Source organism: Kluyvera georgiana (assembly GCF_050990895.1).
Lineage (GTDB): Bacteria > Pseudomonadota > Gammaproteobacteria > Enterobacterales > Enterobacteriaceae > Kluyvera > Kluyvera georgiana.
Genome location: NZ_CP158865.1, coordinates 3,329,383 through 3,385,857, shown reverse-complemented (window position 1 = coordinate 3,385,857; position 56,475 = coordinate 3,329,383). Strand labels below are relative to the sequence as shown.

The window sequence follows — 56,475 nt, the reverse complement described above, 5'->3', positions numbered from 1 at the left end:
CCTGGATCGTGGGTGCAGGTTACCGCTTCTAATCACTTCGGTGATACAAAAAGGGGTCTTTATGACCCCTTTTTTAATGCCCTTTGTAAACCTATTTCCCGCCAGATTCAACAGCCCGCCGCAATATAGTCACCGTTAGCGCTGATTGGGATGACCGTCAGAAACAGTACCGTCGCGAACAAAATCAGCAGCGCACCGCCCGCCATTTTGACTGCCGGCAATATCCAGCGTGGCCCGGATCTCCCCCCGAATAGTGACACCGTGCGTTCGCGCGCATAGCGAACCGCCAGCGACAACCCGAGAATCGATAGGGCGGTACCCAGCGCCATGGTCATCACTGCAGCCACCCCCCACGTCACAATGCCCAGCGCGTTCGCGAACATCAAAATCATAATAGCGCCGCTGCATGGTCGCGCGCCAATGGCCAGAATGACGCCGAGCCGCGTTTTCCAGTCGCTTTCGGTAACAGCAGTACCTACGCCATGGTGCCCACAGCCGCAGCTTTCGTCATGCTGATGCAATAGCTTGAACCCTGAGATAGCCAACTTACGGGGGCGCAGGCTTTTCAGCGCCTGATAAATCACGAACAACCCGAAGGTGCCAATCATCAGCGCACTGATTTTTTCGACATACCAGCGGCTGGTACTGAGATCGCCAGAGGCCAGGTTAAAACCTACTGCCAGGATAAAGACAAACAGAATCGCGCTAACGCCCTGCATCAGGCTGCCGATAAACGGCACCACGCGTGCGGCAAGTAGGCTCTCTTTGTTGGTGCTCAGGTAGGTGGTGACGATGAATTTACCGTGCCCGGGGCCTATGGCGTGCAGCACGCCGTAAAAGAAGGCCCCCACCAGAAGCCATAGGCCAGCACCGTATTCGTGGTTGTTGAGCTGCAACAGATACATCACCAGATAACGGTGCAGGGTAATTTGCGTCGCCAGGCACCATTGGATAAATGCGTTCCAGTGTGCGTGCAGCGTAAAAGCGGCGGCGAGCAACAGGAGTAGCATTAGCCCGGCAGTGGGAAGGCGCCAGTCGCGCGCGAAACGTTGTGCGATCATCATAGAGCCTGAATCAGAAGTTCGTGAAGCAAGTATAGTAATGCAACACCAGGGCGATTCGCTATCCGTTTACCAACCTGATAAGGAAAACGGATAGCGAAAGAGGAAGGGCGAAATTAGCTTTTGGGATCAAATAGATCGGTCTTCAGCGTATCGTAATCCACTTTTTGTAACTGGAAGTTGGTGATGTAGACCTTGCCGGCTTTTTGCGACGAGATGAAGCGATACTTCGGCGTAATCTCTTTGGTCTGGATCCCGGTCCACTGCGAGAAGAAGCTCAGGAAATCGTTGGCGGAACGACGCGCCTTGATAACCTTGTGCGCTTTGTCATCGCTGGACAGCACCATAAACGGCACCTGGAAATTCTGCTGATATTTATCATCGTGCGCCAGATACTGTACCGCTTTGCCACGCTCTTTAAACGCCAGCCCGTGGTCAGAGAAGTAAACCAGCGAGAAGCTGTCGGTGTTACGTCGCAGCTGATCGTAAAGCTGGTTTAGCAGGCTGTCGGTTTGGGTCATGGTGTACAGATAGCATGACGTTTCCTTTGACTGTACGAACTGCGCATACTTGCCCTGGGTGCGGTCGCAGGCCTGCGGATGCGAGCCCATAATATGCAGCACAATCAGCTGCGGCTGACTGCGCGTCGTCGACAGCACCTGAGCGGTCATCTTCAGCAGATCTTCATCGCGGGTATTTTTATCCGCTTCGAAGTCGCCGCTTTTCAGGAAGTGCACTTCATCGGCGCGTTTGGCGATGCTGGCGATAGCCGTGTCGTACTCGCCAATCTGCCCCTGGTTGGAGAACCACCAGGTCTGGAAACCGGCGCGGTTGGCGAGGGTAACGAAGTTATCCTGGTAGAGCGGTTTACCGTCCACTACGCGGTTTAACGTCAGCCCCAGCGATTTCTGCGTAGAGCCGCTGGCGGCAATGTAGTTAGTAAACAGATAACCATTGACCGAGCTGGCGAACGGCGTGTTATCCCAGTGACCGCCAAAGGCGCCCAGCGCGTCGCGTCGCGCGCTTTCACCGATCACCACCACGTAGGTATGATATTTCGGCTTCACGGCCACCACGTTCCAGGTGTCTTTCAGTCCGGAAAGCTGCGCCATGCGCTGCTGTTCATCAATAACCTCGTTGTTATTAACGATGATGTCTTTCACGAAGCGGAAGGCCGGGTAGCCGCTATCTTTCAGCTTAAACCCCCAGCCATCAATCTTGTTTTGAATCGGCTGGACGAAGAACACGCCGATGCTGAATAGCAGGCACAGCGTCTCTATCACGCCCCAGCGTTTTTTATCCGTGGTTTTACGACGAATGGCAATGACGCCAAGCGCAAAAATAAACACCGCCACCAGGTAGCTGTACCACGGGAAGATGGTAAAGATTTCCGTCGACTCTTCCACATTCGTGGAGTGTAGCGCCAGCAGCGTGTTGAAGTTCGGTGCCCCGTAGGCCTGACTAAAGGGGAAATAGAGCGCGGCCACGAGCGAATAAACCCCCAGCACCACCTTCTGCACTTTAGGCAGCGTGCGCCATAGCAGATGCAGTACGCAGGTAAATGCCACCGCATACAGCAGGCTAAATGGATAGCCCAGCGCCAGGTTTATCAGGATCGACTGTAAAAAATAAAATCCCGTCCACGGGCTAACGGCCAGCCCACGTGCAGCAAGGGTGTCTTTCAGGGTTAGATTCATAGATTACAACTATCAAAACGCCATGTGCGTCCCCTGGCGTCAAGGGGTCTTTATTGGCCAGACGATGCGTGAAGAGGGGGATGCAAAGTACAGGGCTGCAAGAAGATAAAGCGAGCTTATTATTGGGTCAACTACTGATAACGAATTGTTTTGGGAGGACGCTTACAAAACCAGAAAATAAACGGGGTTTTTGGGCGCAAACGGCTAGGTTGCCAGCACATGATGACAGGATGATGAAGCGGCGTCGCGACGCCGCTTAGCGGGACGGAGTGTCCTGTTGTGGTTTGTTGTTGAACAGGTCGCACAGCATACCGATCAACATCAAGCGTACTTTAAAAGGAGAGTGGCTAAACACGCTGATACACCTCTTGAATTCGTTCATGGTTCCTCCTGCTTTCAGGCCCGTCGATCCTTGATGAGCGTTTGCATTACATACAGATATAGCACAGGCTATATTTTATAGCTATGGCTAAAACGTTAAATTTTTGTGCTTGGGTCACAATCCATTACAATGAGCGGACTTGATATGACGCGTTCAGGCGTCGCACAGATGAGGAAGCTTTATGGGCCGTCGCGCAGGTACGCCAATCACAAAAAAAGTGACGCAGCTGGTTAACGTTGAAGAGCACGTGGAAGGGTTTCGCCAGGTGCGTGAAGCGCATCGCCGCGAGCTGATTGACGACTACGTTGAGCTGATTTCCGATTTGATTCGTGAAGTGGGCGAGGCGCGTCAGGTCGACATGGCGGCACGTTTAGGCGTTTCTCAGCCAACGGTGGCGAAAATGCTGAAACGTCTGGCTGGCGTCGGGCTGATCGAACAGATCCCCTGGCGCGGCGTATTTTTGACGCCGGAAGGGGAAAAGCTGGCGCAGGAGAGCCGCGAGCGCCATCAGGTCGTGGAAAACTTCCTGCTGGTACTTGGCGTCAGCGCGGATACTGCACGACGTGACGCTGAAGGTATTGAGCACCATGTTAGCGAAGAGACGCTGGACATGTTCCGTCAGTTTACCCTGAAGCACGGGCAATTCGTGGAATGAACCTTCCTTTTATACGCTCGCTGGCGCGCGACCGTTTTCTCCATTTGCTGGTGATTGTCGGCATCCTGCTGAGTATTTTTGTTCCTTTCGCGCCCGGGCGTTGGCCGGAGGCGATTGACTGGCACACCATCATTACCCTAAGCGGGTTGATGCTGCTGACCAAAGGGGTTGAGCAGAGCGGCTATTTTGATGTGCTGGGGCGAAAGATGGCGCGCCGTTTTGCCACCGAGCGTCAGTTGGCCATCTTTATGGTGCTGGCGGCGGCGCTGCTTTCGACCTTTTTGACCAATGACGTGGCGCTGTTTATCGTCGTGCCGCTCACCCTGACGCTGAAAAAGTGGTGCGCGCTGCCGATCAATCGACTGATTATCTTTGAGGCGCTGGCGGTCAATGCCGGTTCGCTGCTCACGCCGATCGGCAACCCGCAAAACATCCTGCTGTGGGGGCGTTCGGGGCTGTCTTTCCCTGCTTTTACACTGCAGATGTTGCCGCTGGCGCTCGCCATGATGGCGACCTTGCTGGTGCTGTGCTGGTGCTGCTTCCCGGCGAAAAAGCTGGTGTTTCAAAGCAGCGATCGCACGCCAGAATGGCAGCCGCTGCTGGTGTGGAGCTGTCTGGCGTTTTATCTGATTTTCCTCGCCGCGCTGGAGATGAAGCAAGAGCTGTGGGGGCTGGCAATAGTCGCAGCGGGCTTCCTGCTGCTTGCCCGCCGGGTGGTGTTCAGCGTCGACTGGGCGCTGCTGCTGGTCTTTATGGCGATGTTTATCGACGTGCATCTGCTGACTCAACTGCCGGTACTGCAGCACGCCCTCGGCGGCGTCAGTACGCTGTCCGGCGTGCCGCTGTGGTTAACGGCCATTGGCCTGTCGCAGGTGATTAGCAACGTGCCGTCGACCATCCTGCTGATTAACTATGTCCCGCCGTCGATGCTGCTGGCGTGGGCGGTAAACGTCGGCGGATTTGGCTTGCTGCCGGGGTCGCTGGCTAACCTGATTGCGCTGCGTATGGCGGCGGATCGGCGCATCTGGTGGCGCTTCCACCTCTACTCTATCCCAATGCTGCTGTGGGCGGCGGCGGTAGGGTATGGGCTCTTCCTGCTCGTCAACCGCGTGTAGGCCTGATAAGCGCAGCGCCATCAGGCAATCCGGATTACCTTGCCAGATGGCGGCGCTGCCTTATCCGGCCTACATCGCCAATCCTCTCCGCTCCATACTTTCACTCATCTCACAAAAAACGATCTTCAGGGTTGCGCACTTTTTCGACTTTGCGTTATATGACTAGTCATGAATTTTAAATGACTAGTCATATAGGAGCCGAATCATGAAACCATCGCTGCCCGCCAACTTCCTGTGGGGGAATTCTGTCTCCAGCATGCAGACCGAAGGTGCCTGGAATGAAGGCGGCAAAGGGATGTCGGTATACGATATCCGCGAGCCAAAAGAGTTTGCTTCCGACTGGAAGGTCGCGACCGATTCCTACCACCGCTACGAAGAAGATTTCGACCTGATGAAAGATCTGGGGATGAACTGCTACCGTTTCCAGATTGCCTGGAGCCGCGTATGCCCGACCGGCGATGGCGAGTTTAATGAAGAAGGCATTGCCTTCTACGAGCGCTTTATAAGCGGTCTTATCGAGCGCGGTATCGAACCGATGATCTGCCTGTATCACTTCGACATGCCGCTGACGCTGGCTGAAAAATACAACGGGTTTACCGACCGTCGGGTGATGGAAGCGTTCATCCGCTACGGCAAAAAGATGATCGACTGCTTTGGCGATCGGGTGACCTGGTGGCTGACCTTCAACGAGCAAAACCTCTACCATATGCCGGAAACGTTCCTGATCTCCGGCTATATGCGCGGCGATAAAACGCTACGTGAGCTGTATGAAATTCAGCACCATGTGATGATGGCGCATGCGCATCTGACGAATTATCTGCACGAAACCAAACCGGGCAAATTGATGGGCGGCATGCTGGCGCACGCTCAGGTCTACCCGGCTACCTGTAAGCCGCGCGATGTCTTCTGCGCGCAGCAACTGGACGAATTCTTCAATCAGAATTTGCTGCGCGTTTTTGCGGGAGAGGGCTATAGCCCGGAAGTGCTGCACTTTGTTGAACGCGCGGGCTTCAGCGATATCTACCGTGAGGAAGATCTCGCGGTGCTGGCGAGCATGAAGAACGACTATATGGCGTTCAGCTACTACGCCAGCCGTACCCTCGACAGCGACCCTATCCCGGCAGGCACGCCGGTGAACAACTACATGCTGTTCGGCGATAAGCCTAACCCGCATCTGAAGGCCACCGAATGGAACTGGCAGATAGATCCGCTCGGTTTTCGCAGTATTATTACCCGCTATTACAATGACTGGCGTCTGCCGGTGTTTCCGATTGAGAACGGTATTGGGGTGATAGAGCACTGGGATGGGGAAAATCCGATCGCCGACGATTACCGTATCGCCTATCATCGCGACCATATTAACGCCATGAAAGAGGCGATTTTTGAAGACGGCGCGCAGGTCATTGGCTATCTGGGCTGGGGACTCATTGATATCCTCAGCTCGCAGGGCGACATGCGTAAGCGTTATGGCGTGGTCTACGTCAACCGTGAAAACCACGACTTAAAAGACCTCAAACGTGTGCCGAAGAAAAGCTATGACTGGCTGAAACGGGCAATTCATAGCAATGGCGAAGAGATGTAACAACAGGAGCGGGTGATGGCAGCGAAGTACATCGCGATAGCGCGGGAAATTAAGAAACGGATTATCAGTGGGCAGTATCCCGCCGCTGAGCCATTGCCCGACCAGTTTGCGCTGGCGGCCGAGTTTGGCACCAGCCGGATGACCATTCAGCAGGCGATGCGTCAGCTTATCGTTGAAGGGCTGGTTTATACCCGCCAGGGGCAGGGGACGTTTATTCGCAAGAACTTCCTTCAGCTCTCCCGGTGGGATATTCACGGCAGCGACTACGCCGGGGCGACTGAAACCTGGGGACATCTGGGCAAGGTGGAAAGCCAGGTGATTCGCTTTGAGCTACGTTTTCCCAGCGAGAAAGAGCAGGCATCTCTGCTGATTGACGCCGATGCGCCGGTGTACGATTTTGTGCGCCTGCGTCTGCTTAACGGCGAGCCGCTGTCGCTGGATATTACGGTCATGCCGGTGTCGCTGGTGCCGGGGTTGAGTAAAGCACATCTCGAAAATTCGGTCTTTCGCTACGTGCAGGACAATCTTGGTCTGAAGATGATGGGTTCTTATCGCGTGGTACGCGCGCTGAAGCCCAGCGAGCTGGACCAGCAGCATTTGAACTGTGAAGCGAGTGACCCGATTCTGGAAGTGGAACAGGTGATTTATCTGGATGACGGTACGCCGCTGGAGTATGCGCACTGCCACTATCGCTACGATCACGGGGGGATTGTGATCGTCAATAACGGATAAAAAAAGGGCGGGTAATTAACCCGCCCTTTTTGATCGTCTGGTTGAATTAGTTCAGACGAACCGGCATACCGGAACGGTTTTTCACCGCCTGATCAACGATGCTCTGGTCAACGTCGGACTGGCTGGTCACCGCCTGTACGGCTTTGGTCAGGACAACCGGCACGGTTTCACCGCCTTCGAACTGCGCTTCGGTAGTGGACAGCGGGTTGTGCACTTCAATGAAGCGGCTGCCATCTGGCTCCGTGGTCGCTTTGACGGGTTCATCGATAAACTGTACGCGAGTGCCGACCGGCACGTTTTCGAACAGGAATTTGATGTCTTCGTTACGCAGACGCACGCAACCGTGGCTCACGCGCAGGCCGATACCGAAGTTGGCATTGGTGCCGTGAATGGCATACAGACGACCAATGTACAGAGCGTACAGACCCATCGGGTTGTCCGGGCCAGCCGGAACGACTGCCGGCAGCGGGTTGCCTGCTGCGGCATATTCAGCGTGCATTTTTGCCGTCGGCGTCCACGTCGGGCCTGCTTTCTTACGTTCTACCTTGGTGGTCCAGTTGATCGGGGTATCTTTACCCAGCTGGCCGATACCGATTGGCAGCACGATCACGGTGTTGGTGCCTTTCGGGTAGTAGTACAGACGCATTTCCGCGCTGTTGATGATGATACCTTCATGCACGGTGTCCGGCAGGATCAGCTGCTGAGGAATATTCAGCACGCTGCCGCCTTTCGGCAGGTAGGTGTCGACGCCTGGGTTAGCCTCAAGGAGGTTGGAAAGCCCCATCTGGTACTGGGCGGCGAAGTATTCCAGCGGCTGTTTGTTATCGTCAGGAATGGTGATGACCTGATTCTGGCCGACAATACGGCTACCGTCGGTCGGCAGCGGATACGTCACCGCTGAGGCCGAATTGCAGAAACCTACGACAGCGAGCGCTGCAGCGAAAAGCGTTGTTAATTTCATGTTCATGTTGTGCGAGGTATCAGTGCCATTACGGCGGTTGTTTGAGAATTCAGACTGTTGGTTGCAGCGCATTATATGTGCATTCGATGCGGCTGGGAATTCGGATGTGTACGAAATCACATTTTTTTCACTTGCGTTACAGTTTAGCCGTTGGCGAAGGCGGGCGCTTTTTATTCGCAAGTGTGGCATAATAGGGAGTTTGTCACATTCTTCAGGATACTCCCGTGTTAGTTACCAGCAACGTCACCATGCAGTTTGGCAGTAAGCCGCTGTTCGAAAATATCTCCGTCAAATTTGGCGGCGGCAACCGTTACGGCCTGATTGGCGCCAACGGGAGCGGTAAATCCACCTTTATGAAAATCCTCGGCGGCGACTTAGAGCCGACGCTGGGCAACGTCTCCCTCGATCCTAATGAGCGTATCGGTAAGCTGCGTCAGGATCAGTTCGCCTTTGAAGAGTTCACCGTGCTTGATACGGTGATCATGGGTCACGGCGAGCTGTGGGAAGTGAAGCAAGAGCGCGACCGTATCTATGGTCTGGCTGAAATGAGCGAAGAAGACGGCTATAAAGTAGCCGATCTCGAAGTGCTCTACGGCGAAATGGACGGTTACTCCGCGGAAGCGCGCGCCGGTGAACTGCTGCTGGGCGTGGGTATTCCGCTGGAGCAGCACTACGGCCCGATGAGCGAAGTCGCGCCGGGCTGGAAGCTGCGTGTGCTGCTGGCGCAGGCGCTGTTCTCTAACCCGGACATCCTGCTGCTCGATGAACCGACGAACAACCTGGACATCGACACCATTCGCTGGCTGGAGCAGACGCTGAACGAACGCGACAGCACCATGATCATCATTTCGCACGACCGTCACTTCCTGAACATGGTCTGCACCCACATGGCGGATCTCGACTATGGCGAGCTGCGCGTATACGCCGGTAACTACGACGAGTACATGACGGCAGCCACCCAGGCTCGCGAACGTCTGCTGGCCGACAACGCCAAGAAGAAAGCGCAGATTGCCGACCTGCAATCCTTTGTCAGCCGCTTTAGCGCCAACGCCTCTAAATCACGCCAGGCGACTTCCCGTGCCCGTCAGATTGATAAGATCAAGCTCGACGAAGTGAAGGCGTCCAGCCGTCAGAACCCGTTCATCCGCTTCGAGCAGGACAAGAAACTGTTCCGTAATGCGCTGGAAGTGGAAGCGCTGGCCAAAGGGTTTGAAAACGGCCCGCTGTTTAAAAACTTCAACCTGATGATGGAAGTTGGCGAGAAGATTGCCATCATCGGCGCCAACGGCGTGGGTAAATCCACCATGCTGAAAACCCTGGTCGGCGAACTGACGCCGGATAACGGCACCGTGAAATGGTCCGAAAATGCCAGCATCGGTTACTATGCGCAGGATCACGCCGAAGATTTCGATAACGACCTGAGCGTGTTCGACTGGATGAGCCAGTGGAAGCAGGAAGGCGATGACGAGCAGGTTGTACGTGGTTTCCTTGGCCGTCTGCTGTTTAGCCAGGACGATATCAAGAAGCCGGCTAAGGTTCTTTCCGGTGGTGAGAAGGGGCGTATGCTGTTTGGTAAGCTGATGATGCAGAAACCGAACATTCTGGTGATGGATGAACCTACCAACCACCTGGATATGGAATCGATCGAATCACTGAACATGGCGCTGGAAATGTATCAGGGTACCCTGATCTTCGTTTCTCACGACCGTGAGTTCGTGAGCTCGCTGGCGACTCGCGTGATTGAGATTACACCGGAACGCGTAGTGGACTTCAGCGGTAACTACGAAGATTACCTGCGTAGCAAAGGGGTGGAGTAATTTCCCTCAGCCTGGCCCTCTTCCAAAGGGAGAGGGAACCGTTAGGTGCAAATTAAAATACCTTGCTCCTGCAGGCCGCACAATGCGGTTGGCTCCCTCTCCCCTGTGGGGAGAGGGGCGGGGTAAGGGGTTATCCTCGAACCCACTCGCTTTTCTCTTCGCCGTTAATCAACAGCTGACGTTTTTCTCCTTCTGGTAGCGTCACCTTCAACGCTTCCCATGCCGGACGATAATCGCCGCGTGCGTTTACCTTCAGGTCAATCGTACTGGCGGTGCAGACCATTTCCCACTCCAGCCACAGCGCGTTACCCTCTTTGTAGCCCCACGACTCGCCGTCATCCTCAAACAGCAGGCCCGAAGAGCGGCCGATTCCTTTCATCGGGAACAGCTTCAGCTCACGCGAGGTATCTTCTTCTGCTTTCACGTAGGTAATACGTTCGCTCAGCGGTAGACCAGCGCCCGCACGCACCAGCAGCGGCAGTTTCTCCAGCGGCGCATCGACGACAATCGACTGGCCGCCGCTGTACCACGCGCCGGTGTAGAAATCGTACCAGCCGGTTTCGTTGTCCGGCAGCCAGACGCGACGCTCGCGCTCGCCGGCTTCCACCACGCTGGCAACCAGAATATCGCGGCCCAGCAGGAAGTCGTCGCACTCTTCAAAGGTCTGCGCATCGTGCTCGTGATCGAGGAAGGTCGGACGCAGCATCGGCTCGTCGTCGGCATGCGCCTGCCATAGCAGCGTGTAGAGGTACGGCAGCAGACGGTAGCGCAGCTCAATCGCGCTACGAATCGCCGGGGTCACGCCAGGATACATCCAGGGTTCGTTCACCGTGTGGTCATCGTTCCATGAATGGATGGTAAAGCGCGGATGCATTACACCGTTCTGTACCCAGCGGACAAACAGCTCCGGGTCCGGTTTGTCGCCGGAGAAGCCGCCGACATCATGGCCCAGGTTGTACAACCCGGACAGGCTCATCCCCAGCCCCATGCGGATGTTGTAGCGCAGAGTGTCCCAGTTGGTGCGGTTATCGCCGCTCCAGGTCTGCACGTAGCGCTGCATCCCGGCGCAGCCGGAACGGGAGATCAGATACGGACGCTTGTTCGGCGCAAAGCGCTCCTGCGCTTCCATTGACGCGCGAATCATCAGCAGCGGCATCACCGGGCGAATATGCTTAATCGCAATCTCATCGCCAAAGCCGTGACAGCGTGCTTCACCGTCCCACACTTCAAACTCGTTGTTATCGTTCCAGGTGGAATCGATACCCATCTCCAGCAGCTGCGACGTGACGCCCTCCTGCCACCAGGCCACGGTCTGCGGATTGGTAAAATCGAGGTGCGAACCTTCATCGTCCCAGAAGCTGGAACGCTCCGGACCGTCGCTTTCCGAGTCGCGAATAAACAGCGCTTTCTCCGCCACCTCGTTGTAACGCGGGTGATCCTGCAACAAGCATGGCTTGATGTTAGCCGCCAGATGCAGGCCCGCGTCGTGGAACGCCTGGCTCATGACTTTTGGCTGCGGCACTTTGTCGTAGTTCCAGTTGAAGACGTAGCGCTTGCCGTTAATGGAGGTATAGCCGGAAGAGAGCTGGAACGAATCGCACGGGATAGCATGCTCGTCGCACAGACGAATAAAGTTCATCAGCTGATTTTGCGCGTCCGGCGCGTCGGTGTAGTGCATAGTTGAGCCGCTGTAGCCCAGGCTCCATTTCGGCCCGAACAGCGTTTTGCCGGTCAGACGGACGAAGGCTTTGGTGACATCCAGCACGCGCTCGCCGGTAAACAGGTAGTAATCGATATCACCGGCTTCGGCCTGCCAGCGGCGATAAGCGGTGTGGTAGTTGTCGATCTCGTTGCCTAAATCCAGCCAGCAGCTGCTGAGGTTGTCGTAAAACAGCCCGAAGCTGATGTCATCGCGGCGGGTAATGGTAAACGGAATGTGTTTGTACAGCGGGTCGGTGCTGGCTGCGTTGTAGCCCATGGCATCCAGGTTACGCATCTCGTAGCGCTTGCCGTTACGCTGCAAATCACCGGCTTTATCCCCCAGGCCATAAAAACGCTCGTCCTTACGGCGGCTCTGGTAGTGTGCCACGCCATCGCCGTGGGCATTCACCAGATAGGCGCTGGTCGGGCGGTCGTTGACCAGCGGCTGCCAATCGCCTTCGGCGTTGCGGTAATGCCACTCCAACCACAGCGGCTGGTGGACGGTGACGCGCAGCGACTGGGTGGCGATCATCACGGTATCGTCCTGTTGGCTTAACGTCCAGGCAGGCAGGCTAAAACCGCTGAGATCTTCACGGCTGCGGCCCTCCCATGGCACGTCCTGCTCGGGGGCGATACTCCAGGTGCGGTCCAGCGCCAGCTCGCCTTTGCGTTTCAACAGCACGCGGAACAGATTCTCCTCCAGCACATACAGACACAGCGTGTGCTGGCCGTCGACCAGCAGCTCGACGTGGTGGGAAGACTGTTTTTGTAGGGTCCAGTTTTTCAGCGTTTTCATATTTACATCCACTATCAGGCGCGTTTCGCGCGGCGTTCAGCAATAAATGCGACCAGGAAGACGGCGCCAATCAGGTCGAAGAAACCCATGGCGACAAACAGCGGGTTGAAGCCGATTTTGTCGGCAGTCACCCCAATAATCAGTGAGAACAGGAAGCTCGCAATCCATGCGGCGGAACCACGCATGCCGTTAACGGTCGCCATCTGGCCTTTGTCGAACGATTCAACAACCAGTGCGCTCAGCATGCAGGAGATGATCTGGTGGCCAAAGCCGCCAATCGACATCAGCACCACGGCGATGATCGGATCTTTCGTCACCGCCACGACGGCAAGCGATACCATCAGGAATGCCCCGGTGACGGAACTGGCCACGGTAGAGTTGACGCGTGAGCAGCCGAACAGGCGCACATAGAGGCGGGTTAAATAGCCGCTCGCGACGCTGCCGAGGTCGGCGGCCAGGAAGGGCAGCCAGGCGAACAGGGCGATCTGCTTGAGATCCATGTTGTACTGCTTGGCAAAATAGAGCGGCATCCAGAAGCTAAACACGGCCCATGCCGGTTCCGCCATAAAGGCCGGGATAGCGATACCGTAGAAGCGTTTGTTTTTGCCCACGGTTTTCAGCGCGGTCAGGAATGGCAGCTTCACCGGCGGCGCTTCGTTGTCCTGACGGATATAGTCCAGCTCGGCTTTGCCCAGGTTCGGGTGTTTGTCCGGGTTGTGGTAGAACGCCCACCACAGTGCCACCCATGCGAGCGCCAGAATACCGGTAAACATAAACGCGCCCTGCCAGCCAAAAGAGGCGTGGGCAAAATAGATGATTGGCGGTGCCAGCATCGCGCCAATCGAGAAACCCACGCCAGCCCAACCCGCTGCGACCGGGCGTTCCGATTTCGGGAACCACTCGCCGATGGTTTTGGCGTTGGCCGGGGTAGCCGCCGCTTCCGCGCCGCCCATAAAGAAGCGCAGCATCGCCAGATGTAGCCAGTTACCGGCACCGGCGTGCAGTAAACAGGCCAGCGCCCACAGGCTGGCGCAGATCATAAAGCCCAGCTTCAGGCCAATAACGTCAATCAGCCAGCCGCACAACGGCTGGAACAGGGTATAGGCGATCTGGAAGGCGCCGACGATCCAGGAATATTGCTCGGTGGTGATCCCGAGGCTGTCTTTCAGCTCCGGCGCCAGGATCCCCAGCGAGTTACGGGTGATGTAGTTGACGGTGACGCCGAGTAAAAAAAGCACCAGCATCCACCAGCGCAGGTTTTTGACAACGCGGCGAGTTTTGCTGGTTGCCATTTCATTATTGATGCCCTGACTCATAGGGATCTCCACAGGATGATGTCAGAAACGGTGGGCAACTACGTGGGAAGTTGTCACACCACTTTTGGTAAGATTTTGATATTTATCAGCTTTGTTATTTTTCACTTCCACCGTTCTTGTATGGAAGTTGTTCTACCAATTCACCTTAGAAGACATGAAAGGTTGGTAAAAGCGGGTTTTGTGCACGTTTTTTCATGAGTGACTGATATACATTACGTATATGTCTTTCATGCCTTGCCAAATAAGGCATTTTTGTCATGAAAATTCTTTCATTTTTGAATTAGAGACAGATCACAAAATGGAAAAGAAGCTGAAAATCGCCGAAATTGCCGCCCGAACCGGGCTGTCTGCCAGCACCGTTTCGCGTGTGCTGGCGGGTAAAGCGAATACCAGCGCTCGCGCCCGCGAGCAGGTGTTGACCTGCGCGCGTGAGCTTGGGGTGATGGACGGTATGGCGGCAGGAAGGATGCTGCTCAATAGCCTGATTGTCTTTGCGCCGCCGCGGGCGTTCGATGAGCGGTCCGACATCTTTTACTACCGTGTGATCCAGAGCATCAGTAAAGCGCTCTCGCCACACGAGGTGCGCTTGCGCTACTGCGCGCTGGAGGAGAACGACAGCGATCCTACGCTGTTTTTGTCGCGCATGAACGAAGCGGAAACGCAGGCGGCAATTCTGCTGGGCATTGACGATCCGCATATCCACGATCTCGCCGCCGACCTCGCGAAGCTCTGCGTGTTGATTAACTGCCGCGACGAACGCATGCGCCTGCCTGCCATAGCGCCGGACCATCGGATGATTGGCGCTTTCGCCGCGCGCTACCTGTTTGAAATGGGCCATCGGGAGGTCATGAACGTCATGTGTCTGCGCCGTTACACCATGGAACAGCGGCTGGCGGGCATTAAAGAGGCATGGCGTCAGCACAACCTTGAGTTTCAGCACGAGCGCGACCTGTTAAATATCAGCAGCTTTAGCGCCAAAGTTGCCGAGGAAAAGGTTGGCGCATGGCTGGATGCGCGCAATGGCCGGCCATTGCCGACGGCGTTCCTGGTGGGCGGTGATTTTATGGCGGCTGGTACCGTTAATGCCCTGCGCCAGCGCGGGCTGCGGGTGCCGCAGGATGTCTCGGTCATGAGTATCGATGGCTTCAACCTGGCGGCCATTGAGGACGTGCCGCTCACCGCGGTTCACGTGCCGCGCGACGAACTGGGCGTAGAGGCGGTGCAGATGCTGCAACAGCGGCTGATTCGCCCCGACGCGCCGGTAGGATCGCTACTGCTACACGGGCGGCTGGCGGTTCGGGAATCGGTGCGGCGGGTGCGCCCTGGAAAAGGGCACACCGCCGTTGAACGGGAAGGGTTGTACGATAATCAGGCGTCGATGCCCAGCGCACGTTTGCCGTGAATATTCAGGTCGGCGAGCGTAAAGCGGCCCTGCCAGTCGGCTTCGTAGTCTTCACGCGGAAAGTCGCCCGGCGACGCGCCGCGTTCTAATGCCGCTTTCACCTTGTGGGCGTAAGCGAGATTTTTTTCGCACATTGGCGCGGCGGGAATGTACATCACGTTCCCCCAGCCCTGCTGATTCTCCACCGGTGCGACCGAGTGGATCACGTCGCAGTGCCACCATACCGAATCTCCGGCCTCCAGTGCCGGAATGGAGGTCAGTGCGCTTATCAGCAGCGGGTGCCATTTCTCGGAGATAGGCAGTACTTTGCCTGGCGCCACGCCGCAGAGTTCATCCTCCGGTACGTCGTCAAGCAGCGGACGCAGCAGCACGTAGGCCATCGCTTCCGGAATCGGCACTACGTGCAGTAGCCCCTGATCCGGGATCATGTCCGAGAGTGCAGTCCAGCCCTGGAAGGTGCGGAACACCGAGCATTTGGTGGTGTTATCGACGGTGTATTCTTCCACCTCGGTGCGGTGCGCCGCGTTCCACGGGTCGTATTGTTCCACGTTCCCGTTAAATACGCTGGCGAAGACCTGCTGATAGGCTGGCAGCAGCCAGCGTTCCAGCGCGCCAGAATCGGTATGTGCTCCGAGGCCTTTGGAGGTGGTACCCGGTGGGCGACGGCGGATACGGTCCGGATAAATGACGCTGATATCCGGATTAAACCACTGCTTACCCTCGCTTTCCACTTGCCAGAGGCGGTTGAGGAACGATTGGGCCAGCGCCATCTCTTCGCTCTGACGCGCCTGCATTTGCGCCTGCGACCAGTAAATCGGGTAGATTTCCGGACGTGAGGCATCAAGTGAACCGAAAAAGCTATCGCCCGGCCCCTTATATACGTCATCGAAATGGTTGAGATCGAGGTAATCGAGCATTGAACGATCCCACGCCAGCGCTTGTTCACGCGGGAAGTGACCTTTAATCACCGCACATCCGCGGCGCTTCACCTCGGCGCGGATGGCCTCGCTAATGTTACCCGCCGCCAGATCGGCAAAGGGAATGATTGGCCACACCGGCTGGCCCTGCGCCTTCAGGGCGTTAATTTCCGCGACCCGCGCTTCAATGGTGGCGCTCAGGCGGTCGAACACCGCCTGTACATCGTCAATCTGTGCGCGCAGCGCCTGCTTCATCTGGCGAATCGCCGCTTTCGGGTCGGCAGGGAGCGTTTCGTGGGTAAAGGTAATCGTCATATCAACCTCGCAATCTTTCATTCGAAAGTAAAATGCATTACATGTGATACTTTAAGTTAAAATAAAGTTAATGCAAGTTTAAATTTTTGCGTTCGATCACGAAGATAAAGGAAGATGAATACGTAGGCCGGATAAGGCAACGCCGCCATCCGGCAATGTGCTCGGAAGCGCCTGATGGCGCTGCGTTTATCAGGCCGACAAAGGAAGAGAATTAGAAGGGGGCGGCGCCGTCCAGCACGGACTGAATGACGTTCAGCGCACCGTCGTGGTTGTTGTCGTCGGTCCGGTAGTCCGCAATGGCCTTAATGCTGTCGACCGCGTTGCCCATGGCGAAGGAATATTTCACCAGCTTGAGCATCTCGGCGTCGTTGCCGCTATCGCCAATCGCCACGCACTGCTGCGGCGAAAGCTGCCAGCGCTTCAGCAGGCGACTGATGCCGTTGGCTTTGTGCAGGCCGGGAATGATGAGATCGACAAAGCCGAAGCCGCTGGTGACGGGCTTCATAATGCCGTCGAGGGAGACGTGCAGCTTATCAATCAGATCGGGGATATCGCTGTCCGGGAGGTTCAGGGAGAATTTGAACATCTTATCGTCGACGTCGTGGAAGTTCGCCACGCGCTTTAAGCGGTAGTAGTGTTTGGACATCAGTTTAACCAGCGCATCCGGCGCGCTGTCGCTGATATAAGCGCTTTCCAGACCGCAGGCGACGAAATACATCTGCGGGTCTTTCAGCAGTTCGCCAATCACCGTCTGATACTCATGTTTCGTTAGCTCGCCGTGGAAAAGCTGCTGCCCGTGCTCGTACACCAGCGCGCCGTTTTCCGCGACAAAAGAGATGCGATCCCGAATTTCAGGGAAGAAGGTAATCAGCTGATAATACTGGTTGCCGCTGGCGACAACGAATTCAATGCCACGTGCTTGAAGCTGTTCAAACTGCGCCAGAAACCGCGAACGGTCGTAGGTCTTGGCGTCATTAAGAAAAGTTCCGTCCATATCGGTGACGATAACTTTAATGGTCATACGGGATGCTCCTGGTGTAACTTCGGCCAGAAACAATTTAATTACAATGTGAGATAAAGCACAAATTTATTTCATTTGAAAGAAAACTGCCGGGTGGCGGCTACGCCTTACCCGGCCTACACGGTGAGGGGATTGTAGGCCCGGTAAGCGAAGCGCCACCGGGCAATGGTGTTAAAGCGTATGCTCAGTACGCGCGATAATATCGTCCTGCGCATCCGGCGACAGCGCGGTGAAGAAGGCTGAGTAACCCGCCACGCGCACCACTAAATCACGGTACTGATCCGGATGCTTTTTCGCCTCCAGCAGCGTTTCGCGCGACACGATGTTGTACTGAATATGCCAGCCTTTGTGCACTTCGAAGAAGGTACGCAGCAGCGCCATCAGCTTTTGCTTGTCGCTTTCGTTTTCCAGCGTCGCCGGGTTCAGCTTCTGGTTCAGCAGCACGCCGCCGAGAATCGCCGAGGTCGGCAGCTTACCGACGGAGCTAATCACCGCCGTTGGCCCCAGGTGGTCGGTGCCGGAAGCCGGGCTGGCGCCTTCTGCAAGCGGGGTTTTCGCTTTACGGCCGTCCGGGGTTGCCATGGTCTGCGCGCCAAACGGTACGTTCGCTGAAATGGAAGACGTGCCCGCGTAATAGTTGCCGCCGATCGGGCCGCGACCGTAACGGGGGTTGTGATACTGCTTCAGTTCGTCGATATAGGTCTGATAGGCGCGGGCCAGCAGGGCGTCGACGCTGTCATCATCATTGCCGTACTTCGGCGCGCCGTTGATCAAACGCTGACGCAACTGCTCGTGGGTCAGCCCTTCGTAGTCTTCCGCCAGCGCTTTTGCCAGCTCCTGCTGACCAATCAGCCCCTGATCGAAGACCAGTTTTTTCACCGCTGCCAGGCTGTTGCCGAGGTTGGCGATCCCCACCTGCAGGCCGGAAACCCAGTCGTACTTCGCGCCGCCCTGCTTAATGCTTTTCGCCCGTTCAATGCAGTCGTCAACCAGCGCTGAACAGAGAATATCGTGCACGTTCTCTTCCAGCATGGTGTCGACTACGTATTCAATCTCAATCGATTTACGGGTGTAGTAGCGAATCTGGGTATCCCAGTCGGCCAGCATCTGCTCGAAGTTGGCGAAGTTGCCCTGCGACAGCGCGTGTTCCTGCGGCAGGAATACCTGGCCGCTGGTGGCATCGCGGCCGCCTTCCATCGCGGCCAGCATCACGCGGGCAAAGTTGATAAAGCTCATCCCGGTGCAGCGGTAGCCCCACTTGCCGCCGACGGCGGTTTCGATGCAGCCGATGGCCGCATAGTCGTAAGCATCTTCGGGCTCGATACCCAGCTTGATGAATTCCGGTATCACAATTTCATCGTTATTAAACGCGGGCATACCGAAACCGCAGCGAATCACCTGCACGCAGGCGTCGAGGAAGTCGTTGCTCATCCCGGCGTGATAGCGCACGCTCAGGTTCGGCTGCGTGGAACGCAGGCGGCCACAGGATTCGAGAATCGCGTAAGAGAGCGGGTTCACCGCGTCCTGCGCTTCGCCGTTGACCAGCTTCTGGCCGCCGATGGTGACGTTCTGATACAGCGGGCTACCGGCGGAAGCTTTGGAGTGTGAGCCGGAGCGAATCTTATTCACTTCCAGCAGCTTCAGCCAGCAGCTGTGCAGCAGCTCGATAGCGTGTTCGCGATCCAGCGACTGTTCCAGCTCAACGTCGCGGCGGTAGTACGGATACAGATACTGGTCCATGCGGGCAAACGACACCGAGTGACCGTTGGACTCAATTTGCAGAATCAGCTGGATGAAGTAGCACAGCTGCAGCGCCTGCCAGAAGGTTTTTGGCGGCTGGTGGGCAATGACATCGCAGTTTTCGGCGATCGCCAGCAACTCGTCGCGGCGGGTTTCGCGAGACTCTTCGGCAGCCATTTTGCGCGCCAGCTCGGCGAAACGTTCAATGTGCAGGCCCACGGCTTCCAGCACAATATCAATGGCTTTCAGGAGCTGCTCACCGTGGAGGTCTTCCAGTACGGTCAGGTTGATGCGGGTACGACGCTCGGCGACTTTGGCGCGCATGCCGTCGAGGCCTTTTTCCAGCAGCAGCGGGTAGTTCACCGCCAGGTGGGCGTCGCCGGAGGTCATATTACCTTCGGCTTTAATAATGCCGGTGGCCAGCAGCGCTTTCTGTTCATCGGTAAACATGCCGTAGCAGCGGTCTTGTACGGTCTGGCCACGCCACCATGGGCACACTTCGTGCAGCACGCGCTTGTTCTCTTCGCTCACCGCAAAACCGGCGCCGGGGCGGTCGGCCAGGTCATCGATCTCTTTTTCAATCCAGCTGACGGTATATTCCGGGAAAATAGGCGCGGCGCGCACTTCACTGGCCTGGTTGCCGATAATCAGCTCGTCGTGCTTGATCCAGATAGTGCGTTCTGCGAGGTGATGGGCCAGCGCCAGCGCGCGGCGTACCGGAATCGGCTTGTCGAGATGCTGCTGATAGGCTTCGGTATAGTGGCGTGCGCGTTCGGTACATACCGGTGGCTTAACGATATGCACCAGCGCGGTTTTGTGAGCTTTGATGCGGTCGGTCAGTTTGTCGAGAGTCAGAGTGGTCATCGTTTTATCCTCGTAGTGTCGCCGTTAACCCTTTTTCGCGGGCGTACTGCTGGGCAAAATCCAGCAGCGCCGGGTCGTTCAGCGGCTTGTCGGGTGCAAAGTAGGGAAGGCCGAGCAGGGTATATTTGTTGATACCCAACGTGTGGTACGGCAAAAAATGAATGTCGCGCACGCCCGGCATCTCGTCGGCGGCAAAATCAGCAATCGCTTTGATGGAGTCTTCATCGGCATTAAAGCCCTGAATCAGCGGTACGCGCAGGGTTACCTGTTTTCCGGCGGCAGCGAGACGTTTCAGGTTATCGAGCACGCGTTTGGCCGAGCCGTCGGTCCACTGCTTGAAGCGTGCTTCGTCTACGTGCTTCAGGTCAGCGAGGAACAGGTCGATATAGGGCAGCGCGGGCTCCAGGTAGCGCCATGGCACATGCAGGCAGGTTTCTACCGCCGTATGGATGCCTTGCTCATGGGCGCTTTTCAACAGTTCCAGCGCCAGTTCCGGGTTCATAAACGGTTCGCCGCCGGAGAGCGTCATACCGCCGCCGCTGCGATCGTAAAACGGTTTATCGCGCAGCACGGTGGCCATAATTTCTTCGGCGCTTTTCTCTTCGCCGCAGACGGTCAGCGCCTGCGTCGGGCAGCAGCTGGTCAGTGTGGCAAGGTGGGCGTCATCCAGCTTTTCCCGATGGATAACCAGCCCGTTAAGCGCACGTTCAATGACCGACGGCGCAGCTTTCTGGCACAGGTCGCAGCCGTCCAGGCACAGACGCGGGTCGAACAGCAAATCCTGCTCGCGGGAGCGGCTTTCGGGGTTCTGGCACCAGCGACAGCCGAGCGAACAGCCTTTCAGGAAAACCACGGTACGGATACCGGGGCCATCGTGGGTGGAATAGCGCTGAATGTTGAAAATCATATGCTGCCCTCATCTTTCGTATAAAGATTAAAATGCTTTCGAATGAAAGTTATATTGATGTGCGTCAACTTAAGAGGAGGTTTTGCTGTGGTAATGTTATTCCATGCTCAATATCACGGTTTAAGGACACATCATGGAACTCTATCTCGACACCTCTGACGTGGCGGCAGTTAAAAAGCTGGCGCGTGTTTTCCCGCTGGCGGGCGTGACTACCAACCCAAGCATTGTGGCGGCGGGTAAAAAACCGCTGGATGTGCTGTTGCCGGAACTGCTGGAAGCGATGGGCGGTAAAGGCCGTTTATTTGCCCAGGTGATGGCGACAACCGCCGACGGCATGGTGGCGGACGCGCATAAGCTGCGGGCGATTATTCCGGATCTGGTCGTTAAAGTGCCGGTGACGGCGGAAGGTCTGGCGGCGATTAAGCTGCTGAAAGCGGAAGGGATCCCGACGCTGGGTACCGCCGTTTACGGCGCAGCGCAGGGTCTGCTGTCGGCGCTGGCGGGGGCTGAATATGTCGCGCCTTACGTTAATCGCGTCGATGCGCAGGGGGGAAATGGTATTCAGACGGTGTGTGAATTACAGGATCTGCTGACTCTGCATGCGCCACAGTCGAAGGTGCTGGCCGCGAGCTTTAAAACGCCGCGTCAGGCGCTGGACTGCCTGCTAGCGGGCTGCCAGTCGATTACCCTGCCGCTGGACGTTGCGCAGCAGCTGATCAGCTACCCGGCGGTAGATGCCGCAGTGGCGAAGTTTGAACAGGACTGGCAAACGGCGTTTGGCCGTACGTCGCTGTAACGCGTTCGCTCGACCGGGCTACGTCGGTTGTTGTAGGTCGGATAAGCGCAGCGCCATCCGGCAATACTCGTTGCCATTGCCGGATGGCGGCGTTGCCTTATCCGGCCTACGATCGATTCTCTCTCCACAATGGTGAAGGCGTTACGCCGAAGCCTCCCCGCACACCTCGCACGTCGGGCTACGCATCAGCTTCATCTCTCTGAACTGGCAGCGCATCGCGTCATACATCACGATTTTGCCCGCCGCTGGCGTACCGTAATGGGCCAGCACCTTAATTGCTTCCATCGCCTGCATCGCGCCAATCACGCCCACTAGCGGCGCCATCACGCCCGCTTCCACGCAGGTGAGCGCATTCTCGCCGAACAGACGGCTCAGGCAGCGATAGCACGGCTCGCCTTCCTGATACGTAAACACCGAAATCTGTCCTTCCATGCGAATTGCCGCGCCGGAAACCAGCGGGACTTTATGCCGGAAACAGCCTGCATTCAGCTGGTTACGAATAGCGACGTTATCGGTACAGTCGAGCACCAAATCCTGTTCCGCAATCAGCGCCCACAGCGCCGCTTCTTCCAGCAGTGCGTTGTGGGTCGCCAGCGTGACGTGTGGGTTAATGCGCGCCAGCGCGTCGCGGGCGGAGTCGACTTTCGGCTGACCGATAGTGGCGTCGCTATGCAGCGTCTGGCGTTGCAGGTTGGAAAGCGCCACGGTGTCGAAATCGAGCAGGGTGAGTTGGCCAATTCCCGCGGCGGCCAGATACTGCGCCGCCGCACAGCCCAGCCCACCCAGGCCGACAACCAGCACGCGCGACGTCTTTAACTGCTCCTGGCCGTCAAAATCAAAATCCCGCAGGATGATTTGCCGGTTGTAGCGCAGCATCTCGGCATCGCTGAGTTCGGCGGCCATCACAGGCCTCCCAGCAGATGGTTAAAGGGTTCAACCTCTACCCATTCACCGGCTTCGACGTTGCCGCGCTCACGCTCCAGCACGATAAAGCAGTTGCCCTGGCTGAATGAGCTAAAAATGTGCGAGCCCTGATGGCCGGTCGTGGACACGGTAAGGTCGCCGTTGGCGTCGCGGGTCAGCAGGCCGCGCTGGAAGTCGAGACGACCCGGGGATTTTTTCAGCCGATCGGTGGTGCGTACGCGCAGGCGCGGAGCCTGCGTGGCGTTGCTGCCCGCACTCAGTTTGGCCAGCAACGGCTGCACCAGTTGATAGAAGGTGAGCGCCGCGGAGACCGGGTTACCCGGCAGACCGCAGAACCAGCTATGGCTTAGCTTACCGAAAGCGAACGGCTTGCCCGGTTTGATGGCAAGCTTCCAGAAGCTGATTTCACCCAGCTCGTCGAGAATCGTTTTGGTGTAGTCCGCTTCGCCTACGGAAACGCCGCCGGAGCTAATGACTACGTCCGCCTGCTGGTCGGCCTGAATAAAGGTCTGCCGCAGCTGTTCCGGGTCATCGCGGATAATCCCGAGGTTAATCACCTCGCAGCCTAACTGCTCAAGCATCAGATGCACCGCCAGGCGGTTGGTGTCGTAGATTTGTCCATCGCCCAACGGCTGGCCCGGTAGCTGGAGTTCGTCACCGGTGGAGAACAGGGCGACGCGCACTTTACGCACCACGTTCACCTCGGCAATGCCGAGGGAAGCCAGCACTGGCAGCTCGGCGACGGTGAGGCGGGTACCCGCCGGGAAAACCACCGCGCCGTTGGCGATGTCTTCGCCGCGACGGCGAATATTCTGCCCCGGCTTCACAGCTGCGGTGAAACGGATACCGGCGTCGGTCTGCTCGGTCTCTTCCTGCATCACGACCGCTTCACAGCCTGCGGGAATCGGCGCGCCGGTCATAATGCGTACGCAGCTTCCGGCAGGCCATTCACCGTGGAACGGCTGCCCGGCAAAGGCTTTACCCGCGACCGTCAGCGGCGTTTGCGCCGCGAGGTCGGCCAGACGCACCGCGTAGCCATCCATCGCCGAGTTATCAAAACCCGGAACGTCCAATGGGGAGACGACATCGCCTGCGGTGATACGGCCGAAAGCCTGTAACAGCGGCACCGACTCGCTTTCACGAAGCGGGCTAATTTGCTCAAGCATCTGGGCGAGCGCGGTATCAAGCGGGATCAGTCCGGCGGTAAAATCCATGGGTAAACTCCTGCGGGAAACGTTCGAATGCGCACATTATGGCAGAAAACCCCCGCAGACTGTATGCCACCTGTGGTGTACCCTGACATTTCCGGACGCTCTTTCTATATTCAAAATTGATATAGGAACAGAGTCACTATAATGATATTTATAAATAAAATGACGTAAGGGATAACGAATGGGTAAGGCTGATGCCGCGCGCGATAAATCAGCCTCAAAATGCACGATAAATGCCAGAAAAATAATTTCACTATATGAAACTAAATCACATGAGATGTAACAGTGCATCAGCATCCACTGATGCACTGTTAGTCCGCTCTCATGCTGTGGCCTGCATTTTTTTCCACAATTCCAGAGCATCAAGTCGTTCGGCTAATTTTAAATTGACTGCTCGCTGATACGCCGCTTCGAAAATCAAACATTCCGTATAACGTAACCCAAGACGTTTTCCTGCTGGTTTGCTCACCGGAACCATCACTGTTTCCTCGACCTCTTCAGTCACTGGTACGATTTCAGTTCGGACAGTACCATCGGCATCAGAGAACTTAATTTCAGTATACTGAAGCGCATCATCAACATGTCGCTCGCTTAAGACCTGTTGTCCCTCTGTCTCTGTGACTTCGCGGATAATACCAGGGCCTCGCTTCTGTCGGCTGACCGTCTGAACGTGAGGTTCGAACACTTCCTCAAATGTCTCATCCTCACAGAAAAGCGCATACTCGCGCGGGTCGAGTCCTTCAGACTCAAACGCTGTTGCAACATCCTGCGCAATTAATCCGGCATGCAGCCGTGCGTCTTCACCTTTCTCATCCAGAGATTCCAGTAGCTGATAAATCGTTGGCGGTACTTTGGCCCATGCCCGCAATTCAGCCTCACTTAACGCGCCGGATACGCCGCGTATCTTTTTCGTTGAGATATCTGATGTATTGATACTGGCTGTAGCTGCATAGATTACAGACGCGCGGGCGCTCGGCGTCCCTACGGAGGAATTATTATCCGTTTTAAAATCAATATTACCCGCGAACAGTGACCTGCCTGATTCAAACACGGCAAAACCGGTTTTCGGCGAAGCCTCAGCCTTACCGATGCCAACCTGGAATCTTACAGGATCTGCCAGCGAGGTTTTGTATTCAGAGAATCCGCCAAGTGCTGCGCAGTAAGGATCTGCGATTGTATGTCCTCTCCCTCCGGCAAAAGCGTAGGGAGCTTTAATAGTATTGCCGTAACCAAAAGCTGCTGAGTATTGCGCCTGGGCAGCAAACGTGTTCAGGCGGCCCCATGCTATAGAATAATTCGCACCGGACTCCATCGTTACCTGATAACCTCCTGCAAGCGCATAATTTGCAGCCATGCACTGATAACCCCAGTGAATGGCGTCAGATGAAGCCGGACCGTTCACCGGGAAATTTCTGGTCGTGGAACCTGAACTGACAAGGCTTCCGAAATTCGCAATCGCAATTGACTGACCACTCCACGGGCCTGAACCACGGGCAGAAAATGCAGGAAGAGAGTGTCTGTGGCTGACGCCTCGTTCCTCCAGTGCTTGCCAGATTCTGAAGTAACCATGCTCCCACAGTGATTCACCCAGCCAGTGAGTATAATCGCCAGTCCCGTCAATATCATATTGTGTTTTAAGTCCTGCTGAGTTTACATAAATACAGTTTCGATTAACGTTTTCACAATAATCCAGTTGGGCCTGCCAGACCTGATAACGCGTGTGCAGGCCAGACATCCCCATAATAAATAATGGTGTGGTATCAGACATCCAGCTTTCAGAACGGAACTGCTCGTCAAGAATCGCCAGTTTGTCCCGATATGAAGTTACAGTGTCGGTCAGGGCGTTTGCTTCACCCTGAGCATAAATGACAAAATCGACCTTCGTTTTACCTGTCGAAGCGATTTCAGGCGTTGCCAGCGCAGCCTCAACTTTTCTTTTTATGGCGACGTAACGTTCGGAACCAACGCCATTCCCCATCCAGTCCTCTACAGGACGTCCGCCTGCTGCATCATAGATAATGAAAACTTTTTCAGCCTTTAATTCATCAACAAGTCGATGGGCAAGGGCCAGAGCGATATTATTATTACCGCCATTACCATCAGGCGTCGCCTGTGAGAATGGTGATTTAGTATAATCGCTGCTGCCCCATTTACCTGTCTTACCATCAAATACCATTATTTTGTCACTGGCAGGATTCGGGCCACCGTTATTAGCTCCCTGAGCATTAGATTGCCCCGTAATAACAATGATGAATATTCTGCGAGCCAGAACAGAAATGAAATTAATTTTATCTGCAAGGAACTCAAACTGAGCTTTTAACCACTGAGTACGTTTTGCAAGCTGGATGGCCTGTAAATTTGCCGGACCGCTGTCAGCAAAATTATTCTTTTTACCAAGAACCGGAGTATCTTCGGTGAGTTCGTAAATCGTGGATGTCCACTCTGCGCTTTCTTCAAGTTTCGACATATTAAACACCTTTATAGTTGTGCGTTCCGTTATAGTTAATCCGTCCGTTATAAGTCAGTGTGTTTCGGTGTGAGACAAATTGAATTTTTCCGAAATAGCTGAAGACGGATTCAACCTGCTGCTTAAAGTCAGGGAGGATAAGAGAGGTCATATTCATACCTGCAACAGCATTCTCGCTGCTGAGCATCTCTAACGTGGCAAGCGGGTCAATGGATACGCGATACAGTTCCAGCAATACAGGGGTTGACTCCTCCGCAATATTTATCCCGTGAAAGCGTAAATAACACTCCTGAGATTTCGCTGAGAAAAACGGTAGCCACTGGTTAAAAAGATGTTCGTATACTACTTTCAGACGACTTTTTCCCGGAGTGGACAGAAACTCAATCGTGCCAAACTGGCGGTCAACAACATAATCTGCATCACGTTCCAGCCCGTTAATACTGACGTTAAAAACCGTGGTATGGGGCAGCGCGATAATATCCCCTTTAACTATCCCGTCAGGTAAGGCGAACTGCTCATTAAATGAAAAAGGTTCATCCACCGGTTGAGCACCCAATAACAGCGCCAGATTTTCAACTGAGAAATTATGCCAGGTTGAACTGATGGAGCCGCTGGCCCCGGTAATGATTCTCTGATTTTGATAGAGCTGCCCGCCCCGTGATGCCTTTGTTATTTGTTGCTCATACGAAAATGCTATTTTCAATGATGAAACATCACCGACCCAACGAAATGCGCGTTTATTATCTCTGGGTGCCAGGAATACCTTACCCTGACCATAATAATAGTTTTCCCTCATAGTCTGATACTCCGTTCAGTGAGTTTCAGGGAGATTATGCCCTCGTTCAAAACGGGACCGTCCGTCGTGAAAATAGTGATATCCATTTCTGCGAGATAAATACCTGCATTCCATTCGCTGGCTGCTGCCGACCCGGTAGAGGAATCCAACAACAGCGCAGAGGCATCTCCTTCCAGCGCCAGCACGGTCAGTGGCCCGCTGGTTTCCGTCCACTGCGCGATGGCCAGCACCGGATGGGTACCGAACGACCACGGCGGCGTCGGCCAGGTGCCTGCTGGCCATTCAATATCATCGGCAGGAATAGAAAGACCGCTGGCCAGCAGGTCGGGTGGGTACCAGGCTGTAATTCCGGCGGCATCGGCAATGGCATGCAGTTCAGGCACCGCACCGGTTTCGGTATCTTCCGGCGTTGCCGTGGCCCAGTCGCTACCATCCACGATGGTCAGGGACAGGGTGACAGTGATCGGGAACGCCTTATAACGCCCTGAAGGGAGTCCCGTCCGGAATGTATAAAGCGACATCAGTCCATCACGGCGGCTCTGCAGCGTCAGAGTATGCACATCAGCACCATCGCCACCGGTGACATAGGGGATCGGAATGCTGGCGTCACTGGTGACCAACGACCAGACCTCGCTACCAGTGCTCTGAGCAATCAGTTTCACCACATACTCTGTACCGGGTTCGGGGCCGATGCTGTTTTCGGTACAGTCAATCAGGCGGTCGGCCTGCAGCAGGCGGTCACGATGGGAGAATGCCAGCGTAAAAGTATCGGAGGTGGCCACGGCCTCAGGGTACAGGACCCCATTCACGCTAATATTCCCGGGCAGATACGGTCTGGCCTGACGCCCGGCCATGGTCAGCGCAGCCACCGGAGCGGCAGATTCTGCCAGCGTTTCCGTGCTGGTCCGGGTGAGCAAACGAGCCTCAACCGTTTCACCGGACAGGTATTCAAGCCCGTCCGAGTCCAGCGCATCCTGATACGCCCAGCACAGATCCCCTGCAAAGTGTCCTGACGGCAGGGAGTCCATGCAACCACGTCCGACGGTGAGAGTGGCTGCAGGAATGTCGACCGCGTCAACACGCATGATTTCATCATTAATCATCAGACCTTCACCAACGGTCGGGAAGATGGCCATGCTGACATGCAGGACGGTATCGAGTCGCCCGACTGGAGCCGTCAGCGTTCCTGATGGTGTCCAGTCACCCTGTCCACGGTCGGCGAACGTCGCTCCCGCTGCGCGGGTCTGCAGCAGATAGTTGATGCTGAGAGAGGTTGGTGCGATGGCCATCACGCCAGGATAGCCGGATTCAGGTTTCAGATAGTTCAGCTCAGCCTCGCTGACGGTCCCGGCCAGAACAGCATAAGGCAGCTCAATCAGCCGCTGGATGGTGACAGGTCGGGCGGATTTATCCGGTGGTGTCCAGCCGCTGTCCTGTTGTCCGGAGCTGTAAGAGGTGGATGGGAGGCCGAAAACATCCTGAACCACAGTCAGCGTCAGGACGCCGGTATCACCTTCCTCTATTTTTCCCACACGCAGCACCATATTGTCGATGTTACGGTCGGGCAACCGGACGCGGAAAACATCACCCGGGCGCAGAATTCCGCCGCGCCGGTCGAACTGGATGACCAGACGGGTCAGTTCAGACTGGGCCGTCTCCAGGTCTCGCTGGGCTACGCGGGCGGCAAGTGAATGTGTGGGGATCGCTTTGTACTCGACCGAACTGCTGTTAAGTCCGGTATTCTGTATCGCCCCGAGGTTCTGCGCCCGGACCTCACCATCGGCATTTGTGACGGGGTCATTCCAGGTCACGACAATTTCATTCGGGTTCGACGTGGTACTGGCGCTGTCATCATCCTGAACGGCAATAATGCCGTTATCGTAGGTGAAGAGCGGCAGGTCATCGACACGGTAATCCCCGCGCAGCAGCTTCAGGGTCAGTTTGCCGGTTTCGAGGTCGGCATACTGCACCGCGCCGACATGATCGAGTACCTGCTGAACGAACGTATCCAGCCCATCCTGACGGTTATAGCGGAAGCACAGGCCAAAACCTTCTTCATACAACGTATCAGCAGCGGCGCGATAACTGTCGAGGTTCAGGTCATCGGCGAGTGTCAGCTGACGTCCCCAGTCGCGATTAGTGGCACATTCCACCAGGATGTGCGCCGGGTTCATAGCATGAATGGCCCGCAGATTGGCAATCTGGTCCGGCAGCAGATCGCTCTCGTCATCCAGTTGGCCCTCGGTATTCTCAAGCATGATTGTAGCTTTCTCCGGGTACCAGACATCACCGTCCCAGCCTTTTGTTGTACGGCGAACGCGGTATAACCACGGTTTGGGGCTGGCGCTGTAGCAACTGACCAGACCACTGAAGAAGGTGGTCACCACGCCACGAAACCCCGGCACCAGTCCCGTCAGCAACTTCAGGAGCGATGCCGGTGGGACCTGATCCGGTTCGCCCATCATGATATCCAGTTGACCCTGTATGCCACCCTCACCACCGGTATCATCGCCGCCGAACAGACCGGGTTTGTCGATGTACACCGAGGTGCTGGATGAAATCTGCCCCGGCGTACCGGCAAAGACCGTCTTTTTATCGGCCATGATCGACACAATTTCGTTAACCGGACCGCGCCCCAGCCCCGCCTGTACATCCCAGGAATAGCGATAGCCAACGGTGACTTTTTTTGAACCTTTACCGCCCATTTATGCTCCCGCTTCTTTCTGAGTCTGTTGCGCCAGTTCGACGATCTGAATCGCCAGCGCGTCGCCGGTTCCGGCCAACTGGTCCGAATCAATCCCGCCGTCACGGATGAACGCCTGCAGGTCGAGGTTATAGCGGGAAAAGAAGGTCCGTAGCCCCCATGCACAGCCGCCACCGGCGCGAATATGCTCCATCGTGATCCACATAGCGCCTCCGTTACTTTTTGATGGCCTGATAGCGATAATTGCCATACCCGAGCACGAACCAGTCAGCAGTCCAGCAGTCACCAAAGAAGACACACTGCGGAGTCCCCTCATCGGGCATGGGCATGTTCCAGTCATCCTCGGTGGCCGCTTCCGGCGTGGAGTTTTTTTGTTTTGGCGCTAATGCGGCATTGATCACATACGATGCAACCAGCACCGCCACGAATTTAGCTACTGCCCACCACATGGCATCTCCCTCTAAAACAGTTTGATAATGGTGTACGGTGACTTGCCCGGCATATGCGGCTGGCCACCATAGTTCAGATAGTTTGAGAATTTGCTGTCGCAGGTGGCAATTGTTCGGTTACAGCCCGGATACAGCGTGACGGACTGCCCGACCTGCAGGCCGGTTGTGCCGCCAAAAAGATGCAACGTATTACCGTCCTGAGCCCGCAGGCCGCGCCGCTCGGTATAGCCATTGCGGTCAAACTCAATGTAACCACCAGAGAACCAGTCACTGGCCAGCCCGGCTGGCAGGCTTGCGGTAATGGAGGAGCCATCAAGGGCGGTGACTGCCACACCGCTGACCGCAAACCGGAGCGGATCAACACGGCAGTTATGGTCGTACAGCGCATACGGGCACTGACGCCCCCAAGTGAGACGGAGTCCAACCCGTGTAAACGTGCTGGCCAGGCTGATGGTGATCAGCTTGCAGTATTCAATCTGCTCACGTTTGACGCTGCTGATTTCCCCGATCCAGACGACACGAAACTCGCCGGAGATATCCGTCGCGTGCCAGCGCATCACCCGCACCCTGACTGCCCGCGAAGGCGGCGTGGCACGAAACAGCAGCGCCACCGGATTGCTGGCCGGAACGGTGATATCCATCCCGTCACCGCTGCCGGAACTGAGGCCGCTGTTGCTGATGGCTTGTGTCTTCCAGGTATGATCGGCAAAGTCGATATCTTTGTCGGCGTTGCTGTAACGCCAGAACAGGCTGTCGCCCAGCCGGAACTCATACAGCGTCAGTGGCTGACCATCAGCCACGGAATATTCAAACTCACTCCAGCTCATCACGAACTCCGGTAAAAGTGGTGGCGGCCCGGGCCACGCCGTCAGCGTCGGTCATATGCTCCCAGGACACGCTGTCGGTATCCTGGCGGGCCAGGGTCATCAGGGAAATGGAAACAATCTGGTGCTGATCGGCGGTAATGGCATTCCCATCAAACACGAGACGTTCTGCACCATTGACCCGGAACACAGCGGTAATTCGGCGATAATGGCGTGAACCATCAGCCAGCAGAATGCAGACATCCCGACGCCCCTGACAAATACCTGGCCCGACAAAACCCACCCCGACAACGTCAACGGAATTGCCGTGAATGCCGGTTGTCGGGGAGAAGTCCAGCATCTGACCTGATACCCATATCGGGCGCTGACGGCCCCGGAGGTACCACAGAAGCTGGCGCAGAGAAGTCTGTGCCGGACGGTTGACAGTGAACCAGTTGTGCGTCTGCCGCCAGAACGGACGACCGGCGGTATCAATCCGGAACGGCACGCTGCTGCCGTTATCGAGCTCACGGATCAGAGGCTGATAGCTCCCGCTGACCGACTCGCCCCAGTCGGTTTCGGACTCAAGCACCGGGTGGCCACGGTACTGTGTGAGCACCGGCAAATCGCTGAAGGTATTGTGCTCTGCGATGCGGAAGCGCACCTGCGCGGTCATCGCGGTATCAGTGAGACGGGACAGCGACGGCGGCTCTGTCAGCACTGCCGGACGCACCGGATACACCAGCGAGCCCGCAGGCCAGTTATCGGTCAGCGGGGAGCCCAACTGCAGGGCATCCCCGGTCATACCGGCAATGGTGGCCATCCGGCTGGTTGCATCAGGGGACTCATCGGTTTTCAGCAACACCGTTCCACCGACGGTAAAGTCACGCCCGGCGGTCGGTATGGAGAGCGCGGTCGCGCCACTGGACACCGCTACCTGCAGCGCGTAAACATCCGGATAAACCGGCATGGCCCAGGTACCCGCGCAGCCCTGCCAGAGCATATGTTCGAAGCGCTGGCGGGCGGTGTCATACAGCATCGCCGTGAACTCAAACGTCCGGCGCGGTGAAAGTCGACGGGAAATCCGCTGCTCAGCGCCGGTGGGCGACTGCAGCACATCGGTCTTCCACTCCAGTGTCTCAGTCACGCCTCGGGACCAATCGGGGTCTGCCAGCCAGGGAAATAACGTCGTCATTTATTCAGCCCCAGCCATTGTTTCAGGGTCGGTACCTGCGCTTTGAGCGACGTGGTGAACTGGCGCTGGCCAGCCAGCGTCTGCGCTCCGGCGGTATAAACCTCGGACGGGTCCAGCACCAGTTGCTGCTGCAGGCTGATAGGCTGCTGCGACGCAGCGGCGGGTGTGGCCATCGCGGTTTCAGGCACGGAGGCCGGGACCGGCATATTCTGCTCGGGGATGCCCGCCAGTCCACCGGTGGCATGGCGAACGCGCGGGAGCCAGCCTTCGACCGCCGCCATACCGTGGCGGTTAAATGCGTGCAGAAAGTCAAGCGCTCCGGGTTGCTGAACCACAGCGGCGCGGGTCACAAACTCCTGGTCGGAGAGCATCGCCGGTATGGAATCTGAGGTGGTGCTGCCGGGGCCGCGAACCTGACCGCCATCAGCCGCAAACACACTGCCAAGAAGACCGCCGATACCACCGCTGCTCCCGATAAGGCTGGAGGTGGCCATCTGCGCCAGCTGTTGTGCCGCCAGCTGCGCCATACTGTTAATGATGGTGAGGGCGAGGTTTTTCACCGCATCACGCAGGTTCATGGTGCCTTTGGCCAGCCCCATCAGAGAGCTTTCGATACCGCTCTGCAGGCCGTCGCGGAATGCCTGAGTCAGCTCATTCCCCGCCTGATTCAGCTTGCCGAGCTCTTCTTCAAGCTGGCGGATCATCTCCCGGATTTTGTCACCGGCTTCACCGGGGGCGGTGGCCATCTCTTTCAGCTGCGGGAGGTAGCCCTTGATTTTGTCGCCAACTTCCTGGTGAAGCTGGACGAGGCGCTGCCGCCCCTGAATTTCATTAAGCAGGCCACCCTGAACCTGCGCCTGAATGCTGGTTTCCTGCTGGGACTGGTACGTGAACAGGTCGTCGAGCTGCTTTTTGAGGTCATCGACGCGGATTTTGGTTTCAGCTACCGGCAACAGCTTATCGAGCCAGTTCAGCCCCTCTGTGTTGCCGCTGGCTTCAAACTCGCGGCGCAGGTCAGATACGCGATTCTGTAGTTCGAGCATTGATGCGCCAGCGGTGTCGCCGGTATCGCGCATGTATTCCAGCTGCAGCTGGAGGTTCTGCCCCTTAAACTCCTGGGCGGTGATGGCGGCGTTGGCTGCTTCCGCCTGGCGACGTTGCTCGGCGGTCAGATTGCGGGTCGCAATCTCCTGGGCGCGGGTCGCTGCGGCACCCTGAGTGCGTTTTGCTGCCTGATCTTCAAGCTGTTTAACGAAGTTTTTATTGGAGGTTTCCTGCTGTTTCGCGAGGGACTGACCTTCCTTTGTCGCCTTATTGGCCGCGTTGGCTGCGTCAATTTTTTTCGCCGTTGCCCGGGCTTCATCCTGCTGGGCTTTAGTCGCACTTGAGAGCGTGCCGTTGCGGATTTCAGCCTCGACGCGGTCCAGCTCGGTGATGGCTTTTTTCTGGTTCAGCGTCTGCAGCAGCTGTTTGTTGTACTGCTCCGCCTTCTGGCCAGATTTATCCAGCGCTTTTGTGTCGGTATCCCACTGACCGCCGGAAAAGTTCTTACCGTCGGTGGAAGTGACGCCACGGGACTGAAGCATGTCCCGACCGCTGGCGCTCTTCCACAACGTTTCATAGTTCTTACGGGTTTCTTCTACCGCGTCGGCTTCTTTTTCAAGCTCGGAGCGGTTGCCTTTCCAGAGTTTCTGGAGTTTCTCGGCTGCAGCAATGCTCTCAGCATCGGTTTGTTTTCGCTTTGCTTCGGCTGCAATGGCTTTTTCTTCAGCTTGTTGCTTTTCCTTCAGTGCAGCCAGATCCTCTTTGTATCGCTTCACTGACTCTTGGTATTCACGAGGCTGCATGGCAACCTCAGTATCACTACCCGCAGCTGCAATTTTGGCTTCTAATTCCTTAATTTTATCTGTCAGTTCGTCAGCCGGAGCATCCAAACCAAGAGCACCACCGGCTTTATCTTTAAACGATTCCCATGCGCCAGTGGCCGCAATTTTTACATTATTCCATGCTCTCGCCGCCCGGTTGAGCTGTTGCTCCATTGTGCGAAGGCGTTCTTCGCTCGCCTTCTTAAATGCCTGAGAGGCTAGCTCAATCGCTTCTTCTTTTCGCCCCTGATCTTCCAGGCTCAGGATTCGCTGATAGGTCTCCAGATCGAGAAAGTGATACTGCTGGTTGGTATTGGCAGCCCACGTGGTTGCACTGTCGCTCATCTTCAGGAAGTTCGACACGACCTGATCCGCCGAGTCGCCTGACAGTTCCGCCATCAATGTCGCAGCCTGGGCCACTGAGGTCAGCGTTTCGCCAGTAAACCGACCACTGCTGACCAGCCCATTCAGGATATCGCGCACCTGACTGTAATTACCGCGCAACTGGCCACCTTGCTGCGCCATCTGTTCAAGTTCGCCGGAGGTCACACCGGCATAGTTGCCGGTTTTCTGGATCGAGCGATTGAATTCATCCTGGTCATTCATCGCCGAAACAGCTGCAATGCCCGCAGCAGCAACAATACCAACCAGCCCTCCCATCGCTAAACGGGCAGGAGTGATGATGCTCAGAAGTGCTTTAAAGGTGTTGCCCACGCCGCCAAATGAGTCCTTGATTTGCCCGCCTTGCTGAATGGCCACGAGCCAGACCGGCATTCCACTGGCCAGCGAGGTGACGACGTCTGTTATCTGCATCGGCAGGTATCGCATGGCCTGAGCATACTGACCGGCGCTGATACCGCCTTTACTCATGGCGGCATTCTGGTCGGTAATCTTCTGGATAAACGGTGCAGCTTCTGCCGAAATGCCGAGCTGTGCCGCTTTATACTGCAGCAGTTCGGCGGTGGTCAGGTTCATGGTCTCGGCCTGCTCGCGCAGCCGGTTGATGAACTGTTCTTTGGTGGCTGAAGCCTGCGCTTCAGCCTGTGCGGCTTCCCGGGCAGCAGCCGCTTCCTTGCGCCCGGCATCGGTCGCGGCATGAGCGGATTTTTCCACCTGCAGGCGCAGTTCGTTCAGGCGTGAGGAGTACTGCTCGAAATCATCATCGCCGACGAGACCCGCGCCACGGAATGTGCTCAGCTGTTCCTGCATATCATCCAGTCGGCCATAGGCAGCGACCACCGGATCGATACGGTTGACCAGAGCGGTCAGCGCAGCACGCTGGGCATCAATATCTGCCGTGGTGCCGTCCATACCATTCCGGAGCGAGCCCACCTCAGCCCGGGTACGGGCGATAGCGGCCTGATAACCGGCGTAATCTGTCGCCGCCTGCTGGGCCACATCGCCGGTCTGTGACGCAGCGGCGGCGGCACTCTGTTCTGCCTGAGCGTGGCTACGGGCTGATTCGGCGACGCTATCCTGCGCCCGGGCGGTGTTACTGAGTTTCTGCGAGCTGGTTGTTGCTGCAGAGCCAACGTCTTCCACATCTCCGGCCAGCCCCTGCAGGGCACGGCTGGCGTCCGCGAGGTCGGCGCGGATTTTCAGCATTAAATTGAGGGTGGAGTTATCGGCCATGACGCACCTGTATATAAAGGAAGAAAAAGCCCCGATCAGGATTTCAGGGCATTCACCCGCTGAGTGGCGGTATTGCCACCGGCAAATGCGGCATTGACGTCAAATACCCGGTCAATGCACGCCTGCCGGTGTTGCCGTAGCGCTTCGCTGTAATACAGCGTCAGCTGGCGGAGGGTATAGGTTCCGAGCCTGCCCGGGTCGTGTCCGGCCCGGATGAGGGTTGCGAAGATGCTGCCGAAGCCGACAATTTCGCCCGTGTTGCCCTGATGGTTTCCAGCCGGACGACAGCGTTCATAAAAAAACGGCGGTTCTGGGTCCACCACCAGTCAATCAGGCGCTGGCCCTCACCGGCGGGCAGCAGCGCCACCCACTGAACGGGCTGGTCCACAGAACAGGCGATGAGTTCAGGGATATCACCGGCGTGCTTTCGCAGCACAGCTTCAATCTCTTCAATCAGGGGCCACGGTGTCTGCATGACCTCCGCCAGACTGTGGGTGAGCGCATCCAGTTTGTCGCCCAGCTGCAGCATATCCACCAGAGTGTATTCGCGGATAACCAGCCCCCGGCCCGCAATGGTGATATTGCGGGTCGAGAGCAGCACGCTCAGCTCGTCTTCGGTATCGGCGGGTTTTTGCTTGCTCATGCGACAGGCTCCGCAACATCAATGACGCGGCCAAAGCGACCGATGGTCGGGTCGTCCGGGCGGGCATTGTCGTACAGCACGGTGGAGGTGGTCTCCAGCCCGGCCAGCGAGGTGTCGCCCTGAATCAGCGTCAGCGCTGAGGCCGGGGAGAAGGAGATTTTGTAAAGCTCCAGAATCTTCGCCGCACCGCCTTCGGCAAGGTTGATCCCCTCGAAACGCAGGTAAAAATCTTCCGGCTGCTGCGTGAACAGCGTGGTGTTGACCGAACCTGCATACTTATAATTCACGGACGGAGCCGTTGACTGAGCGGTCAGGAAGGTGATCGACCCGTAGGTGTAATCCACTTCGTAGTCGGTCCCTTCCACCAGAGTACCGATAACCACGTCACTGACGCGCTGATGGTCCAGAATGTAGCGTTCACCCGCCACAATGCCTGCCGGAAGAAGTTCGCCGGTGATGGTGCCTGCGGGGATCACAACCTGCTCACCGTACAGCACCACGGCCAGATTCTCCGGGGCCAGATCGTGCCAGGTTGACGTCAGCGTACCGTCCTGGTTGGTGACAAAGCTGCGCACCGTGCCCCGGCGTCCGGAATAACTCTCTTTGTGGTTAAGACGCTCAACCGTCAGCGCCAGCGATAAGGCCGACACATCGCCAACCCAGCGGAATGCACCGGGCTTCCCGTTAGCCAGACGACGGGCCAGAAACACTTTCCCCTGGCCGTAGTAGTAGGTTTCAAGCTGTGCCATTGTCTTCCGGCTCCTGTTGTTTGCTTTTGACACGGTTGCCCTGAGTGTCGCTGACGACCGGAGTGGCAACCACGATAAGTTGATGGTCCCGGAGCCAGACTTCTTCGGCTTCGGTCACGGTGATGGTTTCACCGGCTGCAAAACGCTTACCCTGATGGGTATGCGGCTGCAGGAGTTTTACGTCGGGCATCGTCTGCCTCCGATAACATGATTGACCTGGAAGGTATCCATCCAGAGCAGGGTGCCGCCGTCATAGTCCAGAATGTCGCCCTTGAGCCACTGGATACCGGTGGTCGCGAGCTTGCCAGGTATCCAGCCAATCAACTGGTCGCGTATCTGGCCGACCAGCGGGCTGATTTCATGGGTCAGACCATCAGCCCCCTGACCATAGTTGCGCACGGCAACGGCCACACCGAAGACCGCCTCAGCAACCTGCGCCCGGCTCCCGTTCCCCGGAACACCGCGCTCAGGTCCCATCAGCACATACGCCCCGGGGACCGCAAAACCGGATAACTCCGTCACCTGGCTGTATTCGACGATGGTGCCGAGGAAGCTCAGCGGGGACGGCGTCAGTGGCTGCAGGCGCTCGACGATCAGACTGATGGAAAACGGTTCGCTGCTCATTTTCCGTAATCCCTCAGTGAGTCCATGCTGAACGTGCGACCGGGGCCATCCACCATCGGCGGACCGCCAGCGGGTTTCTGCGTATCGGTCGCGCCGAGGCTGAATTTGCCGTTGGCCAGCTGCTCCATCAACTTCATCGCATCGCGGTAATCACGGACAATCGGGTCTGTCCGTTCATCAGAAATACGATGCTGATGCAGCTTGTAGCGCACAACGGAGCGGCCCCAGCTGCTCAGGATCGGATGGACCTTCACCAGTGGCAGGGTGTAACCGCGCTGGCGGAGATAACCGTCAATCAGGTTCTGGGCTTCTTCCACCGCACCGCCAATGCGCTCCACCACCTCAAGGGCCACCGCCACTTCAGCAGGAGGCCATGACGTGGTCTCTTCCCCACGCAACACTGCATCCAGCAGCTCCGGTCGGGCCGGAGGCTTGCCCGGAAGCTGAGTCACCTGAGACAGTTCGACCGCACCTGGGCGGTCAGCCAGTTCAGCAAGGGATATATACCAGGTCACGGCCATCACTCGCCTCCGCTTATGCCGATACGGCATTCTGGAAGAAGTAGCCACAGTCCTGAGCCACAATCAGCTCGCGCACGGACTCACCGACACGGACGCGCTGGCCACCGCGCATCCCCATGTCCGGATCAGGAATGGAGCCGGAGACACGGGAGCCAAACTGCGCGGTAAAGCCGAAGGTCACGCCACCCTGGGTATCGGCCAGCAGATTACGGTAGATAAAGGCGGCATGGTTGGCCCAGGCACGCACCAGCACCGGCTTCTGGCCCGGTCGGGCGATATTGACGAACGCCGAGCCGACGACGATTTCGTCGAGTTCCAGCAGGCCGCGAAGGAAGTCCAGCGGTACCAGGCCATCTTCACCCAGTGTGCCGTTATAGGCTTTCACGACCGACGGGTTCTGACGCAGGGCTGTTGCCGTAGAGCGTCCCAGTACTGCCACGTTCGGGCGCATGATCATCTTGTCGAGCGCAGTGACAATTTTCTTAATCGGTTTGCTCGCGTCGTTGTCCCACTGGTCAGCAGCAGCCAGGTTTTCTTTATTACCCACAGGGTAACTGGCCGCGTTAAACACCTCTTTACTGGTGCGAACTTCGCGGTCGAGCATGATGATATCGGACACGCGCTCAGTCGCACGGCCCAGCGGATCGTAATTGGCAGGAGCATTGTCAATATCGGACTGCGGAACCGGTGCATCAAGGGCGTAATCGTTGGTCGAGGAGGTCTCATCCTCTGCATCAAACTCAATCTGATTGGGTTGTGACGTCCGTCCGACAGTGGTGGTCGGTACGGTGAAGCCCTGACCGAGATCGAACTTCCACCATTTAAACTCGGCTTTCCCCACCGGCACGCGCGGTAACACGCTGTCGGCAATCAGGGAGAGGTTACGGTACCCGATGGCAATCGCCGTCAGGTGGGGGTCAATCGGAAACGGTGCTTTGGCCATTCTGAATTACTCCGGAAAAATAAGATGAAAAATTCTGTTTGTTACCCCTGGTGCTGCTGTCAACCGCCTCCGGCTGCAGCAGCGGCCAGTTGACCCGGAGCAATCCAGACAGAGCCGAGATCATCTTCGGCACCGTCATACTCCGCAAAGCCGAGATAGAACTGACCCGCAGTGGCCGGAATTGCACGACCGTCAGCATCAGCCGTCAGCGGGTCACCGGCGACAACATCACCACCATAGATAACCGGCGTCAGCTGGCTGCGAACCACATCAGCGGGTTCCCCGACGCTGGCAGCAACGAGGGTGGTGACACCGATAATCAGCTTGCTGCCATCGACGGCCAGAGTGATTTCGTCCGGCACCGTGCCATGCGTGACCATACGACGCGCAGCCAGTGCCACTTCTGCCTTATGGCAGGTGATCAGACCCGGAATATTCATTGCTGGGCTCCTTTCTTCACGTGGTTAACCGCGTCCGTCATGGAGATGGTGCGACCCTGTTTAGCCTGCTCTGCCTGATAGTTCTGGGCGGCAGTGGCCAGCGCGGAGGCATCGGCGAAATCAAGAGCATCTTTATTTGCAGGCGGGGTTTTCTCGCTGAAGTCCATTACTTTGGGCTTCTCGCTCAGCACATCGCGCAGCAACTCTTCCGGCGTTTTGTTCACAGTGGCATCACCATCGGCAAAAGACAGCGGTGTGGTATCAAGGCTGAGCAGTACCTCAACCACCATGTTCTTCTGGCGTGGCAGGATAGATCCGGCTTTAACCAGCCCGTCTGCATAGCTGACAACCGCATCGCGGCGCACCTTCGCATCGCGCAGTTTTGCGGTTTCTTCATCCCTGCGTAGTTTCTCTTCACGCTCTGCCAGCGCTGTTTCACGCCGGGCGAGCTCCACCGCCGTAACGGTGGGCGTTTTGTTCGGGTCCACATTGGTCTCCTCGGCATATGCCAGTGGTGAGATTGACTTACGTTCATCTGTGGCCGAGTCCAGAATCGACTGGATACGCCACTGAGGAATGATGGAATCGGCCTGCTCAATAGTTGTTTCCTGAATCACCCAGTCGCGAATCGACTGAAACAGGCTGGCCAGATTGTCGGCTTCCCACGGCAACGCGAACTCCAGCGGGCCGTTATCGCCGCTGACCTCGGCGAACTGCGCATCAGGGAGCCCTTTGACGCCAGGAGGGACGGCCCCCAGAAAACCCACATGGCGGGCATAGAAATGACCGGGTTTCGGGTTGCCGGGGCTGTCAGGCTGATAAATAGAGAGGGAGCGTTTTTTGTAGCTGCCCGCGTTGAAGGCTTCCGCAAAGGCCGGATTCACCTGACGCGGCGCGGCATAGACGATGCCGTCACGGTACTCAAGGCGTTCCGCCCAGCCATACGCCGGAGCGGTCAGGCTCGGATGCCCGATGACAAACGGTGCTTCCGATACTGAAGGGTCGTAGCTGTTGGCCAGATCAATGCAGTCTTCAGGGGTGAACGTGATGGTCCGTCCATCCATCGCGGTGTGGGTGCCGGGGGCAAAAACCGCAAGTGTTGCTTTAGCTGTGCTCGTCATCATGGCTGTCGTCATTCTGGTTGTCAGGGGTTATGGCGACATCATGACGAAACGTGCTCAGGGGGTAATCTGCCCACGGACAGATAAAAACGGGACGGAAGGTATAACTGAGGGCCAGCGCGGAGGAGGAAAAGGGCCGGGAACCGTATTAAAACGTATTATAATACGGGTCGCCAGCGTGGATTGCGTCATCGTAGCCAGGCGACCACCAGAACGCGTTACAGGGCGTCTGACGGCAATATCAGGTAAACGCCCCCTGCAGGTAGTTTTTCGCCATATCGATAAGGGTTTCCCCTTCCGCTTTTGACACACCCAGCCACTTTCTGGCGGGGATCGTGATTTTGTAGGCCGGAATAGTGTGCCACTGTGAGTAGTTTGATTTCGACTTACGTACGAACTGACTGGCAACCTTGCCGTTTTTCTTTTGCTGGTAATACGCCTGCTGACTGCGGGCGGCGATTTCGATGGTACCGCCAAACTGGTGAATGGCGCCATAGGCCCGGTTCGTACCGAACAGCAGTTCATCAGCATTCACCTGCCAGCGAAGGGTGTTACGCAGATAACCGTCGCGGGTCAGGATTTTGTCCCTGTTTTTTCGCTTACGGCTCTGGTACCGGGCCGACAGTTCCTGCCACGGCACGCCCTCCGGCGATGTCTGCTCCGTGAAACGTTGCTGGTGAAACTCCAGCAGGCGCTCTCCCATTGAACGCAGCAGCGGTGCCGGGCGCATCATTTCGGTCCGGGCATCCCAGAGTCGGCTCAGCGCCTCCTGAGCATCAAACGTCAGCGTCACACCCGACATCGTCAGTCCTCCCACGACCACAGGCTGATACCCTGTCGCAGCGACTGCAGCAGCGTATCGTCAGTTGAAATATTCCCGGCCCAGCCATCGCGCCCGGTCGCGAACACCACCGACAGTGGGGCCGCTTCACCTTCCTGCTGCAGGCGTGTCAGGTAATAGCGCCGGACCAGCGACTGCTGCTCTTCCGGTAACCAGACGATCTGCGCCCATATTTCATCGGGATGACGGATGGCCTCTGCCAGTTGCAGTGCCTGCGCCAGTGTCAGGGATATCTGGCCCTGACCCTCCGGTGACGCGAACATGTCGCTGCCAATGGCAATGCGCTGGCCTGTCGGGTCCCGGAATGCTGCATCACGATCAGCGGTCGCGCCGAACAGCTGCAGGAAGGCATCCACCGCATCAGTATCACCTTCAGGCACCGGAGCCGCTCGCGGTGCAGACAACGATGCTGGTGTGGACGGGGTTTCTGCCACCGGGGTGAACGGTCCGTCGCCGACCGGGTTACTGCTCCGGGGTGGGGGCACATCGCTGAAATACCGGCTGCGGCCCGGGGTATGCTCAAACCCCGGGTCAATCCCCTCCGGCACAATAACAGTCCTCGGGCCACCCGGGCTGCGCTGACCAATTTCGCGGGTAATGAATTTAATCGGGGGCGCAGTATCCGGGCCATCTTTGCCCATGCGTCGCAGGTCGTCTTCGGTGCGGGCAATCACACTGCACTGACAGCCCCAGGCATTGATCGGGAAATGGTAAATCCACCACGGATCATCCGCCCGCAGCACCATACCGTTCCAGCCCAGATGCTCCTGGCGGGGATGCTCCACTGCATCGCTGTGGACATACTCCCAGTACGGATGGGTGTCGCGCATGTCCATCAGCTGCTGGTAGCGCCCGGCCATGTAAGCGCTGCGCAGGTTCGTTTCGTAAATGGTGCGTGAGCGCCACTCAAAGCCGCCGTTATAACTCCAGCCATAACGGGCAACGATGGCCGCAAAGTCCTTGCGGAAGGTTTCCAGCGTACCACCGTCAAGACTTTTCTCGACTGCGGTACGCAGGTCTGCCAGCAGGGCATCGCGGTTAGCTCCGGCAACCATAAATTCATTGTCATGCGCGGAGCCATAGACGTCTGTCCAGGCATCGGTCTTCGTACTGAACTTGCGACGGAAGAAGGCGATCTGCTCGCTGAACGGCAGCGAGCCATAGCTGACGTTACCGGCCATTCATTTCCTCCAGCAGATCGTTACGTCCTGCCAGGGCAGCGGCGGACATGGCTTCGCCCAGAATACGGGCATAGTCATCAAGCGACATATCGGGTATCAGCGCCGTCAGGCCGTCACGCAGCTCGTCGGCGGTCTCCGCTGAGTCGACCAGCGCTTTTATCTGATTGATCCAGCCGTCCATGACCGGCCGCAGTTCGGTATTAAGGCGACCGGCCATCAGTGTGGACGTGTCGTTATGGTACAGGTCATGCTCCGCGAATGACGACGGCGCAGCGCCCCGGGGAACGGATACCGGTTCAGGCTTCTGCTCCCACTCGCCACCATAGGTCTCTTTAATGGTGGCCAGCGTCGGACGATAGCCGGTGGTCTCGCTGATGGTTTTGTCGCGCTCAGCCCGGTCTTTCAGGTCTTCCGCCTCTTCAAAGACGCGGGACACCAACGGCACTGCGGCATCGGGGAAGTTAAACTCGGTAAACCATTTCCCCGGGCCACGGTTCCATGACTCGCAGATAATATCGGCATCAGCCTTGACGATGGAATCCAGCACTTTGTCCTGCAGGGACTCATTACCGCCGATACCTTTTGCCGCACCACCTGAGCTGGATATCTGACCCACCGTCACGCGGCGGATGGCCTCATTCATCGCGTTGTACATCGCCTGGTAATCAGCCGCACCGGAACGGGCTGCTGACATCAGTTCGACGCTCATCCCCTCGGGCATAATGACGCCGCTGTCGGTCGAAATGGCCCGGGTCAGCGCCAGCAGGTTACGTTTCTGCTCCGGCGTGGCCCCTTCGGGGTGTTTCCCTGCGACGGTTGGCATTCCGAACTTGTCCAGGAAAATCAGCCAGAACTTGATATCGTTGCGCTTGAAGAACGTCGGCCAGTACAGCCAGTGCGCCAGCCCCAGACCGTAGGGTTCATCATCGTGATCTGCGCCGGTGGAAAATGACCAGAAGTACGGCCCCTCGCAGGGCTCACCAGCCATCATGTTCTGTGGGGTCAGCAGGCGCAGTTCGCCTTTCGGGCTGAAACGGAAGCGGCGACGGTCACGGACCTTAATGTCGTCAATCCACAGTAAATTATCCCGGACACCATAAATCAGCTCTGAAACCGCATAGCCATAGAACACCCCATAGTGCATCAGACGGGTGATGCGGTCGAAGCCCAGCGCGTCTATCTGCTGGCGCATGGCGTCTGCCGCCTCGATATCCACCGGGCGTTCGCCTCCGGCCTCGACCTTAATCTCACGGGATATCAGCGCATCCTGCCGCTGGCTGAAGGCCGACTTGACCTCGTCGTCACTCAGTACCTCGCGGTAAATCTTCAGGTCAGGTGCGCCGCGATGCTGCAGAACGCTGTCATCGGCTAGTGCCAGCGCACCAATCCACGGGCGGGTGATATCGCGCCCGTCACCGGTCGAGGCAAACTCGCGCCCCAGTTCAGGACGCGGTGTGGATGAGGCTTTTGATGGCATTTGTCTTTTTTGTTTTTTGCGACTCACAGGAATCCTCCAAAGTCATTAATGCCACGCACGGTACCGAATCCGGTGTCAGTGAATTCACCGGCGCTGCTGCTGTCGCCGAAGCCTGACAGCACGCGGAAAATATCGCGCTCACCGGTGGACTCAAATGCTATCTCAGTGGCCAGATTCAGGGCGGCATAGTTCGCCAGGCAACCGGCAATGGCCGTATCGCCGTGACGCACCAGTTCGGGGTCTTTGAGGTCTTTTTTCTCCAGACTGGCCACCATTGGCACGCCATCGATGTTTTCCACGGCCCGCAGGTCCTGTGCGGTGTTCTCATCGCGTGGCAGGATGATCATGCTGTCCTCAAACAGGCCGGTGAATTTCGGCATCCAGAAGCCATACCACTTGCGGTTCAGGGTAATTTCGGCGATACGCGGGCGACCATAGCGGTCGGCGGTATACTCGGCCAGTACCATACCCGGTCCGGTTGCATCCATCGCACCGCCTGACTGGCGGGGAAGATGCTCGATAAGCCAGAATAAAATCTGCTGCTGCAGCGCTGAGGGCACGTTGTTCAGCTCAAGCAGGAACGGGATATCGCGGCACAGGTTCTGCATGATGGCCATCGGTACGATGGAGGAAAAGTGACGGTGGCGGGCGAAGTCCATACCAAACACGTGACGCAGCTCCGGGTTCAGGGTCTCTGCCATCATCGGGCGCAGCTCCCTGTCAATCCAGTCATTACCCCATGAGACCCGCTCTGCCTCGGTCATATGGATAAAGTCATCATCAAGCGCAAGACGTATGACTGGCCGTTCCTCCGGCATGGCCCGCTCGATCCAGACACCGGGAATACAGATACCGTTACCGTCACGCGGGATGGCGTCCAGCTCCTCACGCATCGCCGCTTTACGCGGACCATAGGCGTTACGGATGCGGTTATACCAGGTCTTTTTCCCCTCGACGGTTGCCGCTTCGCCTTTCATGGCGCAGACCCGCTCAAACAGGCCATTGGCGACAGCATCATCAAAGGTCACGGTAAATACGGCGGCGTCATCGCCATACCGGCCCGCTTCAATATCGTTACAGAACTGGCAGAACGGGTTGTTCTTGCCGTTATGGGAACTGATGATAACGATACGCCCGCCCCAGATAAGCAACGCGGTGGCTGCATCCAGTACGCCCTGCACATCCTGGTGGAATGCCGCTTCGTCGATAACCACCACGCCCTGTAGACCACGGATGTTGGCTGGTCGGGAAGAGAGCGCTGCTACCTGAAATCCGCTGGCGAACCGTACGCGGTAGGCCGCAATCATCCGGGTATTACCCTGTTCGTCCTGGTCTTCGAAAAGGAACTCTTCAATCGCTGAGACATCCTGCGCCTGCTGGGCTGCGATGACGCGGGCGAACTTGGCCACGTAGCCAATGAACTCCAGCCCTTTCTCTTTGGTATCACCAATGTAGTAGACGTTGTCGCCGCCAGCGACTTTCTGCGCCCCGGCTATCAGGGTTGAGTTAAGCCCCCAGGCAAAGGTGATGCCGGTACGACGGCCTTTCGGGATAGCCAGAATAGAGACGTCATACTTAAGGCATTCGACCTGGTGGGCCATCAGCACGCCGTCGGCAAACGGGTTGAAGCCGAACGGGATTTCCCGGGCCCGCGCCGGAAGCTCATCCCATTCAACGGTGCGGATAGTGGACGCTAATGGTTTCATCACTTGATCCCCAGCACGCGCTCACGCCAGAACTGCACCTGGTCTTCGCTTAACCCCTGCGCTCTGGCCGTCTCTTTCAGATTCTCTTCCTGCTCGCGCAGCAGCCGCTCACGGGCGGCACGCTCAATCTCGCGGCGCTCATCGAGGCTGGCCTTACGCGACTGCAGGACGTCTTTTGCTGCCCTGGCAAGGTGGCGCACAGTGTCGATATCCGGATCTTCTTCCTGTTGGGCGGTAAAGGCGGCATGGGTGGTAAGCGTGGTGACGGCCTGAACCATCAGGGCACCGGCGCGTTCGTCGGGATTCTCACCCAGCTCACTGACCAGCAGGCGGGCCATCTGGTCCTGCTCGCGCATGCGACTGACCATTTCGCCAAACGTCTGCTTATAACGACCCAGCGCACTGCGGCTGGGTGCATCCTCGCCCGGGAAGTGCTCGTGAATGTCGGCCAGCAGCTCATCCAGCGTCATGCGGTCTTCCCGCAGACGGCGCTCGATATGGGCGCGGACGTCAGGCTCCAGACGGTGAATCGTGGACTTTCTTCCCATATCAGCCCCCCGCGCCAGGACGCTTCACGCCAGGCACAATAGCCCGACCCGCTGCCACATCAGCGCCGCGTTCGGTCAGACGGGCAACCAGCACCGTCCCGATATCTTCAACCGTCACCAGACCCTGCTCTTCAAGCCAGCGCAGCTCTGATTTAATCTGATCGCGGCTGGGGGCGTGGCCATAGCGGGTCAGTGCCTGGTAAATGACGGAACTATTGGAGCTGTAGCTCGGCATTTCTGATAAAAAACGCAGCATGACGAGGCGCTGGTCCTCACGCAAAAAACGGGCAAAGTTCATGGGTCCTCCGTTATTTCTTCTGCAGCAGATAGGCTTCGATATTCTCAGTACGACGATAGGTGGCCGCTATCTGCTCCTGCATCCCGTGCATCTGGGCTTCAGTTCGGCTCAGTTTTGCGATGAGTTCGGTGATTTGCGACTGCGTTGGCACCGATTTAATCTGCGCCTCAACGGTGGTGATGCGGGTGCGCAGCTCCAGCAATTCCTTCTGACTGGCGGACTGGCGACCAATCAGCCAGGTATAGACACCGACCACCGCCATCACTGCCCATTGCAAAAATGCCCAGTCGAATCTCAGTTCATTTATTCCCACAGTTACCCTCCTGGGCACACTTGATGACTTCAACCAGCTGACCGGCGCACAGGCCGTACTGGTCATATAATTGCTTCTGAGCCACCGCGAGATCGTCCATGCTGCTACTTGCCGGAAACACCGGTCGAGGGCATGGTACGGTCATCCTCGCGGGTAAGACCCGAGGAAGCGGCTGTTGCTGCTCTCTCACGGGCTCCGGCGAGTTCCTGCATGACGTCAGCATCAAACCCGCAACCAGCACGACTGGCAGCGTTCTTTTTGAGAGCCTCACGAATGGCCTCCGTGGATTTTTCATCCGCCTGCTGGCGGGCGTTAATTTGCTGTGCCAGTAAGCTGCTGGCCTGATTCGCCTGCGCAGTCAGTTGCCTGGCCCCGTCGATAAACTGATTCAGGGAGTCGGCGGCCTGCTGAGTCTTCTGATTCGCAACCTCAAGTCGCACATCCGCTTCCCCGCGCTCGTATCCCTGATGCCAGATAAACCAGACCGATCCCAGTATCAGCGCTGCCCACAACAGATAACGGGCGATCACTTTCACCCACTCAGTCGACGTCATGGCACTCTCCTGGTCCCCAGCCCGCCGCCAGATAGCGCGGTTGCCAGGTGTAGATGATTTTCAGGGGATAGCCCCGGTTCTCGCGAAAGTTGGCAGCGCTGCGGCCCGCATTCACCTTTTCGACCTGGTTCCAGTAACGACTGGCATCCAGCCCGCGACTGGTGGCCAGCTTCCGGTCTTTCTGGACCCAGCCCAGACCGCCGTTATAGGCCGACAGCACAAAAGCCATGCGGTCACAGTCGCTGGCGGTACCGGTGATACGTTGCCAGTGCCAGCGGTTGTACTGCACCAGCGCCCGCATGGCCCACGACGGGTTGTAAGGCTGATGGTCTTTCAACTGATCGGGGTAAATACCGGCAATCCAGCTGGCGGTGGCAGGCATAAACTGTGCCAGCCCCTGCGCTCCGACCGGAGAACGGGCGCGGGCATTCCACTGGGATTCCTGATGGATTTGGGCGGCGAAGGTGGATACCGGAGCGTTGAGCCCCCAGACAGCGCGGGCATTGCGGGTCAGCTCGCGCTGATATTGCCGGGCCTCAACCGGAATGCTGGCCGCAAAGACCGGGTGACAACCACTCAGCAGGCAAAGCAGGATGAGAGACAGCGCGAGTCGGATCATCGTCAGAGCCCCATCGTCACGCCGATGCAGATCGCCGCGACAATCAGTGCCCGTCGCAGCAAAACAGCGGCAAAAATCAGCTCGTAGCCGTGCGAGACCGGAAATTCCACTCTTCCCTCGCAACCGTGAGGTAGTGGTGGAGGGGCATCAGTATGACTGTTATTTCCGGTGCTTCGCTTCTTCGTTTCCCGGTTTTTCCAGTTCTCAGTCAGATAACTCCCCGGGCTGGCGTAAGGAAACAGTGCACGATCAAGGTGGTAGCCGAGAATGGCGGCGATGGAAACCAGCGACAGCTTGTACAGCGTGACACCGAGCTGTTCGGGGGAAATGAACGCGATAGCGGCCAGCAGCGCAACGGCGAGGATGATCCAGTTGCGCAGCCGCTGGTGACGGACCTTGTGAAATAGTGACATGGTGACTCCTGTAATCTGAATGAGGGCAGAATAAACAGGAGTCAGTTTGTGCTATGAGCGGGGGCAGTGTAGTTTGCCCCCGGGCAGAAAAGACAACGGTCTGTGGGTACTATTTAGACTTTATTATCAGGGGATTCAGGGAGATTAGCCTTTATGAGATACGGAGATAGGCAGAGTCATGCCATCGCCTTAACACAGAGTTTTTGTTAATACATTGCTGTGCCCACGGGCAGACGACTTCTCGTCCCCAAAATTTCAATATCCCATAGCCAAGAAAGAGCGGCCTGCAGGATGCGTCAACATCCTGCAGGCCAGTAACACACAGCATGTACCTGTGAGTCACATCATGGCTCAGTCCGTCTCGCGAGACAGATTAAGCCTACTGCATTTTCATTCAATGAAAAAGGCTTACAGAATATGAAATCTCAGTTTTTGCCAGTATTACCCTGGATGGGTGGGAAACGTCGTCTGGCCAGACACATTCTTCCGTTATTTCCGTCACACACCTGCTACGTGGAGCCGTTCTGCGGCGCAGCAGCGCTGTACTTCATGAAAGAGCCCAGCAAGGTTGAGGTCATCAATGATATTCACGGCGAGCTGATCAATCTCTACCGGGTGATCAAGCATCACCTTGATGAGTTTGTCCGGCAGTTCAGATGGGCGCTGGTCAGTCGCCAGATATACCGCTGGATGAAGGATACCCCGGAAGAAACACTGACCGACATTCAACGAGCGGCCCGCTTCTTCTACCTGCAGAAACAGGCTTTTGGCGGCAAAGTGGCCGATCACACCTTTGGCACCACAACTACCAGTGCACCACGCCTTAACCTGCTGCGCATCGAAGAAGAACTGTCGCTGGCTCACCTGCGACTTTCCAGAACCACCATTGAGCACCTTGACTGGGCTACCTGCATTAAGCGGTACGACAGGCCACATACGCTTTTTTACTGTGATCCGCCGTACCTGAAAACGGAGGGATATGGCGTCGAATTCAGGCTGGAGCAATACGAGCACATGGCGGAACTCGCACGAACCATCAGCGGGAAAATGGTTATATCGGTGAACGATATCGAGGAAATGAGGGAAACCTTTGCCGGGCTGCGGATTCAGACAGTCGATATCCGCTACAACCTGCAGACAACGGGTAAAGCTGAACTCAAGCGAGAGCTAATTATCTGCAATTTCTGATTAGTTTGACTAAAAGGCCACCATATATAAGTGGTGGCCTATCAATTGAAGGCGATCTCGTTATCGGAACAGTTGCACTATTGACAACCTGAAACAGATTAAAATATATGAAACTCACTTATCTCCCCAGAATCATTGTTCACAACACAACGAACACTATGCAAATCCATCTCATGTGGTGTTGATGTCGGTACAAAGAATTCATTATCGCCATACCACTCAAGAATTGTATCACCACCAACGGATTGGGCTTCAACCACTGGCACATCTCCTTTAATTTCTATTGAGGAAAGTATCTTATCTCTGCAAAGCTCGAAGGGCGTCTTCCAGCTAACACCAGAATATGTAGGTTTACGCTCATTGGTGATACAAAGTTTGTTCCAGTATCGTTCTTCAAAAAGCGTTTGCGGGTGGGTTGTTTTGTTCGAATCCTTTGTAGCCCGACGAGACTGGTTGTCGTCACCTTCAACAACGAAACTCAAGGGGGTAAAAGTTGATTTTTGGGGGCCAGTGAACACCTTGACGACAAAACGTTGTTCACCGCTGTAAGCGCCGAAGAGGTTCTTGCCATTCACGAAACCACAAATATTTTGAACATAAGGATCAGCAGAATCAGTAACTGTCTGTACGTCACGAAACTTTGCAGAGTCTGGGTCACGCATTTGTTGCGCCAAGTAATTAGTTCCGGCTTTTTGAGCATTGTCACAACCGGAGAGAATCAAGGTCGAAACAATAATTAAAAGAAGGAGAAAAAATCTATTTCCCATAAAAAAACCATATTGAATTCGAACGTTATCCATGTTCCATGCCCTTAACTGAAAGATTAGCCTGACTTTTTCATGAGACCGATCTGTTGCGCAACTTCAGCGGCAGTAGCCTCAATGATTTTTTTGCCAGCTTCATCTGTATTCTCGTAATTATCAAGCAAAGCCGACTGACGTTTAGTTAGTGAAGATTCTGTCGTAACTGTTGGTAGCGACGCATTCCTCATACCTGTAACTATGTACAAAACATCTATCCCCAGAGCAGACAGTGCAGATAACTGCACTGCATTTGGTGATGTCCTTCCCTTTTCCCAATCAATCAACGTTCTCTTTGCTATTTCAATAGCATCCGCCAACCCTTGCTGTGTAAGGGCTAATCGCTCTCTTTCTTCTTTAATACGCAAACCGATCATGTGAGTTTTTCTGCACTTTAAAATTGACTGGTGAGGTTCTCTGCACCATAATCTAACACACATAAGGCAAACATCATTGCATCAATAAAGGGGACAACGATGACTGCAGAACAAGTCAAATCACTCTTTCGCCAGCGGGGGATCACTTTCACCCAGTGGGCTGAAGAGCATGGCTACTCCCGGAATGAGGTCTACCGGGTACTTAATGGCCAGACCAAAGCCAATTACGGTAAATCGCACGAGATCGCCGTCAAGCTGGGGCTCAAACCCGGCAACGTTGCAGCCTGAAGAGCCTGCAATAAGTGTAACAGTGTTTCATATATAGAAAAGAGGTATGTGACATGAGCAAGGTAATCACATCCACATCCGGTGGCCGTATTCTGCGGGTTCTCAAAGCGCTCAAAGGCTCTTCACTCAGTGGCCGTTCCAACAGCGAACTGGCGAAAGCACTGGATGAGTCTCCGGCCAATATCAACCGCGCCCTCAATACCCTGATAGACGAAGGGCTTGCCCAGAAGCTCGATAACGGCAGGTTTGCACTTAGTGTGCAGGTTCTGCAGATCGCTGTTGCCCATAGTAATGAAATTGCCCGCGCTCAGGGGCGTATTGATGAACTGAATCAGCGCATTATCGCTGGCAGTCGCTAATTAAGGATAAGCAAGAATGGCCCGAACTAAGCAACAAACCACTGAACTGGCACCTGATGCAACCCTCAGCCCTGAACTGGAAGCCACCCAGAATCTGATGGCCACTGTTAGCAGCCAGATGAATGACGAACGAGACCTGCTAAACCAGCTACTGGGTCAGGCTCAGATGGCTGATGCGTTTGAGCAATTTTCCCGAACGGTTCGGACTTCTAAACTGGCTTTTGTTAAGGAAAACAAGCTATACCGCAACCTCAAAGGCAAGAAGACACCGAACGGTTCGGAGTTTTCGGGCACATGGGATGAGTTCTGCAGTGTGCTCGGAATATCTGCGGATAAAGCCGATTTGGATATTGCCAATCTTACCGCCTTCGGCGAAGAAGCACTGGAATCCATGTCCCGCATGGGCATCGGCTACCGCGAACTGCGCCAGTTCCGCCGCCTGCCGGAAGACCAGAAAAGCGCCCTGATTGAGGTTGCCAAAGAAGGCGACAAAACCGCACTGCTTGAACTGGCTGAAGAGATGATCGCCAAACATGCCCGCGAGAAGGAAGAGCTGAAGACCGACCTTGAAATCAGTCGCCAGATGCTGGCCGAGAAAAAAGAAGAACTCGGCACGATGCGCAATGAAAAAGAGGAGCTTAAATCCCGCCTGGTTCGCCGCACCACCACGGAAACCCCGGACGAAGAAGGCGTGGCGCTTGAGACAGAGGTCACCGGCTTTAAAAGCGGGGTTCTCAGCGCGTTCTTTGACCTTAAAAGCGGTTTCAACGCCCTGACCGAGCACACCGAACGCACCGGCATCAACCATACCGGCATGATGGCGGGCCTGCTCGATGACCTTCAGGCGCAGTTCGAAGAGCTGCGTCAGGAATTCAGCCTGCCGGAAGCCCGTGAGACCAGCGTGATACCGGACTGGGTAAAAGAAGCACAGCAAGAGGATGAAAATAATGGATAAAACCACCGCTGTTATTGCCTCAGCAGAGGCGCAGGGCACTTTGCTGCGCCGCTAAGGGGGATGCAATGAATCCAGTTTTGACTCAACGCCTTGTTGCCATCGCCGAAGCAGCCAGTGCTGCCGGGCATGGCAATAAAGAAGCTGTGTATCAGGCCGCCTGCGAGGAATTGTGTATGTCACGTGCCACATTGCTCAAAAAACTGAATGCCGTCCGCCTGCAGAAGCCGAGAAAACAGCGCTCTGACGCAGGTGATTCCGCGCTGACCCGCGAGGAGGCGATGACCATTTCCGGCACCCTGATGGAAACCATTCGCGGGACGGGCAAACGTACCCTCAGCGTGGAAAAAGCCATCAACAGCCTGCGTGATAACGGTCTGATCGTCAGTGGCAGGCTTGATGAGACCACCGGTGAGATTGTGCCGCTGTCGGCCAGCGCCATTATCCGTGCCCTGCGCCAGTACCGGCTGCACCCTGACCAGTTGCGGGCACCAGCTCCGGCAGTGCAGTTGGCCAGCCGCCACCCGAACCACGTCTGGCAACTGGATGCGTCCATCTGCGTGCTTTATTACCTCAAGAACCCGGCCAAAGGGGTTAAAGGTGATACCGGACTGCGCATTATGGATGAGAAAGAGTTCAACAAGAACAAACCCGCCAACGTGGCCAAAGTCGTCAATGACCGCGTCTGGTCTTTTGAAGGAACCGACCACACCACCGGGTGGATCTACCTGGAGTACCGGTTCGGTGGCGAAACCACCGAAAACTTCACCTCGGTGCTTATCAATATGATGCAGGAACGCGGCGGCGCTGACGTGCTGCACGGGGTGCCGAAGGTGCTGTTCACCGACCCCGGCGCAGCCCTGAAGTCCCCCACGATGGGCAACCTGTGCCAGGCGCTGGGTATCAGGCTGATTGCGCACAAAGCCCGCAACGCCCGGGCCACCGGCTCGGTGGAAAAGGCCCGTGACATTCTCGAACGGGATTTCGAACATGGCCTGCGCTTCTGCCGGGTGGAGAGCATCGACGAACTGAACCGCCTGGCGCGTCTGTGGCGGATGAAGTTCAACCGCACGGCCATTCACAGCCGTTACGGCATGGCCCGCACGGATAAATGGTTGCTGATCACCGAAGAGCAGTTGGTCAAGGCCCCCTCTGTTGAGGTCTGCCGGGAAGCCGCGGTGTCAGCGCCGGTCAGCTGTAAGGTGGACAGCTTTGTGCGGGTACGTTTCCGGGGGCGGCAGTACGACGTTTCCGCTGTGCCGGGTGTCTGCGTGAATGACCGCGTGATGGTAGCCCGCAACCTCTACCGTGACGATCAGGCTCAGGTCGTGATGACCGGCGAGAACGGGCTGAAGTCGTTCTTCCTGGTTGACGAGGTGCAGAAAGACGAACACGGCTTTGCTGTTGATGCCCCGGTTATCGGTGAGAGCTTTAAACCGCTGCCCCAGACCGTTGCCCAGCAGCATCTTGATGAAGTTGAGCAGCTCGTCTTTGGCACGGCCAGTAAAGAAGAAACCGAGGCCGCGAGAAAAGGCAAAGCCCTGCCGTTCGGGGGACGTTTCAACCCATATCTCGATATTGAACGCGACGATCACCCGACCTACCTGCCAAAACGCGGCCAGGAAAGTCAGGTTCGTGGCCCGCGCATCGAGCAGCGTCCGTTATCCCATGTTGAGGCGGCCAAATTACTGCGTGAGCGTCTGACGGCAACTGGCCATAACTGGTTCCCGGAACACTACGCGCAGCTGGTCAGTCGCTTTCCGGAAGGCGTTCCGGCAGAAGATATTGACACCATCGCGCAGGAACTGGCCGGGAACAAAGCGCCACGGCTCAGCATCGTTAACGGCCATTAACGGGAGGCCCCCATGCTGGTACTGAAAGACCTGATGAAACAGCACGGTATTGAACAGACGGAAGTCGCTGCAGCTGCAGCTGTTTCGCAGCCCGCCGTTTCACAGCTGATTAACCACGGCATCTGGCCGAAGCGTCGCCCTGAAGAAGTGCGGCAGAAGATTATGACATTCCTGGCATCACGCGGGCTCGGGGAGGAATTATCCCGGGCGTTTGATGAGGTACTGACGGCGGAACCCGCCAGTACCTCCGTCCCGCAACAGGCAAATAACGAAGAGGACGAAAATATGTTACTGGCAAAACAGGTATTAAATCCAGTCACCAAAAAGCAATTCGGCATTTTCCGTGACCCGTTCGCGGATGACGCCATGCAGAGTTCAGAGGACGTGTTCACCACGCCGGATATTCGCTACGTTCGCGAGGCACTGTATCAGACAGCCCGTTTTGGCGGTTTTATGGCGGTTATCGGGGAATCCGGCGCGGGGAAAAGCACGCTGCGCCGCGACCTGATTGAGCGTATTCACCGCGAAAATGCGCCGGTCATCGTCATTGAGCCCTACATCATCGCGATGGAAGACAACGACAATAAAGGGAAGACCCTGAAAGCGGCCAGCATCGCCGAAGCCATCATTAACACCATTGCGCCGCTGGAGAACGTCAAACGCAGTCAGGAAGCCCGCTTTCGCCAGTTACACCGCGTGCTGAAGGACTCCAGCAACGCCGGTTACAGCCACGTTCTGGTGATTGAGGAGGCACATTCACTGCCGCTGCCCACGCTGAAGCACCTGAAGCGCTTCTTTGAACTTGAGCATGGCTTTAAAAAACTGCTGTCCATCGTGCTGATTGGCCAGCCCGAACTGGCGATGAAACTGTCTGAACGCAACCAGGAAGTCCGTGAGGTGGTTCAGCGCTGCGAAGTAGTTGAACTGCTACCACTGGATACAGAGCTGGAGCGCTTTCTGAAGTTCAAATTCGAACGTGCCGGAAAACCAATAACTGATGTGCTGGATAACACCGCTGTCGACGCCATCCGTGCCCGCCTCAGTAACAATATCGGCGGTCGCAGAGGGGTAGTCAGCCTGTTATATCCTCTGGCGGTCAGCAATCTGGTGATTGCAGCCATGAATATGGCGGCGCAGCTCGGTGTTCCGGTTGTTAATGCCGACGTTATTAAGGCGGTTTAAATGAAAACAATACCGAACGTTAATAAACAGCTGGCTGATTTGATGAATGCCATTGCGGCACTCAATGCAATGAATACGCCTGTCACCAGCATCATGATTTATTCAGGAAAGCCGGTTATTCGTGTTTCCCGCGACAGTCCGTGTGTCAGTCACTTCAGGGGGAAAAAGTCAGGTTATACCATGACCGGCATTGACCATCAGGGGCGTTACCGTCAGGGGGAAGTTGAGATGTATGGTTGCAGGGTTATCTGGTCAGAATCATTACTTCACTGAAGGAAAATAAATATGGCAATAAAAATTGAGATTTATATCGCACTGACTCCCAGAGGGGGTATTTATTGCAAAATGCAGGGCGCAAACACTAATGATGCATGCGAACGTGAATTATCCATACTGGAATCATTGAAACCTTGTGTTGAGGAGTCTGTTCTCAGCGAGCTTAAAAATAGCGGTTATCGGGTAGAAGAGGATTTTTTAATGCCCGGCGGAAAATCACATTAAACATTGAGGTCATATTATGACAACGATTAATCAAGATGAATATATGAAAGACCGTAAAGGTCGGCTGGTACCAATAAGTCAGATTTCTGATTACGATCTGGCGATGGACAGCTTTGTCCGGGAACAGGTTGCTGCTGCAAAACTTAAGCGCGATGAACTCA

General features: G+C 56.3%; 58 protein-coding genes (2 of these 58 cut by a window edge). 17 read left to right on the top strand and 41 right to left on the bottom strand.

Annotation, left to right across the window (positions count from 1 at the left end; all coding sequences use genetic code 11):
• On the top strand, nt 1–32 hold the final stretch of the coding sequence (ompX, locus tag ABTW00_RS16140; RefSeq protein WP_064548481.1) for an outer membrane protein OmpX. It extends 478 nt beyond the left edge of the window; the window shows 32 of its 510 coding nt (coding positions 479–510); the start codon falls outside the window, past its left edge; it ends in the stop codon at nt 30–32.
• Nucleotides 33–107: 75 nt separating this feature from the next.
• On the opposite strand, the gene ABTW00_RS16135 is transcribed toward ompX, so the two are convergent.
• The 3 genes from ABTW00_RS16135 to mntS form a co-directional block, all read right to left on the bottom strand.
• Complete coding sequence (locus ABTW00_RS16135) at nt 108–1,061, bottom strand: nickel/cobalt transporter (protein WP_433636336.1); 954 nt, start codon at nt 1,059–1,061, stop codon at nt 108–110.
• 116 nt (nt 1,062–1,177) lie between these two features.
• Nucleotides 1,178–2,758 carry a phosphoethanolamine transferase gene (locus ABTW00_RS16130; protein ID WP_433636334.1) on the bottom strand — a complete coding sequence of 527 codons (1,581 nt, stop codon included), beginning with the start codon at nt 2,756–2,758 and terminating at the stop codon, nt 1,178–1,180.
• Between the two features lie 256 nt (nt 2,759–3,014).
• Entirely contained in the window at nt 3,015–3,140 is a 126-nt protein-coding gene (mntS, locus tag ABTW00_RS16125; protein ID WP_185666683.1) for a manganase accumulation protein MntS, read from the bottom strand.
• Between the two features lie 181 nt (nt 3,141–3,321).
• Here mntS and mntR point away from each other — a divergent pair, with 181 nt between their 5' ends.
• The 4 genes from mntR to ABTW00_RS16105 all read left to right on the top strand — a co-directional run bounded on the left by mntR (nt 3,322) and on the right by ABTW00_RS16105 (nt 7,224).
• A complete protein-coding gene (gene mntR / locus ABTW00_RS16120; RefSeq protein ID WP_065355588.1) occupies nt 3,322–3,795 on the top strand; it encodes a manganese-binding transcriptional regulator MntR in 474 nt (157 codons plus the stop codon).
• On the top strand, nt 3,792–4,910 hold the full coding sequence (locus tag ABTW00_RS16115; protein ID WP_433636333.1) for an anion transporter: 1,119 nt from the start codon (nt 3,792–3,794) through the stop codon (nt 4,908–4,910). Before mntR ends, ABTW00_RS16115 begins: the two co-directional genes overlap by 4 nt.
• Before the next feature lie 205 nt (nt 4,911–5,115).
• A complete protein-coding gene (locus tag ABTW00_RS16110) occupies nt 5,116–6,492 on the top strand; it encodes a glycoside hydrolase family 1 protein (protein ID WP_433636331.1) in 1,377 nt (458 codons plus the stop codon).
• 15 nt (nt 6,493–6,507) lie between these two features.
• Nucleotides 6,508–7,224, top strand: coding sequence for a GntR family transcriptional regulator (locus ABTW00_RS16105; protein ID WP_064548492.1), 717 nt, complete (start codon nt 6,508–6,510; stop codon nt 7,222–7,224).
• A gap of 46 nt (nt 7,225–7,270) precedes the next feature.
• Here ABTW00_RS16105 and ldtB read toward each other — a convergent pair whose 3' ends face one another.
• A complete protein-coding gene (ldtB, locus tag ABTW00_RS16100; RefSeq protein ID WP_122983138.1) occupies nt 7,271–8,191 on the bottom strand; it encodes a L,D-transpeptidase in 921 nt (306 codons plus the stop codon).
• Between the two features lie 218 nt (nt 8,192–8,409).
• On the opposite strand from ldtB, the gene ABTW00_RS16095 reads away from it, so the two are divergent.
• Nucleotides 8,410–10,002 (top strand): ABC-F family ATPase, encoded by a 1,593-nt coding sequence (locus ABTW00_RS16095; RefSeq protein ID WP_064548496.1) that lies wholly within the window; start codon nt 8,410–8,412, stop codon nt 10,000–10,002.
• 130 nt (nt 10,003–10,132) lie between these two features.
• On the opposite strand, the gene ABTW00_RS16090 is transcribed toward ABTW00_RS16095, so the two are convergent.
• Together ABTW00_RS16090 and ABTW00_RS16085 are read right to left on the bottom strand one after the other, a co-directional pair.
• Nucleotides 10,133–12,499 carry a TIM-barrel domain-containing protein gene (locus tag ABTW00_RS16090; protein ID WP_433636329.1) on the bottom strand — a complete coding sequence of 789 codons (2,367 nt, stop codon included), beginning with the start codon at nt 12,497–12,499 and terminating at the stop codon, nt 10,133–10,135.
• Nucleotides 12,500–12,513: 14 nt separating this feature from the next.
• On the bottom strand, nt 12,514–13,815 hold the full coding sequence (locus ABTW00_RS16085) for an MFS transporter (RefSeq protein WP_271448025.1): 1,302 nt from the start codon (nt 13,813–13,815) through the stop codon (nt 12,514–12,516).
• A gap of 298 nt (nt 13,816–14,113) precedes the next feature.
• Here ABTW00_RS16085 and ABTW00_RS16080 point away from each other — a divergent pair, with 298 nt between their 5' ends.
• Nucleotides 14,114–15,217, top strand: a complete 1,104-nt coding sequence (locus tag ABTW00_RS16080; protein WP_433636327.1) for a LacI family DNA-binding transcriptional regulator — start codon at nt 14,114–14,116, stop codon at nt 15,215–15,217.
• On the opposite strand, the gene ABTW00_RS16075 is transcribed toward ABTW00_RS16080, so the two are convergent.
• The 4 genes from ABTW00_RS16075 to ABTW00_RS16060 form a co-directional block, all read right to left on the bottom strand.
• Nucleotides 15,184–16,449 (bottom strand): DUF1479 domain-containing protein, encoded by a 1,266-nt coding sequence (locus ABTW00_RS16075; RefSeq protein WP_433636326.1) that lies wholly within the window; start codon nt 16,447–16,449, stop codon nt 15,184–15,186. The two genes, ABTW00_RS16080 and ABTW00_RS16075, sit on opposite strands and share 34 nt — an antisense overlap.
• A gap of 211 nt (nt 16,450–16,660) precedes the next feature.
• Nucleotides 16,661–17,470, bottom strand: coding sequence for a Cof-type HAD-IIB family hydrolase (locus ABTW00_RS16070; protein ID WP_433636325.1), 810 nt, complete (start codon nt 17,468–17,470; stop codon nt 16,661–16,663).
• Between the two features lie 171 nt (nt 17,471–17,641).
• The gene (locus ABTW00_RS16065) at nt 17,642–20,074 is read right to left on the bottom strand and encodes a formate C-acetyltransferase/glycerol dehydratase family glycyl radical enzyme (RefSeq protein WP_433636323.1); all 2,433 of its coding nucleotides are present in this window, start codon (nt 20,072–20,074) and stop codon (nt 17,642–17,644) included.
• Between the two features lie 4 nt (nt 20,075–20,078).
• Nucleotides 20,079–20,981 carry a glycyl-radical enzyme activating protein gene (locus ABTW00_RS16060; protein ID WP_433636322.1) on the bottom strand — a complete coding sequence of 301 codons (903 nt, stop codon included), beginning with the start codon at nt 20,979–20,981 and terminating at the stop codon, nt 20,079–20,081.
• A 133-nt stretch (nt 20,982–21,114) separates the two neighbouring features.
• Between ABTW00_RS16060 and fsa the strand changes: the two genes are divergently transcribed.
• Nucleotides 21,115–21,777, top strand: coding sequence for a fructose-6-phosphate aldolase (fsa, locus tag ABTW00_RS16055; protein WP_271448021.1), 663 nt, complete (start codon nt 21,115–21,117; stop codon nt 21,775–21,777).
• A gap of 141 nt (nt 21,778–21,918) precedes the next feature.
• Here fsa and moeB read toward each other — a convergent pair whose 3' ends face one another.
• The 29 genes from moeB to ABTW00_RS15910 form a co-directional block, all read right to left on the bottom strand.
• Complete coding sequence (gene moeB, locus ABTW00_RS16050; RefSeq protein ID WP_064548511.1) at nt 21,919–22,680, bottom strand: molybdopterin-synthase adenylyltransferase MoeB; 762 nt, start codon at nt 22,678–22,680, stop codon at nt 21,919–21,921.
• Complete coding sequence (gene moeA / locus ABTW00_RS16045) at nt 22,680–23,915, bottom strand: molybdopterin molybdotransferase MoeA (protein ID WP_433636320.1); 1,236 nt, start codon at nt 23,913–23,915, stop codon at nt 22,680–22,682. The genes moeB and moeA overlap by 1 nt, the downstream gene beginning before the upstream one ends.
• A 319-nt stretch (nt 23,916–24,234) precedes the next feature.
• Nucleotides 24,235–26,379 carry a tail fiber domain-containing protein gene (locus ABTW00_RS16040; protein ID WP_151224946.1) on the bottom strand — a complete coding sequence of 715 codons (2,145 nt, stop codon included), beginning with the start codon at nt 26,377–26,379 and terminating at the stop codon, nt 24,235–24,237.
• 1 nt (nt 26,380) lies between these two features.
• The gene (locus tag ABTW00_RS16035) at nt 26,381–27,175 is read right to left on the bottom strand and encodes a hypothetical protein (RefSeq protein WP_151224945.1); all 795 of its coding nucleotides are present in this window, start codon (nt 27,173–27,175) and stop codon (nt 26,381–26,383) included.
• On the bottom strand, nt 27,172–29,880 hold the full coding sequence (locus ABTW00_RS16030) for a phage tail protein (protein WP_414438255.1): 2,709 nt from the start codon (nt 29,878–29,880) through the stop codon (nt 27,172–27,174). The genes ABTW00_RS16035 and ABTW00_RS16030 overlap by 4 nt, the downstream gene beginning before the upstream one ends.
• Nucleotides 29,881–30,084: a hypothetical protein gene (locus ABTW00_RS16025; RefSeq protein WP_016808567.1), complete on the bottom strand. Its 204-nt coding sequence runs from the start codon at nt 30,082–30,084 to the stop codon at nt 29,881–29,883.
• Between the two features lie 10 nt (nt 30,085–30,094).
• Entirely contained in the window at nt 30,095–30,328 is a 234-nt protein-coding gene (locus tag ABTW00_RS16020) for a hypothetical protein (protein ID WP_414438256.1), read from the bottom strand.
• Nucleotides 30,329–30,339: 11 nt separating this feature from the next.
• A complete protein-coding gene (locus ABTW00_RS16015) occupies nt 30,340–31,155 on the bottom strand; it encodes a phage BR0599 family protein (RefSeq protein ID WP_151224944.1) in 816 nt (271 codons plus the stop codon).
• Entirely contained in the window at nt 31,142–32,326 is a 1,185-nt protein-coding gene (locus ABTW00_RS16010; protein WP_151224943.1) for a phage tail protein, read from the bottom strand. Before ABTW00_RS16010 ends, ABTW00_RS16015 begins: the two co-directional genes overlap by 14 nt.
• Nucleotides 32,323–35,823, bottom strand: a complete 3,501-nt coding sequence (locus ABTW00_RS16005; protein ID WP_414438257.1) for a phage tail length tape measure family protein — start codon at nt 35,821–35,823, stop codon at nt 32,323–32,325. The genes ABTW00_RS16010 and ABTW00_RS16005 overlap by 4 nt, the downstream gene beginning before the upstream one ends.
• 160 nt (nt 35,824–35,983) lie before the next feature.
• On the bottom strand, nt 35,984–36,466 hold the full coding sequence (locus ABTW00_RS16000; protein ID WP_433636318.1) for a DUF6631 family protein: 483 nt from the start codon (nt 36,464–36,466) through the stop codon (nt 35,984–35,986).
• A complete protein-coding gene (locus tag ABTW00_RS15995; protein WP_151224941.1) occupies nt 36,463–37,215 on the bottom strand; it encodes a hypothetical protein in 753 nt (250 codons plus the stop codon). The genes ABTW00_RS16000 and ABTW00_RS15995 overlap by 4 nt, the downstream gene beginning before the upstream one ends.
• Complete coding sequence (locus ABTW00_RS15990; protein WP_151224940.1) at nt 37,202–37,405, bottom strand: DUF7210 family protein; 204 nt, start codon at nt 37,403–37,405, stop codon at nt 37,202–37,204. The genes ABTW00_RS15995 and ABTW00_RS15990 overlap by 14 nt, the downstream gene beginning before the upstream one ends.
• Nucleotides 37,393–37,839: a phage tail terminator protein gene (locus ABTW00_RS15985; RefSeq protein ID WP_137963028.1), complete on the bottom strand. Its 447-nt coding sequence runs from the start codon at nt 37,837–37,839 to the stop codon at nt 37,393–37,395. The genes ABTW00_RS15990 and ABTW00_RS15985 overlap by 13 nt, the downstream gene beginning before the upstream one ends.
• A complete protein-coding gene (locus tag ABTW00_RS15980; protein WP_032742862.1) occupies nt 37,836–38,360 on the bottom strand; it encodes a gp436 family protein in 525 nt (174 codons plus the stop codon). The genes ABTW00_RS15985 and ABTW00_RS15980 overlap by 4 nt, the downstream gene beginning before the upstream one ends.
• A gap of 13 nt (nt 38,361–38,373) precedes the next feature.
• Nucleotides 38,374–39,303 (bottom strand): phage capsid protein, encoded by a 930-nt coding sequence (locus tag ABTW00_RS15975; RefSeq protein WP_151224939.1) that lies wholly within the window; start codon nt 39,301–39,303, stop codon nt 38,374–38,376.
• A gap of 59 nt (nt 39,304–39,362) precedes the next feature.
• On the bottom strand, nt 39,363–39,743 hold the full coding sequence (locus ABTW00_RS15970) for a DUF2190 family protein (RefSeq protein WP_016808578.1): 381 nt from the start codon (nt 39,741–39,743) through the stop codon (nt 39,363–39,365).
• Nucleotides 39,740–40,807: a peptidase gene (locus tag ABTW00_RS15965; protein WP_433636316.1), complete on the bottom strand. Its 1,068-nt coding sequence runs from the start codon at nt 40,805–40,807 to the stop codon at nt 39,740–39,742. The genes ABTW00_RS15970 and ABTW00_RS15965 overlap by 4 nt, the downstream gene beginning before the upstream one ends.
• A 298-nt stretch (nt 40,808–41,105) precedes the next feature.
• Complete coding sequence (locus ABTW00_RS15960) at nt 41,106–41,666, bottom strand: phage virion morphogenesis protein (protein ID WP_151224938.1); 561 nt, start codon at nt 41,664–41,666, stop codon at nt 41,106–41,108.
• A 2-nt stretch (nt 41,667–41,668) separates the two neighbouring features.
• Complete coding sequence (locus ABTW00_RS15955; protein WP_151224937.1) at nt 41,669–42,886, bottom strand: PBECR2 nuclease fold domain-containing protein; 1,218 nt, start codon at nt 42,884–42,886, stop codon at nt 41,669–41,671.
• Nucleotides 42,876–44,390: a DUF935 domain-containing protein gene (locus ABTW00_RS15950; RefSeq protein ID WP_433636314.1), complete on the bottom strand. Its 1,515-nt coding sequence runs from the start codon at nt 44,388–44,390 to the stop codon at nt 42,876–42,878. The genes ABTW00_RS15955 and ABTW00_RS15950 overlap by 11 nt, the downstream gene beginning before the upstream one ends.
• Nucleotides 44,387–46,069, bottom strand: a complete 1,683-nt coding sequence (locus ABTW00_RS15945) for a hypothetical protein (RefSeq protein WP_433636312.1) — start codon at nt 46,067–46,069, stop codon at nt 44,387–44,389. The genes ABTW00_RS15950 and ABTW00_RS15945 overlap by 4 nt, the downstream gene beginning before the upstream one ends.
• Nucleotides 46,069–46,617 (bottom strand): phage protein Gp27 family protein, encoded by a 549-nt coding sequence (locus ABTW00_RS15940; RefSeq protein ID WP_016808584.1) that lies wholly within the window; start codon nt 46,615–46,617, stop codon nt 46,069–46,071. The genes ABTW00_RS15945 and ABTW00_RS15940 overlap by 1 nt, the downstream gene beginning before the upstream one ends.
• A gap of 1 nt (nt 46,618) precedes the next feature.
• Nucleotides 46,619–46,915, bottom strand: coding sequence for a VpaChn25_0724 family phage protein (locus ABTW00_RS15935; protein ID WP_151224935.1), 297 nt, complete (start codon nt 46,913–46,915; stop codon nt 46,619–46,621).
• 10 nt (nt 46,916–46,925) lie between these two features.
• Nucleotides 46,926–47,228, bottom strand: coding sequence for a DUF2730 family protein (locus tag ABTW00_RS15930; RefSeq protein WP_032742847.1), 303 nt, complete (start codon nt 47,226–47,228; stop codon nt 46,926–46,928).
• Nucleotides 47,215–47,418 carry a hypothetical protein gene (locus tag ABTW00_RS15925; protein ID WP_419144187.1) on the bottom strand — a complete coding sequence of 68 codons (204 nt, stop codon included), beginning with the start codon at nt 47,416–47,418 and terminating at the stop codon, nt 47,215–47,217. Before ABTW00_RS15925 ends, ABTW00_RS15930 begins: the two co-directional genes overlap by 14 nt.
• On the bottom strand, nt 47,333–47,782 hold the full coding sequence (locus ABTW00_RS15920; protein WP_151224934.1) for a hypothetical protein: 450 nt from the start codon (nt 47,780–47,782) through the stop codon (nt 47,333–47,335). The genes ABTW00_RS15925 and ABTW00_RS15920 overlap by 86 nt, the downstream gene beginning before the upstream one ends.
• Entirely contained in the window at nt 47,769–48,401 is a 633-nt protein-coding gene (locus ABTW00_RS15915) for a transglycosylase SLT domain-containing protein (RefSeq protein ID WP_151224933.1), read from the bottom strand. Before ABTW00_RS15915 ends, ABTW00_RS15920 begins: the two co-directional genes overlap by 14 nt.
• A 2-nt stretch (nt 48,402–48,403) precedes the next feature.
• Nucleotides 48,404–48,814: a putative holin gene (locus ABTW00_RS15910; protein WP_151224932.1), complete on the bottom strand. Its 411-nt coding sequence runs from the start codon at nt 48,812–48,814 to the stop codon at nt 48,404–48,406.
• A gap of 417 nt (nt 48,815–49,231) precedes the next feature.
• On the opposite strand from ABTW00_RS15910, the gene ABTW00_RS15905 reads away from it, so the two are divergent.
• The gene (locus ABTW00_RS15905) at nt 49,232–50,002 is read left to right on the top strand and encodes a DNA adenine methylase (protein WP_151224931.1); all 771 of its coding nucleotides are present in this window, start codon (nt 49,232–49,234) and stop codon (nt 50,000–50,002) included.
• A gap of 98 nt (nt 50,003–50,100) precedes the next feature.
• Here ABTW00_RS15905 and ABTW00_RS15900 read toward each other — a convergent pair whose 3' ends face one another.
• On the bottom strand, nt 50,101–50,802 hold the full coding sequence (locus ABTW00_RS15900) for a hypothetical protein (RefSeq protein WP_064392215.1): 702 nt from the start codon (nt 50,800–50,802) through the stop codon (nt 50,101–50,103).
• A gap of 23 nt (nt 50,803–50,825) precedes the next feature.
• Nucleotides 50,826–51,179: a helix-turn-helix domain-containing protein gene (locus tag ABTW00_RS15895; protein ID WP_040223803.1), complete on the bottom strand. Its 354-nt coding sequence runs from the start codon at nt 51,177–51,179 to the stop codon at nt 50,826–50,828.
• 99 nt (nt 51,180–51,278) lie between these two features.
• On the opposite strand from ABTW00_RS15895, the gene ABTW00_RS15890 reads away from it, so the two are divergent.
• The 8 genes from ABTW00_RS15890 to ABTW00_RS15855 form a co-directional block, all read left to right on the top strand.
• A complete protein-coding gene (locus tag ABTW00_RS15890; RefSeq protein ID WP_016808596.1) occupies nt 51,279–51,467 on the top strand; it encodes a DNA-binding protein in 189 nt (62 codons plus the stop codon).
• A gap of 53 nt (nt 51,468–51,520) precedes the next feature.
• Entirely contained in the window at nt 51,521–51,826 is a 306-nt protein-coding gene (locus tag ABTW00_RS15885) for a helix-turn-helix domain-containing protein (protein WP_040223801.1), read from the top strand.
• 16 nt (nt 51,827–51,842) lie between these two features.
• On the top strand, nt 51,843–52,781 hold the full coding sequence (locus ABTW00_RS15880) for a hypothetical protein (RefSeq protein WP_064392212.1): 939 nt from the start codon (nt 51,843–51,845) through the stop codon (nt 52,779–52,781).
• 65 nt (nt 52,782–52,846) lie between these two features.
• Nucleotides 52,847–54,631, top strand: coding sequence for a DDE-type integrase/transposase/recombinase (locus tag ABTW00_RS15875; RefSeq protein WP_151224929.1), 1,785 nt, complete (start codon nt 52,847–52,849; stop codon nt 54,629–54,631).
• Nucleotides 54,632–54,643: 12 nt separating this feature from the next.
• On the top strand, nt 54,644–55,813 hold the full coding sequence (locus tag ABTW00_RS15870; RefSeq protein WP_064349309.1) for an ExeA family protein: 1,170 nt from the start codon (nt 54,644–54,646) through the stop codon (nt 55,811–55,813).
• On the top strand, nt 55,814–56,086 hold the full coding sequence (locus tag ABTW00_RS15865; protein ID WP_032742827.1) for a hypothetical protein: 273 nt from the start codon (nt 55,814–55,816) through the stop codon (nt 56,084–56,086).
• A 12-nt stretch (nt 56,087–56,098) separates the two neighbouring features.
• Nucleotides 56,099–56,314, top strand: a complete 216-nt coding sequence (locus ABTW00_RS15860) for a hypothetical protein (protein WP_151224928.1) — start codon at nt 56,099–56,101, stop codon at nt 56,312–56,314.
• Nucleotides 56,315–56,330: 16 nt separating this feature from the next.
• Nucleotides 56,331–56,475, top strand: the start of a protein-coding gene (locus ABTW00_RS15855) for a DUF3164 family protein (protein WP_101836659.1). It continues 467 nt past the right edge of the window; only the first 145 of its 612 coding nucleotides appear in the window; its start codon is at nt 56,331–56,333; its stop codon lies beyond the right edge, outside the window.

Coding starts and splice junctions, on each gene's coding strand:
- ABTW00_RS15945 (WP_433636312.1), bottom strand. CDS start 46,069: ATGAAACCATTAGCGTCCACTATCCGCACCGTTGAATGGGATGAGCTT.
- moeA (WP_433636320.1), bottom strand. CDS start 23,915: ATGGATTTTACCGCCGGACTGATCCCGCTTGATACCGCGCTCGCCCAG.
- ABTW00_RS15965 (WP_433636316.1), bottom strand. CDS start 40,807: ATGGATGGACGGACCATCACGTTCACCCCTGAAGACTGCATTGATCTG.
- ABTW00_RS16135 (WP_433636336.1), bottom strand. CDS start 1,061: ATGATCGCACAACGTTTCGCGCGCGACTGGCGCCTTCCCACTGCCGGG.
- ABTW00_RS16060 (WP_433636322.1), bottom strand. CDS start 20,981: ATGATTTTCAACATTCAGCGCTATTCCACCCACGATGGCCCCGGTATC.
- ABTW00_RS15900 (WP_064392215.1), bottom strand. CDS start 50,802: ATGGATAACGTTCGAATTCAATATGGTTTTTTTATGGGAAATAGATTT.
- ABTW00_RS15920 (WP_151224934.1), bottom strand. CDS start 47,782: ATGACGTCGACTGAGTGGGTGAAAGTGATCGCCCGTTATCTGTTGTGG.
- ABTW00_RS15985 (WP_137963028.1), bottom strand. CDS start 37,839: ATGAGCAGCGAACCGTTTTCCATCAGTCTGATCGTCGAGCGCCTGCAG.
- ABTW00_RS15995 (WP_151224941.1), bottom strand. CDS start 37,215: ATGGCACAGCTTGAAACCTACTACTACGGCCAGGGGAAAGTGTTTCTG.
- fsa (WP_271448021.1), top strand. CDS start 21,115: ATGGAACTCTATCTCGACACCTCTGACGTGGCGGCAGTTAAAAAGCTG.
- ABTW00_RS15865 (WP_032742827.1), top strand. CDS start 55,814: ATGAAAACAATACCGAACGTTAATAAACAGCTGGCTGATTTGATGAAT.
- ABTW00_RS16025 (WP_016808567.1), bottom strand. CDS start 30,084: ATGTGGATCACGATGGAGCATATTCGCGCCGGTGGCGGCTGTGCATGG.
- ABTW00_RS16070 (WP_433636325.1), bottom strand. CDS start 17,470: ATGACCATTAAAGTTATCGTCACCGATATGGACGGAACTTTTCTTAAT.
- ABTW00_RS16110 (WP_433636331.1), top strand. CDS start 5,116: ATGAAACCATCGCTGCCCGCCAACTTCCTGTGGGGGAATTCTGTCTCC.
- moeB (WP_064548511.1), bottom strand. CDS start 22,680: ATGGCCGCCGAACTCAGCGATGCCGAGATGCTGCGCTACAACCGGCAA.
- ABTW00_RS16115 (WP_433636333.1), top strand. CDS start 3,792: ATGAACCTTCCTTTTATACGCTCGCTGGCGCGCGACCGTTTTCTCCAT.
- ABTW00_RS16065 (WP_433636323.1), bottom strand. CDS start 20,074: ATGACCACTCTGACTCTCGACAAACTGACCGACCGCATCAAAGCTCAC.
- ABTW00_RS15880 (WP_064392212.1), top strand. CDS start 51,843: ATGGCCCGAACTAAGCAACAAACCACTGAACTGGCACCTGATGCAACC.
- ABTW00_RS15970 (WP_016808578.1), bottom strand. CDS start 39,743: ATGAATATTCCGGGTCTGATCACCTGCCATAAGGCAGAAGTGGCACTG.
- ABTW00_RS16020 (WP_414438256.1), bottom strand. CDS start 30,328: ATGTGGTGGGCAGTAGCTAAATTCGTGGCGGTGCTGGTTGCATCGTAT.
- ABTW00_RS15935 (WP_151224935.1), bottom strand. CDS start 46,915: ATGAACTTTGCCCGTTTTTTGCGTGAGGACCAGCGCCTCGTCATGCTG.
- ABTW00_RS15975 (WP_151224939.1), bottom strand. CDS start 39,303: ATGGCCAAAGCACCGTTTCCGATTGACCCCCACCTGACGGCGATTGCC.
- ABTW00_RS16130 (WP_433636334.1), bottom strand. CDS start 2,758: ATGAATCTAACCCTGAAAGACACCCTTGCTGCACGTGGGCTGGCCGTT.
- ABTW00_RS16105 (WP_064548492.1), top strand. CDS start 6,508: ATGGCAGCGAAGTACATCGCGATAGCGCGGGAAATTAAGAAACGGATT.
- mntR (WP_065355588.1), top strand. CDS start 3,322: ATGGGCCGTCGCGCAGGTACGCCAATCACAAAAAAAGTGACGCAGCTG.
- ABTW00_RS16080 (WP_433636327.1), top strand. CDS start 14,114: ATGGAAAAGAAGCTGAAAATCGCCGAAATTGCCGCCCGAACCGGGCTG.
- ABTW00_RS16010 (WP_151224943.1), bottom strand. CDS start 32,326: ATGACGACGTTATTTCCCTGGCTGGCAGACCCCGATTGGTCCCGAGGC.
- ABTW00_RS16035 (WP_151224945.1), bottom strand. CDS start 27,175: ATGAGGGAAAACTATTATTATGGTCAGGGTAAGGTATTCCTGGCACCC.
- ABTW00_RS15960 (WP_151224938.1), bottom strand. CDS start 41,666: ATGTCGGGTGTGACGCTGACGTTTGATGCTCAGGAGGCGCTGAGCCGA.
- ABTW00_RS16005 (WP_414438257.1), bottom strand. CDS start 35,823: ATGGCCGATAACTCCACCCTCAATTTAATGCTGAAAATCCGCGCCGAC.
- ABTW00_RS16030 (WP_414438255.1), bottom strand. CDS start 29,880: ATGGGCGGTAAAGGTTCAAAAAAAGTCACCGTTGGCTATCGCTATTCC.
- ABTW00_RS15955 (WP_151224937.1), bottom strand. CDS start 42,886: ATGGCCGGTAACGTCAGCTATGGCTCGCTGCCGTTCAGCGAGCAGATC.
- ABTW00_RS16040 (WP_151224946.1), bottom strand. CDS start 26,379: ATGTCGAAACTTGAAGAAAGCGCAGAGTGGACATCCACGATTTACGAA.
- ABTW00_RS15860 (WP_151224928.1), top strand. CDS start 56,099: ATGGCAATAAAAATTGAGATTTATATCGCACTGACTCCCAGAGGGGGT.
- ldtB (WP_122983138.1), bottom strand. CDS start 8,191: ATGAACATGAAATTAACAACGCTTTTCGCTGCAGCGCTCGCTGTCGTA.
- ABTW00_RS15910 (WP_151224932.1), bottom strand. CDS start 48,814: ATGTCACTATTTCACAAGGTCCGTCACCAGCGGCTGCGCAACTGGATC.
- ABTW00_RS16015 (WP_151224944.1), bottom strand. CDS start 31,155: ATGAGCTGGAGTGAGTTTGAATATTCCGTGGCTGATGGTCAGCCACTG.
- ABTW00_RS15870 (WP_064349309.1), top strand. CDS start 54,644: ATGCTGGTACTGAAAGACCTGATGAAACAGCACGGTATTGAACAGACG.
- ABTW00_RS15895 (WP_040223803.1), bottom strand. CDS start 51,179: ATGATCGGTTTGCGTATTAAAGAAGAAAGAGAGCGATTAGCCCTTACA.
- mntS (WP_185666683.1), bottom strand. CDS start 3,140: ATGAACGAATTCAAGAGGTGTATCAGCGTGTTTAGCCACTCTCCTTTT.
- ABTW00_RS15890 (WP_016808596.1), top strand. CDS start 51,279: ATGACTGCAGAACAAGTCAAATCACTCTTTCGCCAGCGGGGGATCACT.
- ABTW00_RS16075 (WP_433636326.1), bottom strand. CDS start 16,449: ATGACGATTACCTTTACCCACGAAACGCTCCCTGCCGACCCGAAAGCG.
- ABTW00_RS15990 (WP_151224940.1), bottom strand. CDS start 37,405: ATGCCCGACGTAAAACTCCTGCAGCCGCATACCCATCAGGGTAAGCGT.
- ABTW00_RS16085 (WP_271448025.1), bottom strand. CDS start 13,815: ATGAGTCAGGGCATCAATAATGAAATGGCAACCAGCAAAACTCGCCGC.
- ABTW00_RS15980 (WP_032742862.1), bottom strand. CDS start 38,360: ATGGCCGTGACCTGGTATATATCCCTTGCTGAACTGGCTGACCGCCCA.
- ABTW00_RS15905 (WP_151224931.1), top strand. CDS start 49,232: ATGAAATCTCAGTTTTTGCCAGTATTACCCTGGATGGGTGGGAAACGT.
- ABTW00_RS15875 (WP_151224929.1), top strand. CDS start 52,847: ATGAATCCAGTTTTGACTCAACGCCTTGTTGCCATCGCCGAAGCAGCC.
- ABTW00_RS16090 (WP_433636329.1), bottom strand. CDS start 12,499: ATGAAAACGCTGAAAAACTGGACCCTACAAAAACAGTCTTCCCACCAC.
- ABTW00_RS16000 (WP_433636318.1), bottom strand. CDS start 36,466: ATGAGCAAGCAAAAACCCGCCGATACCGAAGACGAGCTGAGCGTGCTG.
- ABTW00_RS15915 (WP_151224933.1), bottom strand. CDS start 48,401: ATGATCCGACTCGCGCTGTCTCTCATCCTGCTTTGCCTGCTGAGTGGT.
- ABTW00_RS15940 (WP_016808584.1), bottom strand. CDS start 46,617: ATGGGAAGAAAGTCCACGATTCACCGTCTGGAGCCTGACGTCCGCGCC.
- ABTW00_RS15885 (WP_040223801.1), top strand. CDS start 51,521: ATGAGCAAGGTAATCACATCCACATCCGGTGGCCGTATTCTGCGGGTT.